The organism is Variovorax sp. GW821-FHT09D04, assembly GCF_059416405.1.
Genome location: NZ_JBWKPA010000015.1, coordinates 54,540 through 98,266, shown reverse-complemented (window position 1 = coordinate 98,266; position 43,727 = coordinate 54,540). Strand labels below are relative to the sequence as shown.

Below are 43,727 nucleotides of genomic sequence, written 5' to 3'. Positions count from 1 at the left end.
AGCACGGCCACGAGCGGAATCGACAGCCTGTCGACCGGTCTGAGCACGGCGACCAGTGGCATCTCCAGCCTGTCCACTGGCTTGAGCACGACGAACAGCAACGTGAGCAGCCTCTCGACGTCCACGTCGAGTGGCCTGAGCACCGCTACGAGCGGAATCGACAGCCTGTCGACCGGCCTGAGCACGGCCACGAGCGGAATCGACAGCCTGTCGACCGGTCTGAGCACGGCGACCAGTGGCATCTCCAGCCTGTCCACCGGCTTGAGCACGACGAACAGCAACGTGAGCAGCCTCTCGACGTCTACGTCGTCTGGCCTGAGCACGGCCACGAGCGGAATCGATAGCTTGTCGACGGGTCTGAGCACCGCAACCAGCGGCATCTCTAGCCTGTCCACCGGCTTGAGCACGACGAACAGCAACGTCAGCAGCCTGTCGACCTCCACGTCGAGTGGCCTGAGCACCGCTACGAGCGGAATCGATAGCCTGTCGACCGGCCTGAGCACCGCCACCAGCGGTATCTCGAGCCTGTCCACCGGCCTGAGCACCACGAACAGCACCGTGGGTAGCTTGTCGACTTCGACGTCGAGCGGCATCTCCAGTCTGTCGACCGGTCTGAGCACCGCCACCAGTGGCATCTCCAGCCTGTCCACTGGCTTGAGCACGACCAACAGCAACGTCAGCAGCCTGTCGACCTCGACGTCGTCTGGCCTGAGCACCGCTACGAGCGGAATCGACAGCCTGTCGACCGGCCTGAGCACCGCCACCAGCGGTATCTCGAGCCTGTCCACCGGCCTGAGCACCACGAACAGCAATGTGGGCAGCCTGTCCACTGGCCTGAGCACGACGAACAGCAATGTGAGCAGCCTCTCGACCGGCCTGAGTTCCGCCACCAGCGGCATCTCCAGCCTCTCCACAGGCCTGAGCACCACCAACAGCAACGTCAGCAGCCTCTCGACCTCCACGTCCTCGGGTCTGAGCACCGCCACGAGCAACATCGACAGCCTCTCCACCGGCCTGAGCACGACGAACAGCAACGTCGACAGCCTCTCGACCTCGACCTCGTCGGGCCTGAGCACGGCCACGAGCAGCATCGACAGCCTGTCGACCGGCCTGAGCACGACCAACAGCAACGTCAGCAGCCTGTCCACCTCGTTCTCGTCCGGCTTGAGCACCGCCTACAGCGGCATCTTCAGCCTGTCGACGGGCCTGAGCACGACGAACAGCAACCTGGGCAGCCTGTCGTCCTCGACCTCGACCGGCCTGAGCACCGTCAACAGCGGCATCGGCAGCCTGTCCACCGGCCTGAGCACCGCCAACAGCGGCATCAACAGCCTCTCGACCGGCCTGAGCACGACCAACAGCAATGTCGGCAGCCTCTCGTCGGGCCTGAGCACGACGAACAGCAACCTGAACAGCCTCTCGACCTCCACGTCGTCCGGCCTGAGCACGGTCACGAGCAGCGTGAACAGCCTGTCGAGCTCGGTGTCCACCGGCCTGAGCACCTCGGCCAGCCGCATCGACAGCCTGTCGACCGGCCTGAGCACGGTGGGCAGCAGCGTCGACAGCCTCTCGACCGGCCTGAGCACGACCAACAGCGCCGTCGGCAGCCTGTCGACCGGCCTGAGCACGACGAACAGCAACGTGAGCAGCCTGTCCACCGGCTTGAGCACGACCAACAGCACCGTCAACAGCCTGTCGACTGGCCTGAGCACCACCAACAGCAACCTGGACAGCCTGTCCACCAGCGTGGGCGGCGCGGCCAGCGGGCTTTCCAGCCTGTCGACCTCGACGTCGACCGGCCTGAGCACGGCGATGAGCGGCATCGGCAGCCTGAGCACGACGGTCAGCTCGATCTACAACGGAGGCACCAAGTACTTCCACGCCAACTCGACCAACACCGACTCCAAGGCCAGCGGTGCGGAAGCGGTGGCGATCGGGCCGCGTTCCGAAGCCAGCGGCGCCAACTCCTTCGCGGCCGGCAACGGCGCGCGGGCCACGGCCGACGGCGCGGTGGCGGTGGGCTTCGGGGCGCAGGCCACGGGCACCAACGCGATCGCCATCGGCACCGGGGCGCTGGCCACGGGCTCGCAGGCGATCGGCGCGAACTCCCGTGCCGGCGGCGGCGGCGTGGCCCTGGGTGACGGTGCGGACGCCGGCGGCACGCCGCTGAGCAAGGCGCAGAACATCGCGCAGGGCACGGCCATCGGCTTCGGCGCGGTGGTCCAGCAGACCGGCGGCGTGGCACTGGGTGCGAACTCGGTGGCCTCGCGGGCGGCGGGCGTGGCTGGCTACGTGCCGGGCAGCGCGAATGCGCAGCAGGAAGCGGCCATCAAGGCCACGACCAGCACGCAGGCGGCGGTGTCGGTGGGCGATGCGGCCAACAACCAGTTCCGCCAGATCACGGGCGTGGCAGCCGGCTCGGCCGACAGCGACGCGACCAACGTGGCGCAGCTGAAGGCGGTCTCGGCGGCTGCGAAGGCCAGCAGCGTGCAGTACGCCACCAACCCCGACGGGTCGGTGAACTACAACCAGATCACGCTGGGCACCGAGACTTCGGGTCCCACGCGCATCAGCAACGTGGCACCGGGCGTGCTGCCGGGCGACGCGGTCAACCTGGGCCAGCTGCAGCAGGTGCAAAAGCAGGTGGGTGACGTGGCGCGCATCGCCTACTCGGGCTCGGCGATGGCCTTCGCGATGTCGGGCACCTACCTGCCCACGCTGTACCCGGGCGAGAAGACGATCGGCATCGGCATGGGCTCGTACAAGGGCTACAGCGCGGTGGCGCTGACCTTCAAGGCCCTGTCGGACGACGGCAAGATGTCCTGGGGCGCGGGCCTGAGCTCCACCGGCAAGGAGTGGGGCGTCAACGCGGGCATCGGCTGGAAGTGGAAGTAAAAGGCCGCTAGGCCGACGCCCCCGGTCCGGTGGCTCCCGCGCCCTGCGCGCGGGAGCCATTGTTTTTTTGGTACACACTTCGCCCATGCGCATCGGTATTTCAGTCCTCTCCCACGCGGGGCAGAACATCTGGGAAAACGGAATGGGACAGAACGTCCTGTTCCTGGCCCGGCTGCTGCAACGCATCGAATTCGTCGAGTCCGTCACGCTCATCGACGCGGGCGACCAGCAGGCGATGCCGCCGCAGGTCGACCTGTCGGCCATGGGGCTCACGCTGGGCCGCGCCCGCGAGCTGACCGACGCGCTCGACGTGGTCATCGAAATGGCGGGCGCGCTCGACGTGCAGTGGCTGTCGTACTTCCGCGCCTGCGGCGGGCGCGTGGCCTTCCACGGCGTGGGGCAGCCCTTCGTGGCGCTGGCCGAGCCGATCGTCTTTGCCGACAAGGGGCACTTCGGCGCCACCGACCGCTGCGACGAGATCTGGCTGCTGCCCAAGGACGCGGCCTTTGCGCCGATGATGCGCACGCTGCACCGCTGCCCGGTGCACGAGGTGCCGTACCTGTGGTCGCCGCAGTTCCTGGCGCAGCGCGTGGACGAGGTGCAGGCGCAGGGCTTCCGCTTCGGCTACCAGCCGCGCACGGCGCAGCAACCGGGTTTCCGGGTGGCGATCTTCGAGCCGAACATCTCGGTCGTGAAGTCGTGCAGCATCCCGATGCTGATCAGCGACGAGGCCTACCGCGCCAACCCGGAGCACGTCGCGGCGATGCACGTGCTCAACACGCTGCACCTGAAAGACCATCCGACGATGCTCTACCTGGCCAACTCGCTGGACATCGTGCGCCAGCACAAGGCCACCTTCCACGGACGGCACGACTTCGCGGGCTTCATGGTGCAGCACGCCGACGCGGTGGTGTCGCACCAGTGGCAGAACGACCAGAACTACAGCTACCTCGACGCGCTGTACGGCAACTACCCGCTGGTGCACAACTCGCCCTGGCTGCGCGACGCCGGCTACTACTACCCCGACTTCGACATCGCCGTCGGCGCCGAGCAGCTGGCTGCAGCCGTGCGCGGCCACGACGCGCAACTCGATGACTACCGCGCGCGCAGCCAGCGCGTGTTCGACGCGATCGATCCGATGCACCCCGCCAACATCGACGGCTACGCGCAGCGGCTGTTGAACCTGGTGGGCGGCGATCCGGCGTTCCGTGCCGGCAACGCGAAGGTGGCCGCATGAGCGAGGCGCAGAACCCCATCGCAGGCCCGCGCGCGGCCGCTTCACCGACCCGGCTGAAAGTCGGCGTCTCCATCTTCATCCGCAAGGGCGAGCAGAGCCTGTGGGAGAACGGCGTCTACCAGAACTGCCTGTTCCTCGTGATGCTGCTGCTGCGCTCGCCCTGCGTCGAGCGCACGGTGCTGGTGGCCGGCGGCGGCGACGGCGGCCCGGCCGACGCCACCAACTTCCTGGCCGACTCGCCGGTGCCGATCATCGACATGGCCACCGCCGCGCACGAGCTCGACCTCATGATCGAGATGAGCGCGCAGCTCGGGCGCGACTGGTCGGTGGCGTTCCGCGAGCGCGGCGGAAAAATCGTCTCGATGCGCGTGGGCAACGACTACGTGATCGACATCGAACGCATGACCTTCAACAAGCCGCACGGCATGCTGGTCAGCGGCGCGCCGTACGACGAGGTGTGGACGCTGCCCGAGTACGAAACCTCCTGCAAGCCGTACTTCGCGAGCACCTTCCGCGCGCCCACCAAGCTCATGCCGCACCTGTGGAGCCCGATGGTGGTCGAGAAGGCGATGGCGCGCGGCGCCGAGGGCAAGCGCTTTGCCTACGAGCCGGGGCGCAAGCAGTGGCGCGTGGCCATCTTCGAGCCCAACATCTGCATGGTGAAGACCAGCTTCATCCCGATGCTGGGTTGCGAGTCTGCGCACCGCGCGCAGCCGCGCCTCATCGAGAAGATGTGGGTCTACAACAGCTTCCATCTGAAGGACAAGCCGAACTTCGTCGCTTTCGCCCAGAGCCTCGATCTGGTGCGGCACGGCCTGGCGACCTTCGAGGGGCGCTTTCCGCTGTACCAGGTGCTGCCGGGCGCGATCGACGCGGTCTTTGCGCACCACTGGGAGAACGCGCAGAACTACCTCTACTACGAGGCGCTGTACGGCGGCTGGCCGCTCATCCACAACTCGCACCTGATCGGCGACTGCGGCTACCGCTATCACGGCTTCGACTGCGAGGAGGGCGGGCAGGCGCTGCGGCGCGCGTTCGCCGAGCACGACGCCAACCTGCCGGCCTACCGCGAGCGCGCACGCGCCCTCATTGCCAGGCTCGACCCGGAAGGCGAGGAGAACGTGCGCCTCTACTCGGCGGCCATCGAGAGCCTCTACGCGTGAGGACGACACCGATGACCTCTCTGGCCCGATTCACCGCCGCAGCCTGGGCGCTCGCGATGGCCGGCAGCGCGCTCGCGCAGGGCGTGCTGGCCCCGCCCGCGGCGCCGCAGGACACGCTCACGCGCGCCGCCGCCAGCGTGGGCGTGCAGCGCTGCCTGCCCGCCATCACGCGGCTGGCCACGCTCACCGTGCAGGGCAGCCGCGCGCACGACGTGCTGCTCGACTGGGACCGCAAGCGCCCCGACGCCGGCCCGGTGTTCTCGCTGGTCGGCATCCAGTACCCGAACGCGGGCGTGGCCGCGTCGATCACCGCCATTCCCGACGACAGCGGCGCCTGCACCGTGGCGGCCGAGCGCATCTCGGTGGCGCCCTTCACCTGCGCCAGCGTGGCCGAGCAGGAACTGAAGAACTACAAGCGCACGCCGCTGCTGCCGATCTACACGGTCTACACCGACGACAAGGAGCCGACCTCGTCGGTCTCGCTGATCGATTCGCCGCCGGGCTGCCTCGTGATCCGCCGCTACGTCGAGTACGGCTGGCGCGATCCGAACGCACCGGTGCCGGCCGCCGCGCCGGCCGGGCAGGCGCCCAAGCGCCGCTGATCCCACGGGGCGCGCGAGCCCGTCTCCGACACGCGTGAACGCCCTTGACCGGCCCGGTGCGGGCCGGTGCCGTCCAAGAATGGACGCATGCCGCGCGCTCCGGTGCGGCGCAAGGAGACCCCATGCCACTGGCGACCCTGATCGGCCGATGGGCGATGCAGCCTTTCTCCAAGGCCCTGCCGCCGCTGGGCGACACCGAGCGTGCCGCGCTCGAGGCCGGCACGGTCGGGTTCGAGGGCCAGCTCTTTGCCGGGCGCCCCGATTTCGACGCGCTGACGGCTGCCGGCCCCAACCAGCTCAGCGCGCGCGAAGAAGCCTTCCTGGCGAACGAGGTGCCCGCGCTGTGCCGCATGCTCGACGACCACGCCATCGACCAGGCGCACGACCTGCCGCCCGAGGTGTGGCGCTTCCTGCGCGAGAAGCGCTTCTTCGGAATGATCATTCCCGAGGCCTTCGGCGGCCTGGGCTTCGGCCACTACGCGCATGCGACGGTGGTGGCGCGCATCGCGAGCGTCAACGTGGCAACGGCCGTCACGGTGATGGTGCCCAACTCGCTCGGGCCGGCCGAGCTGCTGCTGCGCTACGGCACCGACGCGCAGAAAGACCACTACCTGCCGCGCTTGGCCGACGGCCGCGAGCTGCCGTGCTTCGGCCTGACCTCGCCCTACGCGGGCTCCGACGCCGCCGCCATCCCGGACCGCGGCGTGCTCGTCGAGCGCGAGTTCCAGGGCCGGCGCACGCGCGGCTTCCTGGTCGATTTCGACAAGCGCTACATCACGCTCGCGCCGGTCGCCACCGTGGTCGGGCTGGCGTTCCATGCCATCGACGAAAGCCGGCCCGAAGGCCAGCGCGAGCTGGGCATCACCTGTGCACTGATTCCCGTGCCGCACGACGGCATGGAGATCGGCCGGCGCCACCGCCCGATGGACAGCGCCTTCATGAACGGCCCGATCCGCGGCCGGCAGGTGTTCGTGCCGATGGACTGGGTCATCGGCGGCGAGCCGCAGGTGGGGCAGGGCTGGCGCATGCTGATGGAGTGCCTGGCCGCGGGGCGCGCCATCTCATTGCCCGCGCTGGGCTCGGCCATGCAGCAGACGGCGCTGTACGTGAGCAACGCCTACGGCCAGATCCGCGAGCAGTTCGGCCTGCCGGTGGGCAAGTTCCACGCGGTGGCGGGGTTGGTCGCGCAGATGTCGGCGCAGCTGTACGCGACCGATGCCGCGCGGCGCTTCACGGCGGCCGCGCTCGACAAGGGCGAGCGGCCCAGCGTGGCCAGCGCAATCCTCAAGGTGCAGCTCACCGAGGCCGGGCGCCGCGCGGTCAACCATGGCATGGACATCCTCGGCGGCAAGGGGATCATCTCGGGCCCGTCGAACCTGCTCGGCGTGGCCTACCGGCAGGCGCCGATCGCGATCACGGTGGAGGGCGCGAACATCCTCACGCGCGCGCTCATCGTGTTTGGCCAGGGCGCGGTGCGCTGCCACCCGCACGTGCTCGATGAAATGGCGGCGGTGCAGGCCAAAGACGAAACGGCACTGGGCCAGGCGCTCATCGCGCACGGCAAGCACGTGGCAGTCAACCTGTGGCACAGCCTGTTCGGCGCGCCGGTGCGCGGCGATCCGCCCGAGGCGCTGGCCCATGAGGCGCGGCTCATCGCGCGCATGAGCGCCAAGTACGCGCTCACCGCCGACCTGGCGATGGGGCTGCTCGGCGGCAAGCTCAAGCGCATGGAGCTGCTGTCGGCGCGGCTGGGCGACGTGCTGGCCCACCTGTACCTGGCAAGCGCCTGCGTGTGGCGCTACCGCGTCGATGCGGCGCCCGAGCTGCTGCCGTTTGCGCAGGCCGCGATCCGGCTGCAGCTGGACGAGGCCGGCAAGATCCTGCGCGACTTGTACGCCAACCTGCCGACGCCGGGTCGACGCCTGCTCGGCGCGCTGGTGCTGCGCCGCACCGCGCATCTGGCGCCGCTGCGCGACGTGCAGCTGATGGCGCTGGCCGAGTTGCTGCGTACGCGCCCGGACGTGGTCGCGCGCCTCGTGCCCGATCTGGCCGAGCCCGGCCCGGGCGGCCTGCGCGACCTGATGCAGGCGATGGCGCTCGGTGCACGGCTGGGCGACGAAACGGCCGCGCTCAACAAGGTGCTGCGCCGCACGCGCTCGCTCGACGAGGCGGCGCGCTCGGCCTCCGACCCCGCGTTGGCGCTGGCCTACCTGCAGGCGGCCGACAAGGTCATCCAGGTCGACGACTTCGAGGGGCCGGCGCGCAATGCGGACGGCACCGCCGCCGATCTCAACCGCGCGCCTGCTGCGCAGCAGCCAGCGCCGTCAGGGCCGCCGCCGTCTGCTCGTCCGCCGGAAAGAACGACTCCACCGCGAGTTCCTGCAACGTGACGTCCACCGGCGTGCCGAAGATCGTGATGGTGCTGATGAAGCTCAACACGCCGCTCGGCATGACCACCTGGAACGGCACGGCCACGGCCGACAGCGCGGTGTCGAGCAGCGGCGCGTCGTGGCTCACGGCCGGCGGCGGGTAGCTCTCCAGCTCGTCGTGCAGCGCCTGCAGCACGGTGTCGCCGGTGGCGGCGATCTGCTGCTGCAGCCGTTCGAGCAGGTGCGTGCGCCATTGCGCCAGGTTCGCGATGCGCGGCGCCACGCCGTCGGGGTGCAGGCTCAGCCGCAGCACGTTGATGGGCGGCTTCAGCAACTCGGCCGAGCAGCCTTCCATGAGCAGCGGCACCAGCGCGTTGTGCGCGACCAGGTTCCAGTGGCGGTCCACGGCCAGCGCGGGGAAGGGCTCGTGGCCCTTCAGCACCAGGTCGATGGCGCGGCGCGCCGAGGCCATCGCCGGGTCGTCGAGCGAGCGCTGGCGGTACATGGGCGCGAAGCCGGCGGCCACCAGCAGCGCGTTGCGCTCGCGCAGCGGCACGTCGAGCCGCTCGGCCAGGCGCAGCACCATCTCGCGGCTGGGCGCCGCGCGGCCGGTTTCCACGTAGCTCAGGTGGCGGGTCGAGACCTCGGCCTCCTGCGCCAGGTCGAGCTGGCTCAGGCGGCGGTGGGTGCGCCAGTGCCGCAGATGGGCGCCGAACGGATCGCGCGCGCCGGGAAGGCCGGCGGCGGCGGCCTTGGACGAATGGGTGCGAGGGGTGTTCATGGAGCCGCATTCTGGCGCGACGGCGGCGCCGCGCCATGACCTCCCAGGTCATCGACGCGATCCACGCCCGGCGGAATCATCGACCCCAACGCAGCAGGACTGGCCTGCAGCGTACCCACCCAGGAGATTCACATGTCTGTTTTCGCTTCCCCCCGCTTCCTGTCGAACGTGATGTGGGCCGATGCCGCTTCGTGCGCCGCGACCGGCGCGCTGCAGGTGGCGTTCACCGACGTTCTTGCCAGCCTGACCGGCCTGCCGGCCTGGCTGCTCATGGGCACCGGCGTGTTCCTGCTGGCCTATGCGGCCGCCGCCGCCTTCATGGCCAGCCGCGCCACGCCGCCGCGCACGCTGATCGGCCTCGTGGTCGTCGGCAACTTCGCCTGGGCCGTGGCCTGCGTGGCGCTGCTGGTGAGCGGCGTGTTCGCGGTCACCGCGCTGGGCATGGCCTGGGTGCTGGCGCAGGCGCTGTGCGTGGTCGTGCTGGCCGAGCTGCAATGGACCGGGCTGCGCCGCACCCGGGGCGGTGCCGGCATGGCGATGGCCTGAGCGCCTGACCGTCCGCCCCACGCTCGCCGCACCCCGTGCGGCGGGCGTTTTCGCTATGAGAACGATAGTTCCGGGAGAGCCCGACAAGGAAGACTGACTACAACGACTGACATTGAACCTCGCTATCCTTGAGAGGCTTCCACGAACACACAGGAGTCCTCTCATGGCCAAAGCCCCGGCGCACGCGTTTGCGTCCACCCTCAAGACCTTCAAGACCGCGTCGGGCAAGTCCGGCAAGTACTGGTCGCTGAAGGAACTGGCCAAGCAGTACCCGTCCGTGGAGCGCCTGCCGGTGTCGATCCGCATCGTGCTCGAGTCGGTGCTGCGCAACTGCGACGGCCAGAAGGTGTCGGCCAAGCACGTCGAGGAACTGGCCCACTGGGCGCCCAACGCCGAGCGCACCGACGAAATTCCCTTTGTCGTCACCCGCGTGGTGCTGCAGGACTTCACCGGCGTGCCGCTGCTGGCCGACCTGGCCGCCATGCGCAGCGTGGCTGCCAAGCTGAACAAGTCGCCCAAGACCATCGAGCCGCTGGTGCCCGTCGACCTGGTGGTCGACCACTCGGTGATGGTCGACTACTACGGCACGCCCAAGGCGCTGGACCTGAACATGAAGCTGGAGTTCCAGCGCAACAACGAGCGCTACCAGTTCATGAAGTGGGGCATGCAGGCCTTCGACACCTTCGGCGTCGTGCCGCCGGGCTTCGGCATCGTGCACCAGGTCAACCTCGAGTACTTTGCGCGCGGCGTCTACAAGAGCCCGGCCGACAAGAGCGACACGCCGGTGTACTACCCCGACTCGCTGGTGGGCACCGACAGCCACACCACCATGATCAACGGCATCGGCGTGGTCGGCTGGGGCGTGGGCGGCATCGAGGCCGAGGCCGCCATGCTGGGCCAGCCTGTCTACATGCTCACGCCCGACGTGGTGGGCTTCGAGCTCACCGGCAAGCTGCGCGAAGGCGTCACGGCCACCGACCTGGTGCTGTACGTCACCTCGATCCTGCGCGCCGAAAAGGTCGTGGGCAAGTTCGTCGAGTTCTTCGGCCCGGGTGCCGCGTCCATCGCCGTGCCCGACCGCGCCACCATCGGCAACATGGCGCCCGAGTACGGCGCCACCATGGGCTTCTTCCCGGTCGACGAGATGACCGTGGCGTACTTCGAAGGCACGGGCCGCACCAAGGAAGAAGTGGAGCGCTTCGCCGCCTACTACAAGGCGCAGGGCCTGTTCGGCATGCCCGCGCCGGGCGACATCGACTACACCAAGGTCGTCAAGCTCGACCTGGGCACCGTCTCGCCCAGCCTGGCCGGCCCCAAGCGTCCGCAGGACCGCATCAACCTGGGCGACCTGTCGACCAAGTTCGCCGAGCTGTACAGCAAGCCGAACGACGCCAACGGCTTCAACCAGCCGGCCGACAAGCTCAAGCAGCGCTACGCGCTGACGCGCGAAGGCCAGAGCGGCGACACCGAAGTGCCCCCGCCGCCGCCCGGCTCGCCGCGCCCGGTCATCGAGATGGTGGCCAACCGCTCGACCAAGGCCGCGGCCCACACCAGCGCCACGGCGCCGTCGGCGCCCAAGGGCGACGTCACCATCGGCAACGGCGACGTGCTCATTGCGGCCATCACCTCGTGCACCAACACCTCCAACCCGAGCGTGATGCTCGCGGCCGGCATCCTGGCCAAGAAAGCGGTGGAAGCGGGCCTGAAGGTGCAGCCGCACATCAAGACCTCGCTGGCCCCGGGCTCGCGCATCGTCACCGAATACCTGGAGAAGGCGGGCCTGCTGCCGTACCTGGAGAAGCTGGGCTTCTACCTCGCGGGCTACGGCTGCACCACCTGCATCGGCAATGCCGGCGACCTCACGCCCGAGATCAACGAAGCCATCACGAAGAACGACCTCATCGGCGCGGCCGTGCTCTCGGGCAACCGCAACTTCGAGGCGCGCATCCACCCGAACCTGAAGGCCAACTTCCTGGCCTCGCCGCCGCTGGTGGTGGCGTTTGCCATCGCGGGCAACGTGATGACCGACCTCATGACCCAGCCCGTGGGCAAGGGCAAGGGCGGCAAGGACGTGTACCTGGGCGACATCTGGCCCACGCCGAAGGAGATCGATGACAACCTGCGCTTCGCGATGAACGCCAAGTCGTTCCGCGCGAACTACGAGAAGGTCAAGAGCGATCCGGGCAAGTTCTGGACGAGCATCAAGGGCACGACCGGCCAGGTGTACGACTGGCCCACCTCGACCTACATCGCCGAGCCGCCGTTCTTCGAGGGCTTCCAGATGCAGCCGCACGCGTCGGACGCGGGCATCCAGGGCGCGCGCGTCATGGCGCTGTTCGGCGACTCGATCACCACCGACCACATCTCGCCGGCCGGCTCCATCAAGGAAAGCTCGCCCGCGGGCATCTGGCTCAAGGCGCACGGCGTGCCCAAGGCCGACTTCAACAGCTACGGCTCGCGCCGCGGCAACCACGACGTGATGGTGCGCGGCACCTTCGCCAACGTGCGCATCAAGAACCTGATGATTCCGCCGGACGCCAACGGCACGCAGGAAGAGGGCGGCGTCACGCTGTTCCAGCCTGGCGGCGAAAAGATGTTCATCTACGACGCCGCCATGAAGTACATGGCAGCGGGCACGCCCACCATCGTGTTCGGCGGCGAGGAGTACGGCACCGGCTCGTCGCGCGACTGGGCCGCCAAGGGCACGCAGCTGTTGGGCATCAAGGCCGTGGTGGCGCGCAGCTTCGAGCGCATCCACCGCGCCAACCTGGTCGGCATGGGCGTGCTGCCGCTGCAGTTCCGCGGTGCCGATTCGTGGCAGACGCTGGGCCTCACGGGCGAGGAAAAGATCGACGTCGTGATCGGCGGCGAACTCAAGCCGCAGATGGACGTGAAGCTGGTCGTGCACCGCGCCGACGGCAGCCACCAGGAGGTGACGGTGCGCCTGCGCATCGACACGCCGATCGAGGTCGATTACTACAAGCACGGCGGCATCCTGCCGTTCGTGCTGCGGCAGCTGCTGGCGGCCTGATCGCTTGATCCGCGTCGGGCTCATCTCCGACACCCACGGCCTGCTGCGCCCGCAGGCCGTGGCGGCCTTGCAGGGCAGCGACTTCATCGTGCACGGCGGGGACATCGGCGACGCCGGCATCCTCGACGCACTCGCGGCGATCGCGCCGCTGACGGTGGTGCGCGGCAACAACGACCGTGAGGCGTGGGCCGGGGCCATTCCCGAGACAGCCGTGCTGCAACTCGGCGGCGTGCGGCTGCTGGCAATCCATGACCTTTCCGGACTGCGCGGCGATCCGGCAGGCGAGGGCGTTCGCGTGGTCGTGTCCGGCCACTCGCACCAACCCAAGGTCGAAGAACGCGGCGGCGTGCTCTACGTCAACCCGGGCAGCGCCGGTCCGCGCCGATTCAAGCTGCCTATCGCCGTGGCCGAACTGATCGTCGACGGCGAGACCGTCAGCGCGCGCATCGTCGAACTGCCCTTGTGAGCGGGGCGGGGTCGAATACCCCTAATTGAGAATAAATCTTATTTGATGGGGTATCCTCGGGCCGTTCTCTGAAAAATGCACCACATCGGGGCATTTTCAAAGAACGTTCTTCTGTTCCGAGATGCTCATTCCCTTTCTCATCATGCTGCGCGAAGGCATCGAGGCCGCGCTGATCGTCGGCATCGTTGCCAGTTACCTGAAACAAAGCGGTCGCGGCCGGCTGATGCCCGCGGTGTGGGTCGGCGTGCTGCTGGCCACCGCGCTGTCGCTGTTCGCCGGCGCCGGCCTGCAACTGCTGGCGGCGGAGTTTCCGCAGAAGCAGCAGGAGCTGTTCGAAGGCGTGGTGGGGCTCATCGCCGTGGTCATGCTGACCACGATGGTGTTCTGGATGCGCAAGGCGGCCCGCTCCATCAAGGGCGAGTTGCATGCGTCGATCGACAAGGCGCTGGCTCAGCATGCCGACGGGCAGGGCTGGGCGCTGATCGGCATGGTGTTCCTGGCGGTCGCGCGCGAGGGGCTGGAGTCGGTCTTCTTCCTGCTGGCGGTGTTCCAGCAGAGCACCGGTTGGGAAGCGCCCGTGGGCGCGCTCGCGGGCATCGCCGTGTCGGTGGTGGTCGGCTGGGGCATCTACTCGGGCGGCGTGCGGCTCGACCTGCGCCGCTTCTTCCGCTTCACGGGCCTGTTCATCCTGCTGGTCGCGGCCGGGCTGCTGGCGGGCGTGCTGCGCAAGCTGCACGAGGCCGGCGTGTGGAACCAGCTGCAGACCGTGGTGTTCGACATGAGCGAAACCCTGCCGATGGACAGCCCCGTGGGCGCCGTGCTGTCGGGCCTGCTGGGCTACCAGGCCGCGCCCGTGGCGGGCGAGGTGATCGTCTACCTGGCCTTCCTGGCCGTGGCCCTGTTCTTCTTCCTGCGCCCGGCCGCCGCGCCGGCGCCGCGCACGGCCACCGCCGGCTGATTTCTTTCCTCCATGCCTTCTTCCTCTTCTTCGTCATCGACGCTCATGCGCGTCGCCGTGGGCGCCTCGGCGCTGCTGGTCGTCGCCGGCCTCGCGGCCTTCTGGTACGCCTCGAACGAGGCGCGCAAGGCGCCGCCCAAGGCGGTCGACCATGCCGTCACCGTCACGATCCGCGGCAACGCCTGCGACCCGAACGAGATCACCGTGCCCGCGGGCCGCACGACCTTCACCATCGTGAACCAGTCGAACCGCGCGCTCGAGTGGGAAATTCTCGACGGCGTGATGGTGGTGGAAGAGCGCGAGAACATCGCGCCCGGCTTCTCGCAGACCATGACGGTCAAGCTCTCGCCGGGCGACTTCGCCATCACCTGCGGCCTGCTGAGCAACCCGCGCGGCAAGCTGCACGTCACGCCGTCGGCGGCCTCGCTGGCCGAGGAGGCGCGGCCGTCGCTCGTCAACTACGTGGGCGCGCTGGCCGAGTACCAGGTGTTCCTGCGGCTGGAGGCCGCCACGCTCGACGACGCGGTGCGCGCGCTGGCCGATGCCGTCAAGGCCGGCGACCTGGCGCAGGCGCGCGCGCTCTACGCACCGGCCCACCAGGCCTACAAGCGCATCGAGCCGATGGCCGAGCTGTTCGCCGACCTCGACGCGCGCATCAACGCCCGCGCCGACTATTTCGAGAAGCGCGAGGCCGACCCGGGCTTCAGTGGCTTCCACCGCATCGAGTACGCGCTGTACGGCCAGGGCGATGCGAAGGCGCTGGCACCGGTCCTCGCCCAACTGCTGGCCGACACCGAGACGCTGCAGGCGCGCCTGCGTGAACTGAGCGTGCCGCCCGAGCGGCTCGCCAGCGCCGCCTCGAAGCTGCTGCGCCGCGTGGCCGACAACCTGCCGGCCGGCGGTGAAGACCACTACGGCCATGCCGAGCTGGTGAACCTGCAGGGCAGCTACGAAGGCACGAAGAAGATCGCCGACCTGCTGCAGCCGCTGCTGGTGAAGGCCACGCCCGCGCAGCAGAAGGCCGTGGACGAGCGCTTTGCCGCCTTCGACGCCGCATTGGCGCCGTACCGCGAGGGCGAAGGCTTCAAGCCCGCGCCGCTGGACGAGGCACAGCGCCAGGCGCTGGCCGTGCCGGTGCGTGCGCTGGCCGAGGAACTGGGCAAGGTGAACGCCGCGCTCGGTCTGGAATGAGTTGAGAGAGAACGACGACCCCATGGAATCGACGAAGAAGAACGACACCGCTCCTGCCTCGCCGCACCGCCGCCGCATGCTCGGCGCCGCGGGCGTGGCCTTTGCCGGGCTCGCCGCCAGCGCGCGCGCCGGCGCGGCCATTCCGGGCCCGCCCGACACCGGCGCGCAGGTCACCGACGCGCCGCAGAGCACCCACACGCAAGACCGCGTGCCCTTCCGCGGCAAGCACCAGGCAGGCGTCGTCACGCCGCGCCCGACGGCCGGCATGATCGCCTCGTTCTACGTGCTGGCCGAGAACCGCGCCGACCTGGAGCGGCTGATGCGCACGCTCACCGAGCGCATCGCCTTCCTCACGCAGGGCGGCCCGCAGACCGACCCCGACCCCAAGCTGCCGCCCGCGGGCTCCGGCATCCTCGGCCCGGTGGTGCAGCCCGACGGGCTCACCGTGACGGTGTCGGTCGGCGCCTCGCTGTTCGACGAGCGCTTCGGCCTCGACAAGAAAAAGCCGCTGCGCCTGAAGCCGATGCAGCGCCACCCGAACGACGCGCTCGATGCCGCGCTGTGCCACGGCGACCTGTCGATCCAGTTCTGCGCCAACACGCCCGACACCAACATCCACGCGCTGCGCGACATCATCAAGAACACGCCCGACCTGCTGGTGCTGCACTGGAAGCAGGAGGGCTCCGTGCCGCCGATCCCGGCCGTGGCGGGCCAGCCCGCGGAGAGCGCGCGCAACTTCCTCGGTTTTCGCGACGGCTCGGCCAACCCCGACTCGGCGGACGACACGCTCATGAACAAGCATGTCTGGGTGCAGCCGAACGGCGACGAGCCGGCCTGGGCCGTGGGCGGCAGCTACCAGGCGGTGCGCATCATCCGCAACTTCGTCGAGCGCTGGGACCGCACGCCGCTGCAGGAACAGGAGGCCATCATGGGGCGCCTCAAGCCCAGCGGCGCGCCGCTGGACGGCGGCAAGACCGAGCACGACGTGCCCGACTACACGAAGGACCCCGAAGGCAAGGCGACGCCGATGGACGCGCACATCCGCCTCGCGAACCCGCGCACCAAGGCCTCGGACGCCAACCTGATGCTGCGCCGGCCCTTCAACTATTCGAACGGCGTCACCAAGTCGGGCCAGCTCGAGATGGGCCTGCTGTTCATCTGCTACCAGGCCGACCTCGAGAAGGGCTTTGTCGCCGTGCAGACGCGCCTCGACGGCGAGCCGCTCGAGGAATACATCAAGCCCATCGGCGGCGGCTTCTTCTTCACGCTGCCCGGCGTGCAGGGCGCCGACGACTGGCTCGGGCGCAGCCTGCTGGCCGCCTGATCGCTCCCTTTTTCTTTCATCACCACCGCACCGCATCCAAGGAGATCCATGACCGTGCAGTTCCGCCGCCGCTTCCTTGCCGCTTTCGTCGCAGGCTTTGCCGGGCTCTACGCCGTCGGCGCGCAGGCCGCCGTGTCGCCACTCGAGCTGGTCGGTCCGATCTCGGACTACAAGATCTACGTGACGCAGAACGTGCGCAAGCTGGCCGCCGACGTGCGCGTGTTCACCGCCGCCGTGAAGGCCGGCGACATCGAGAAGGCCAAGAAGCTCTACGCGCCCACGCGCACCAGCTACGAGCGCGTGGAGCCCGTGGCCGAGCTGTTCACCGACCTCGACCAGTCGATCGACTCGCGCGCGGACGACCACGAGAAGGCCGAGAAAGACCCGGCCTTCATCGGCTTCCACCGCATCGAGTACAGCCTGTGGACGCTCAAGAGCACCAAGGACCTGAACCCCGTGGCCGACAAGCTGCTGGCCGACGTGCTCGAGCTGCAAAAGCGCCTGGGCGCGCTGACCTTCCCGCCCGAGAAGGTCGTGGGCGGCGCCGCCGTGCTGATGGAAGAGGTGGCCGCTACCAAGATCTCCGGCGAGGAAAACCGCTACAGCCACACCGACCTGTGGGACTTCCAGTCGAACTTCGAGGGCGCCTACAAGATCGTCGAGCTGCTGCGCCCGCTGGTCGTGAAGCAGGACAAGCCGTTTGCCGAGAAGGCCGACGCCAACTTCAAGGTGGTGTTCGACACGCTGGCCAAGTACCGCACGGCCGACGGCGGCTTCGAGACCTATTCGAAGCTCACCGAGCGCGACCGCAAGATGCTGGCCGGGCGGGTGAATACGCTGGCCGAAGACCTGTCGAAGCTGCGCGGGATGCTCGGACTGAACTGAGTCCGGCCCCGGGGGACCCGCTCATTTCCGGCTGACCCGGGACTTTTTGGGGTTGGTCAGGTTTTCGCGAGTGAGAATTGCTAGCATCTGGCTTTTGCTTACTGGCGTGCCCCGGGGTTTCCGGGGGGCGCACCTCCACCGTGCGAAACAACGACCTCGGCGCAGCGCCGACCACCACCGCGCTGAGCCTCGACCAGCTTCCGTCCCATCAGTGGGCCACCGTGCTCGACGTGGCCCGCCCCGACAGCGCGGACGACCGCGAGCTGGTGCTGCGCCTGACCGAAATCGGCTTCGTGCCGGGCGAGGCCGTGCGCATCGTCGCCACCGGCACCCCGGGCCGCGAGCCGCTGGCCGTGCGCCTGGGCCACACCACCTTCGCGCTGCGCCGCCACGAGGCCGCGCTGATCCACGTCACGCCGGGGGCCGCGAACCATGGTTGAAGCCGTCATCCAGGGGCCGGGCCGTCTCGGTGCCACCGCGCAGCCCGCGCGCATCGCGCTGCTGGGCAACCCCAACTGCGGCAAGACCGCGCTCTTCAACCTGCTGACCGGCAGCCGCCAGAAGGTCGCCAACTACGCCGGCGTGACCGTCGAGCGCAAGGAAGGCACGCTGCGCACGCCGACCGGCCGCCGCGTGTTCGTGCTCGACCTGCCGGGCGCCTACAGCCTGAACGCCCTGAGCGCCGACGAAGCCGTCACGCGCGACATCGTCACCGGCCAGGCGCAGGAAGCGCTGCCCGACCTGCTCGTGTGCGTGACCGACGCCACCAACCTGCGCCTGAACCTGCGGCTGGTGCTCGAAGCGCGCCAGCTCGGCCTGCCGATGGTGGTGGCGCTCAACATGACCGACATGGCCAGGAAGCAGGGCATCGCGGTCGACACCGCCGTGCTCTCGCGCGAACTCGGCGTGCCGGTGATCGAGACCGTGGGTGTCCACACCGGCGGCGCGAAGAACCTGCTCGAGGCGCTCGACGCACCGGTCGCCGCCGCGGCGCCCCAGCCCTGGAAGGCGCCTGGGCTGGACGACGTGCTCGCGACGCAGCGCGAGGTGCGCCGCATCCTCGGCCTGGCCGTGAAGGAGCCCGTGGGCAGCCTGGACACCAGCGACCGCATCGACCGCGTCGTGATGCACCCCGTGTGGGGCATGCTGGTGCTGGCGGTCACCATGTTCCTGATGTTCCAGGCCGTGTTCAGCTGGGCCAACGTGCCGATGGACGCCATCAAGGCCGGCACCGAGGGGCTGGGCAACCTCATCAAGACGCACATGCCCGAAGGCATGCTGCAGAGCCTGCTGGTCGACGGCGTGATCGCGGGCGTGGGCGGCGTGATCGTGTTCCTGCCGCAGATCCTGATCCTGTTCCTGTTCATCCTCGCGCTCGAAGACTCCGGCTACCTGCCGCGCGCGGCCTTCCTGCTCGACCGCCTGATGGGCACCGTGGGCCTGTCGGGCCGCTCGTTCATTCCGCTGCTGTCGAGCTTTGCCTGCGCCATTCCGGGCGTGATGGCCACGCGCACCATCAGCAACTGGCGCGACCGCATCACGACCATCATGATCGCGCCGCTCATGACCTGCTCGGCGCGGCTGCCGGTGTATGCGCTGCTGATCGCTGCCTTCATTCCGGCGCGCGAGGTGGGCGGCATCTTCAACCTGCAGGGCGTGGTGCTGTTCGCGCTGTATGTGTTCGGCATCGTCTCGGCGATGGCCGTGGCCTGGGTGATGAAGCGCTTTCGCGACAGCACGCGGCACTCGCCGCTCTTGATGGAGCTGCCGGCCTACCGCTGGCCGAACCTGCGCAACCTGGCGCTGGGGCTGTACGAGCGGGCGTGGATCTTCATCCAGCGCGTGGGCACGATCATCCTCACGCTCACGATCCTGCTGTGGTTCCTGTCGACCTTCCCGTCGCCGCCCGAAGGCGCGACCGGCCCCGCCATCCAGTACAGCCTGGCCGGCATGATCGGCCGCGGGCTGGAGCACATCTTCGCGCCCATCGGCTTCAACTGGCAGATCTCCATCGCGCTGGTGCCGGGCATGGCCGCACGCGAGGTCGCGGTGGGCGCGCTGGGCACGGTGTACGCGCTCTCGGCCACCGGCGACGACGTGGCCAGTGCGCTGGAGCCGCTCATCGCCGGCAGCTGGTCGCTGGCGACCGCGCTGTCGCTCCTGGTCTGGTACGTGTTCGCGCCGCAGTGCATCTCGACGCTGGCAGCCGTCAAGCGCGAAACCGGCTCGTGGAAATACGTGTGGATCATGGCGGGCTACTTATTCGCCCTGGCATACGTGGCATGCTTCTTGACCTATCGCATTGCACTCGCTTTCGGCGCGGGGTAAAACCACAGGGAAAGGGTTGAAGAAGACATGACACAGCAACTGATCGTCGGATTGATCGTCGCGGCCGCCGCGCTCTACGCGGTCTGGCGCTGGATGCCTGCCGGCTGGCGCCGTGGCGCCGCGCGCAAGTTCGCGGCCGGCACGCAGCGCGCGGGCCTCATCGACCAAGCCCGCGCCGATCAGCTCGCCGCTTCGCTGGCCAAGACCTCGGGCTGCGGCTCGTGCGACAGCTGCGGCAGCTGTGCCCCCAAGAAACCCGCTGGCGCCGATCCGGCCGACAGCCACAGCAGCCCCGCGCTGACTTCCACCACGCCCAGCACCGGACGCTGAGTCCGATGCCCGCGCACATCCTCGTCGCCGGGGGCGGGATCGGGGGGCTGGCCACGGCGCTGGCGCTGTCCCGCGCCCACCACCGCGCCGACGTCTTCGAACAGGCCGCCGACTTCGGCGAAATCGGCGCCGGCGTGCAGCTCGGCCCCAACGCCACCCGCCGCCTTCAACAACTCGACCTCGGTCGCGGCCTCGCAGCCATCGCGGCGTGCCCCGAGGCGCTGGTGGTCCACAGCGCCGGCAGCGGCGCCGAACTGGCCCGCATGCCGCTGGGCGATGCCATGCAGCAGCGCTACGGCGCGCCGTACTGCTGCGTGCACCGCGCCGACCTGCACACGCTGCTGCTCGATGCCGTGCGCGCGCAGGGCACGGGCTCGCTGGTCACGGCCGCGCGCATCCGCCAGGTCGAGACCAGCGACGACCTCGTCTGCGTCTCGAGCACCGACGCGCGTGCGTGGGAGGGCGAGGCGCTGGTGGGGGCCGACGGCCTGTGGAGCCTGGTGCGGGCACAGCTTGAATCCGCATCCGCCGAAGCGCCGCCGCGCGTGACCGGGCACACGGCCTGGCGTGCGTTGGTTCGTCAGGCCGACCTGCCTGCGGCGCTGCGTCGTTCGCGTGTGGATGTGTGGCTCGGACCGCGTTTGCATGCGGTCGCGTACCCGGTGCGCGCGGGGGATGCGCTCAACGTTGTCGTGATTGCCGAATCTGCACCTGCGGGCGATGCGCGCGATTGGGACCAGGCCAGCAGCCTTGTGGCGCTGAAGCAGGCGATGGGGCGCAGCTGTGCGAGTCTGCAGGCGCTGCTCGATGCGATGCCGAGCTGGCGCGCGTGGACGTTGAGCGATCGCGCGCCCGTGGCTGGTCCTGGCGACATGGCGCATGAGCGTGTCGCGTTGGTGGGCGATGCCGCGCATCCAATGGTGCCGTACCTTGCGCAAGGGGCGGGCATGGCGATCGAGGATGCGGTCGCGTTGGCGGATGCTTTGGGCGATGCCTCGGCGTTGGGTGTGCCAGCTGCGTTTGCACGCTATGCCGAGGCGCGTTGGGAACGCAATGCGCAGGTGCAGGCGCGGGCGCGTCGCAATGGCGAGATCTTTCATGCCACCGGTGCGGTGCGCTTCGGGCGCGACATGGCGATGCGCTTACTGGGCTCCCGGCTGCTCGATCAGCCCTGGCTGTACGGCGGCTGATCCAGGGCGCGTGCCCAGGCCACCGGGTACTTCCCTCCGCGAATGTCCCCCGGGGCTTCGCCCCTCCTCCTTAATTTCGCTGCGGGAAGCACCCAGTGTCCTGGGCACGGGACACAGCGCTGGCGTGCAGCCGATCAACGACCGCGCTGCCCCACGCTTACGCCGATGGGGTGCCTTGCGCAGCGAAATTAAGGAGGAGGGCGAAGCCCGGGGGACATTCGCGGAGCAAGGTGCCCCGTCGGCGTGAGCGTCGCCCTGAAAAATCAGAGCCGGAACGTTTGCAGATGCTCGATGCGCTCGGCCAAGCCTTCCTGCCCCAGGTAATGCCCCTGCGTCCCATCGCGCATCTGCGCGAGCGTGGTTTCCAGTTCGATCAACATCGCATCGCGATCCGCCACGAAGGCCGGCGGCACGTCGATGCCGATCTGCGCGCAGGCGTCGGCGATCAGATGCGCGCTGGCGGGCGCACCGCAGGCCGCGCATTTCACGATGGCCGCCACGGTCGGCTCGGCGCCGTTGTCCAGCAGGGCGCGCGTGAGTTCGGGCGAGATCTGACCGTCGATGTTGCGCAGCACGTCGGATGCCACCGGCGCGCCTGCGCGCACCAGCGCTGCCGCGGCGGCGAAGGCGCTGTGTCCCACGGCCACGTCGGTGGCGAGTGCACTGCCTTCATGCGGCCCTTCGAAGTTCAGGCCTGCGGCGGCAAGTTCGGCGACCAGCGCAGCGTCGTCGGTGGCAATCGCGTGGCGCAGTGCCGCGCGTGCGAGCGCCGGGTGATGGCGCAGCGTGCCGTCTGCAAGCGGGGTGCGCCAGTCGACGATGGCGCGGCAATAGAAGGTGACCAGCTTGTCCATCAGATCGAGGTCCAGCCCGTAGCCTTCATGGCGATCGTCGAGGTAGGCGAGCAGCGCCTGCCCCGAGAAGTAGTCGCCCGTCGGCGCCAGCGGGTCTTCGTCGAGATGCAGCGCCGCGAAGGCGCCATACAGGTCGGCCGCGACGGGGCTCAGGCCGTCTTCGTGCAGCGCGTGGGTCCAGGCTGGCGGCAGGCCCTGCTTCCACGCAATGACCTGACCGTGCGTGGCGCCGGGCTCGACCACCGCGTAGACGCGGTCGCAGTACTCGAAGCCGCCGAAGGGCAGGTGCGTGAGCTTGCCGCTCCAGGGCGTGCCGCTGTCTTCGGCCCCTTCCTCGGCGAGCTCCTGCTCATGTTCGATCCAGCCCTGCAGGTCGCGGTAGCCGTCGCTGCCGTCCCAGAACAGCTCCGACCAGCTGACGCTCTCCACGTTGCCGTTCATCGGCAGCGCCAGGTCGTAGTCGAGGCGCCCGCCCGCCGTGTGCTGCCACAGCGCGACCAACGCCTCGGGCAGCGGGCCGGCGCACAAGGCCTGCACCGCATCGATCTGCTGCTGCGGCATCGGCGGTTGCGCGTCGAAGATCACGCGGTCGGCGAACAGCACGACGCCGTGTTCGCGCAAGGTGGAGAGCTCTTCAACAGAGAACGAGGTGTTGTTGTTCATGGCAGCAGCCTCCGTGTTCTCCAAAATGTAGCGCTTTGCGCCGATGGAGCAACCCTCGTTCGCCCGGGGCTGCTGCAAGCCCCTGCATGACGCACTACAGATCGGTGCGCAGCTTCCAGATCTCGGGAAACAACACCACGTCGAGCATCTTGCGCAAGTAGCTCACGCCCCCCGTGCCGCCGGTGCCGCGCTTGAAGCCGATCACGCGTTCGACCGTGGTCACGTGGCGGAAGCGCCAGAGGCGGAAGGCGTCTTCGAGGTCGGTGAGTTTTTCGCCGAGCTGGTACAGGTCCCAGTGGTCGTGCGGGTTGCGATACACCGTGAGCCAGGCGGCTTCGACGCCGTCGCTCGATTCGTAGGGCTGGGTCCAGTCTCGCTCCAGGCGGTCGGCGGGCACGGGCAGGCCGTGGCGTGCGAGCAGGCGCAGCGACTCGTCGTACAGCGAGGGCGCGCGGTAGGCCGCGTCCACCTGCGCGAGCAGGTCGGCGCGGTGGGCGTGGGGCTTGAGCATGGCGGCGTTCTTGTTGCCGAGCAGGAACTCGATGCAGCGGTACTGCGCGCTCTGGAAGCCGCTGGAGTTGGCGAGGTAGGGGCGCATCGCCGTGTACTCGGGCGGCGTCATGGTCGAGAGCACGGTCCAGGCGCTCACCAGCTGTTCCATGATGCGGCTCACGCGCGCGAGCATCTTGAAGGCGTCAGGCAGGCGCTCTTGCGCGATGCACTGCACGGCGGCGTGCAGCTCGTGCAGCATGAGCTTCATCCAGAGTTCGCTGGTCTGGTGCTGCACGATGAACAGCATCTCGTCGTGCGCGGGCGACAGCGGATGCTGCGCGTTCAGGATCTCGTCGAGGTGCAGGTAGTCGCCGTAGCTCATGGACTTGCTGAAGTCCAGCTGCGCCTTCTCTTCGTGGACGATGGACTCGGGGGTCTTGTTGCTGTCGTTGTCGGTGCTCATGTCACTGCGTTCTTGCGGTTGAATTCGGCGCGTCGCCACTCGCCGGTCTCGAGCACCTGCACGAGGTGTTCGACCGAGTGCCACACGTCCTCGAAGCCGACATACAGCGGCGTGAAGCCGAAGCGCAGGATGTCGGGCATCTGAGAATCGCCGGCGCGGTAGTCGCCGATCACGCCGCGCGCGATCAGCGCCTGCACGATGGCGTAGGCGCCTTCCTCGCGGCTGAGGCACACCTGCGAGCCGCGCAGTGCGTGGTCGCGCGGCGTGACGAGTGACAGGCCCTGGCCGGCGCAGCGTTCTTCGACCAGGCGGATGAACAGGTCGGTGAGCGCGAGCGACTTGGTGCGCAGCGCGGCCATCGCACCGCCGGTGCCGTTGAAGGCTTCGGCGGCGAGCACGGTGTCGAGCCCGCATTCGAGGCCGGCCAAGGCGATGACCGGTTGCGTGCCGCACAGGTAGCGGCCGACGCCTGGGGCAGGGCGGTAGTGCGGCGTGAACTCGAAGGGCGCCGCGTGGCCCCACCAGCCGGACAGCGGTTGCTCGAACTGGCCTGCGTGCTTTGTGTTCACCCAGACGAAGGCCGGCGCGCCGGGGCCGCCGTTGAGGTACTTGTAGCCGCAGCCGATGGCGTAGTCGGCGTTGCTGTCGTTGAGCGCGACGGGCACGGCGCCCGCGCTGTGTGCCAGGTCCCACACGGTGAGCGCGCCCGCGGCGTGCGCGGCGGCGGTGACGGCCTTCATGTCGTGCATGGCGCCGGTGCGGTAGTTGACGTGCGTGAGCATCAGCACGGCGACCTCGTCGGTCAGTGCGGTGGCCAGTTCGCTCGCATCGATGAGCTTCAGCGTGAAGCCGCGTTCTCTGCACAGCGATTCGGCGATGTACAAGTCAGTAGGGAAGTTGCTGCGCTCGCTGATCACCAGCTTGCGGCCGCTTGCCTTCTGCTGCGAGAGCGCGGCGAACAGCACCTTGTAGAGATTGACGGAGGTGCTGTCGGTGCACACCACTTCGCCCGGCGCGGCGCCGATCAGGCGGGCCACCTTGTCGCCCAGGCGCTGCGGCAGGTCGAACCAGCTCGCGGTGTTCCACGAGCGGATCAGGCCTTCGCCCCATTCCTTGGCCACCACGTCGGCGATGCGCGCGGGCGCGGCCTTGGGCAGCACGCCGAGCGAGTTGCCGTCGAGGTAGAGCACGCCCTTGGGGAGGGTGAATTGGTCGCGCAGGGCGCGCAGCGGGTCTTGCGCGTCGAGGGCGCGGCAGTCGGCGAGGGTCGTCGTCATGGAAGGGAGGGTTTCAGCGGGGAAGTTCGCGCAGCACGGCGCGCACGGGGGAGGCATCGGCGCTCGTCAGCTTGAGCGGCAGCGCGATGAGTTCGTAGTCGCCCTCGGGCACGTCGTCGAGCACGAGGTTCTCGAGCACGCGCAGGTCGAGGTGGCGGATGCGCTGGTGGCTGTCGAGCGTCTTGCTGTCGGCCGGGTCGATGCTGGCGGTGTCGATGCCGATGAGCTTCACGCCCATGGCCGCCAGGCGCTCGACGGTGGCGGGTGCATAGGCCGCGAGCTGCGGGTCCCAGCGGTCGACGGGCATGGCCGGGTAGGTGCGCACGAGCACGCGCGGGGGCAGCGTGTCGTTCACGGCATGGGCGATGTGCTCCCAGGTGACCAGCGGACCGCGGCCGATCGCATGGATCACGCGGCACGGGCCGAGGAAGGGCGTGAGGTCGACCTGGCCGATGGTCTGGCCCTCGGGGGCGTAGTGCAGCGGCGCGTCGGCATGGGTGCCCACGTGCGGCGACAGCGTGATCGCGCTCACGTTGACCGGGCAGCCGGGGCCGATGGTGGCGCACCACTGCTGCGAATACGGCGTGTCGCCCGGGAACACCGGGCTGCCGGCGTGCACGGGGGCGGAGATGTCCCAGAGTCGGAGCGGGGCGGTCATGGCGGGCGGCAGGGCGAAGGAAGAAAAAGGGCAGTGTGGGCCGGTTGGAGTCGCTCCACAAGGGGCCGGCGGGTATCGAATGCTATGCGCAGTGACTGTCTTTAGTCGAGAAGTTATCCATCAATCATCGAAAGATTGAATAATCTATTCAATCGACAGGAAATGGAGAACAAATCATGCAAGCCGACCTCGATCGAACCGACCTCCAGCTGCTGCGCGCGCTGCAGGACAACGCCCGCCTGACCTCGGGCGAGCTGGCGCAGATGGCGCACCTGTCGCAGTCGCCGTGCTGGCGCCGGGTGAAGAAGCTGGAGGACGACGGCGTGATCGGCGGCTACCACGCGGGCCTGAACCGGCGCGCGCTGGGTTTCGGCGTGCTGGCCTTCGTGATGGTCGGCATCGACCATCAGACCGAGATCTCGTCGCGCGCCTTCGAGGACGCGGTGTGCGCGATTCCCGAGGTGGTGATGTTCCACGGCATCTCGGGGCCGGCGGATTTCATCCTCGTGGTGGTCGCGAAGGACCTCGATGCGTATTCCGACCTGCTGCAGCGCAAGCTGCACCGGCTGCCGGGCGTGCGCCATGTGCAGACGCATTTCTCGCTGCAGGAGTTCAAGGGGCAGCTCGGCGGGTTACCGGTGCCCGTGGCCTGAGCCGGCCTGTCGTCAGTGCAGCTCGTCGGACAGCATCGGCAGCCCATGCCGCAGGCGCGCGCGCTGGCAGGCGTCGCTGCCGGCCTGCAGCTCGTGGCAGGGGTTGGGCCGCCATTCGTAGATGCCGCAAGCCACCGATTGGCCGATCTTGCCGGTGAGCGCGGCGCAACGCGGCGGCGTGTGGTCGGTGCCGCGCATGCGGCACAGGGCGTCGTTCACGTCGACCGCCAGGCCCGAGGGCACGCGGCCGCCATGGTCGTCGAGCTCGTGCACGCTGAAGTCGACGCGGTAGCTGGCGCAGCAGGCGCCGCAGGTCTGGCAGGGATTCATGGGGCGAGCAGCGCGGCGTCACGCACGCGCTGCAGCATGCGGCGACGGATCAGCCCGCTCGCGGGACGGATCAGCAGCCAGTAGGCGGTGAAGCGGCGCTGCGCGGCGGCATCGCCACACCAGACCCGGGTGCGCGTGGTGAGCCGCGTGCCTGTGCCTTCGGGCTCGGCCGTGAAGTGAAGCACCAGCTTGGCCAGGCCCGTGGCGTCGAGCGCGGCGAAGGCCGGGCCGTCGGCCAGCGGGACCAGGCCGTAGTCGAAGCGCCAGAAGCGGCCGGCCAGGCCGAAGGCCAGTTCGCGCTCGCCGTCGCGTCCCAGCGGCGTGAAGTCGGCAAAACCGAAGGCCTCGCGCTGGCGCAGCGTGGGCGCGGCGAGCCCGAGCCGGCTGGCCAGCTGGTTCGGCAGTTCGCGCAGCGCGATCAGGCTGCGCGCCACGGGGTCGTCGGTGATCTCGGGGCGGGCCGCCACGTCGAGCACGCGCCCGGGCGGCGCGGGCACGTGGAGGCTGTGCGTCTCCGCGAACTGGTAGCGCGGCAGGTAGCGGTTCATCAGCTCCATGCGGCGCCCGGGTGGTTCAGCGGTTCGGTGTCTGTCAGAGCCTGCCGAGCAGCAGGAACTCCATCAGCGCCTTCTGTGCGTGCAGGCGGTTCTCGGCCTCGTCCCACACGACCGACTGCGGGCCGTCGATGACCTCGGCCTGCACTTCCTCGCCGCGGTGCGCGGGCAGGCAGTGCATGAAGAGGGCGTCGGTCTGGGCGATGCGCATCATGTCCTCGTCGACGCACCAGTCGGCGAAGGCCTTGCGGCGCGCCTCGTTCTCGGCCTCGTAGCCCATGCTGGTCCACACGTCGGTGGTGACGAGGTCGGCGCCGCGGCAGGCTTCCATCGGGTCCTGGAAGACCTTGTAGCTGTCGCCCGAACGGATGCCCGCGATCGACTGGTCGACCTCGTAGCCGCTGGGCGTGCTCACGTGCACGGTGAAGCCGAGGATCTCGGCGGCCTGCAGCCAGGTGTTGGCCATGTTGTTGCCGTCGCCGACCCACGCCACCGTCTTGCCCTGGATGGAGCCGCGGTGCTCGATGTAGGTGAAGATGTCCGCCAGGATCTGGCAGGGGTGGAACTCGTTGGTCAGGCCGTTGATGACGGGCACGCGCGAGTGCGCGGCGAAGGCGTCGATCTTGGTCTGCTCGTAGGTGCGGATCATCACCAGGTCGACCATGCGGCTGATGACCTTGGCGCTGTCCTCGATGGGCTCGGCGCGGCCCAGCTGGCTGTCGCCCGTGGTCAGGTGCACCACGCTGCCGCCGAGCTGGTACATGCCGGCCTCGAAGCTCACGCGGGTGCGCGTGCTGGCCTTCTCGAAGATCATGGCCAGCGTGCGGTCCACCAGCGGCTGGTGCTTTTCATACGTCTTGAACTTCTTCTTGATGATCGCCATGCGATCGAAGAGGTAGACGTACTCGTCGGCCGTGAGGTCCGAGAACTGCAGGTAGTGGCGCAGGGCGTTCGGTGCGGCGGCGGTCGTCATTGCGCAACGGGCTCCGAGAGGAAGGTTTTGACGATCGGCGCGAGGATCGCAACGATCTCGTCGGCTTCGGCAATGCTCAGGATGAGCGGCGGCACGAGGCGGATCACCTTGTCGGCCGTCACGCTCAACAGCAGGCCGGCGTCGCAGGCGCGGTTCAGGATCGCGCCGCAGGGGCGGTCGAGCTCGATGCCCAGCATCAGGCCCTGGCCGCGGATTTCCTTCACGCCCGGCAGGCTGCCGATTTCGCGCTCCAGCGCGGCCTTCAGGTGGGCGCCGACGGTGGCGGCGTTCTCGAGCAGCTTGTGCTCTTCCATGATGCGGATGGTTTCCACACCGGCGCGCATGGCCAGCGGGTTGCCGCCGAAGGTGGTGCCGTGGTTGCCCGGGCCGAAGATGTTGGCGGCCTTGGGGCCGGCCACGACGGCACCGATCGGCACGCCCGAGCCCAGGCCCTTGGCCAGCGGCATCACATCGGGCTTGATGCCCGCCCACTGGTGGGCGAACCACTTGCCGGTGCGGCCCATGCCGCATTGCACTTCGTCGATCATCATGAGCCAGTCGCGCTCGTCGCACAGCTGGCGCACCTGCTTGAGGTAGTCGACGCGCATCGGGTTGATGCCGCCTTCGCCCTGGATGGTTTCGAAGAACACGGCGACCACGTTCGGGTTGCCTTCGGTGGCCTTCTTCAGCGCCTCGATGTCGTTCAGCGGCACGCGGATGAAGCCTTCGACCAGCGGGCCGAAGCCGGCCTGCACCTTGGGGTTGCCGGTGGCCGACAGCGTGGCGATGCTGCGGCCGTGGAAGGCGGCTTCGTAGACGACGATCTCGGGGCGCTCGATGCCCTTGTCGTGGCCGTACTTGCGGGCCAGCTTCAGGGCCGCTTCGTTGGCTTCCAGGCCGGTGCAACAGAAGAAGGCGTTGGTCAGGCCCGACAGCTCGGTGAGCTTGGTGGCCAGCTGTTCCTGGCCGGTCACGTGGTAGTAGTTGGAGCTGTGGATCAGCTTGGTCAGCTGGTCCTGCAGGGCAGGCACCAGCTCGGGGTGGTTGTGGCCGAGCGTGTTGACGGCGATGCCGCCCAGGCCGTCGAGGTAGGCCTTGCCCGTGGTGTCCCAGACTCGGCAGCCCTGGCCGTGCGACAGCGCGATCGGCAGGCGACCGTAGGTGTTCATGACGTGGGGCGAGGTGGGTTGCTGGGCGGTGGCGCTCATTCGGTTCTCCAGATAGGGAACACGAATTCTAGGCGTGCGATTTGACGGCTTCGTTGAGGATTCCGCATCACAGCAATGCCCCCCATTCAGGATGCAAAAAGGGCCCCGGATACAATCGCTTGCTGCACCGCAGCACCTGTTCCGGTCGCCTCACTTCACGATGATTTCCCCCAACGCCAAAGAAATCTTCATCCAGGGCATCACCCACGATGGCCGCACTTTTCGCCCCAGCGACTGGGCCGAACGCCTCGCCGGCGTCATGTGCTCCTTCCGCCCCGGCGGCGCCTACCCGGGCAGCCACCTGAGCTATTCGCCCTGGTGCATTCCCACGACCATCAACGGCGTGAAATGCGTGGTGGTGAACCGCGCCCTGCGCGACGCCGAGCCCATGGCCTGGGACTTCTGCGTGAACTTCGCGAAAGACAACAACCTCCAGGTGGCCGAGGCCTGCCTGGTGCCCGACCCGGCGGACACGCCGCCCCCTCCCAAAAAGACCTGACTTCCAGGTCTTTTTTTTGGGCTGCGCGGGTTGCTCGCGCCTGGATGCTTTTCGAGCGCCCATGAAAAAACCGCCCGAAGGCGGTTTTTCACTTTTGCTTGCTGCAGCGCACCCCGATCAAACGGCGGACCGGAGAATTCCGGTCCGGGCTTGCCTGACAGGTGTCAGGCGGCGGCCTTTTCAGGCGCCAGGGCGAGGGCCTTGACCTTGGCCGACAGGCGGCTCTTGTCGCGGGCGGCCTTGTTCTTGTGGAAGATGCCCTTGTCGGCGACGGTGTCGACGATGCTCTGGGCCTTCGCGAACAGTTCGCTTGCCTTGGTCTTGTCGCCAGCCAGAACAGCCTTTTCGACGTTCTTGACAGCGGTACGGTATTTGGAGCGCAGCGAGGTGTTCGCAGCGTTGAGCTTGACGTCCTGGCGGACGCGCTTGCGGCCCGACGCGAGGCGCGGGTTCTTCTTCTTGGGCTTGGCGGATGCCATATTTAGTGTTCCTTAGGTGTCTGAGGATGATGCAGCAAAGCCCTCCATTATAGGCCGGGTTCCGGTTTTTGCCGAATCGCCTGCTTTTGCCACCTTTCGCAGCCCTACACTCGCCCCCGTGTCCCTGTTCAAATCCGCCTCCACCGTCTCCCTGCTGACCCTCGCTTCGCGGATCACGGGCCTCGTGCGCGACGTGCTGTTTGCCTCGGTGTTCGGCGTCAGCGCGCTCACCGACGCCTTCAACGTCGCCTTTCGCATCCCCAACCTGTTTCGCCGGGTGTTCGGCGAGGGCGCCTTCAGCCAGGCCTTCGTGCCGGTGCTGGCCGCGCGCAAGACCGAGGCGGGGCAGGAGGGCGCCCGGGAACTGGTCGACCACGTCGCCACGCTGCTGACCTGGGCGCTGGTGGTGCTGTGCGTGGCGGGCGTGGCCGGCGCGCCGCTGCTGGTCTGGGCCATGGCCAGCGGCCTGCAGGGCTTCGACGCCGCGGTGGTCATGACGCGCTGGATGTTCCCCTACATCGGCTTCATGTCGCTGGTGGCGCTGGCGGGCGGCATCCTCAACACCTGGCGCAAGTTCGCCGTGCCGGCGGCGTCGCCGGTGCTGCTCAACATCGCGCTGATCCTGTCGATCTCCATCGGCGCGCCGCTGTTTCGCCGCTATGGCATCGAGCCGATCTACGCCCAGTGCGTGGGCGTGATGGTCGGCGGCGTGCTGCAGCTGGCCCTGCAGATCCCGGCGCTGCGCGCGCTGGGGCTCATGCCGCGAATCGGCGCCAGCTTCAAGGCGCTGCGCGCCGCGTGGACCGACCCGACCACCCGCAAGGTCATGAAGCTCATGCTGCCGGCGCTGCTGGGCGTGAGCGTGGCGCAGATCTCGCTGCTCATCAACACGCAGATCGCCTCGCACCTGGCCACCGGCAGCGTGACCTGGGTCACCAACGCCGACCGGCTGATGGAATTCCCCACCGCCATGCTCGGCGTGGCGCTGGGCGTGGTGCTGATGCCGCAACTCGCGGGCGCCCGCGCCGCCAAGGACGACGCGCGCTATTCGTCGCTGCTCGACTGGGGCCTGCGCCTCGTGGTGCTGCTGGCGGCGCCGTGCGCGGTGGCGCTGCTGCTGTTCGCCAAGCCGCTGGTGGCCGTGCTGTTCCACAACGGTGCCTACACCGGCGAGGACGTGGGCCGCACCACCGTGGCGCTCATGGGCTACGGCGTGGGGCTGGTCGGCCTCGTGGCGGTGAAGGTGCTCGCGCCCGGCTACTACGCCAAACACGACACGCGCACGCCCATGCTGATCGCCGTCACCGTGCTGGTGCTCACGCAGGTGCTCAACTTCTTCCTGGTGCCGCTGCTGCAGCACGCGGCGCTGACGCTGACCATCGGCATCGGCGCGCTGGTCAACGCGCTGTGGCTGCTCATCGGCCTGGTCCGGCGCGGTAGCTACACCCCCGAGCCCGGCTGGGGCAAGTTCGCACTGCAGGTGCTGCTGGGCACCGTGGTGCTGGCGGCCCTGCTGGCCTGGGGCGCGCATTATTTCGACTGGGTCGGCCTGCGCGCGCAGCGCCTGCACCGCATCGGCCTGCTGGCCGCGCTCGTCGCCGGCGCCGCGCTGCTCTATTTCGCCGTGCTCACCGCCGCAGGCGTGCGCCTGCGCAGTTTCATGCGCCGCTGAAGCGCCGTTGGCGAGCCGGAAAACACTGCCTTGACGCTCCCCGCGGGCTCCTCTACAAAGCCATATGACGTTCAGCTACCAGGTTCCCACGGCACTGGAATATTTCGAGTCGCTGGTCGGCAGCGATGACCACTTTCCGCTGCTCGAAGCGGCCGCCAGCATCGCGCAGGACGAATACCCCGAACTCGACGTGCAGCAGGTGCTGGGCGACGTCGACCAGTTGCTCGCGCGCCTTAAGCGCCGCCTGCCGGCCGACGCCGCGCCGCTGGCCCGGCTGCGCGCGCTGAACCAGTTCTTCTTCAGCGACCTGAACTTCGGCGGCAACGTCAACGACTACTACGACCCCGACAACAGCTACCTGAACGCCGTGCTGCGCACCCGCCGCGGCATTCCGATCTCGCTGGCCGTGCTGTGGATGGAGCTGGCCCAGGGCCTGGGCCTGCAGACGCGCGGCATCAGCTTCCCGGGGCATTTCATGGTCAAGGTCACGCTGCCCAAGGGGCAGGTCGTGATCGATCCGTTCACCGGCAAGTCGCTCTCGCGCGAAGAGCTGGGCGAGCGGCTCGAACCCTACAAGCGCGGCAACGGACTGGTCGGCGAATTCGACGTGCCGCTGGGCCTGTACCTGCAGCCCGCGAGCCCGCGCGAGATCATCGCGCGCATGCTGCGCAACCTGAAGGAAGTGCACCACGCGCAGGAAGACTGGCCGCGCTACATCGCGGTGCAGAACCGCCTCATTGCCCTCTTGCCCACCGCCTGGGGCGAGCACCGCGACCGCGGCGTTGCGCATGCCGAGCAGGGCCATGCGGCGCTGGCCGTGCGCGACCTCGAAACCTACCTCGCCAACGCCGAAGACGCGCTCGACATCGACGCGATCGCCGAGCGCGTGGCGCTGCTGCGGCGCCTGGCCAACTGACCGCCCCAACGCCATGACCGACACCCGCACCGGCGTGAGCGCGGCGCCCGACCTGGGCACGCTGCACGAATTCCACGGCGTGCAGCCGGTGTTGCCGGTGTCCGACGTCTCGCGCGCCGCGCGCTGGTTTTCCGAGGTGCTGGGTTTCGAGATCGACTTCATCGCCGGCGAGCCGCCCAGCTACGCCCGCGTGATGAAGGGTGACCGCAGCTATGGCGACCCCGTGTACCTGCGCCTGTGGCAGTGCGGCAGCCGCGAGGCCCGGCCCTGGCGCGGCGAAATCGTGATCCACGTCGGCAAGGACATCGACGGCCTGCACGCGGCCTACGTGAAGCGCGGCGTGACCATCATCGAGCCGCCCACGTCCCAGCCCTGGGGCCTGCGCGAATTCGCGATCCGCGAACCCGATGGCCACGTGCTGCGGTTCTGCGGCTATCTCTGAAACACAAAATTACAAACAGATCGATGCGGCCGTGTCGATCCGTGGCCCGCTCGCGCGACGTGTGAACAGGAGCACGCAGATTCCGGCGTCTCCCGATCCCCACCCACTTTCAGGAGAAACGACATGCGATTCATGGTTCTGGTCAAAGCGAGCAAGGATTCCGAAGCCGGCGTGATGCCGAGCACCGAGCTCCTCACCGAGATGGGCCGGTTCAACGAGGAATTGGTCAAGGCCGGCGTGCTGCTGGCGGGCGAAGGGCTGCACCCCAGCTCCAAGGGCGCGCGCGTGCGCTGCGAAGGCAAGAAGCGCACCGTCATCGACGGCCCCTTCACCGAGACCAAGGAACTGCTGGCGGGCTTCTGGCTGCTGCAGGTCAAGTCGAAGGAAGAAGCCATCGAGTGGATCAAGCGCAGCCCGTTCCAGGAAGGCGAGATCGAGATCCGCCAGGTCTTCGAGGCCACCGATTTCGGCGAGGCCATGACGCCCGAGCTGCTGGCCCAGGAAGACCGCCTGCGCGCCGAGTCGGCTGCCAAGGCCGGCCGCTGAACTTCATCCATTCCTCGAAGGAGAAACGATCATGCGATTCATGCTGCTGATGATTCCCCACGGCTACGAAAGCGCGGCGCCCGGCACCGTGCCAGACGACGTCGAACGCGTGGGGTCGATGATGGCCTTCAACGAGTCCCTGCAGAAGGCCGGCGTGCTGATCGGCTGCGAGGGCCTGCACCCGCCGTCGATGGGCGCGCGCGTGAGCTTTCCGGGCGGCAAGCCGAAGGTGGTCGACGGTCCCTTCGCCGAGGCCAAGGAAGTGCTGGGCGGCTACTGGCTGATCGATGTTGCTTCGCGCGCCGAGGCCATCGAATGGGCGAGCCGCTGCCCGGGCAGCGAAGACGAGGTCATCGAGATCCGCCAGGTACAGGAGATGGAGGACTTCTCGCCCGAGGTGCAGGACGTGGCGAGCGAGTTCACGTCGATGCAGCAGACCCTGAAGAAGTAAGCCGACCCTAGTCGTCCCGCACCAGCCGGATGCCCACCAGCGTGTAGCGCGTGTCCGGCGCATTCCAGTTGCGGTACGACGAGCGGGCATAGAAAGCCCAGGTGTGCCAGGAGCCGCCGCGGCGCACGCGCACGGTGCCCGTGGCGGGGCCTTGGGGGTCGTCGACCGGTGAGCGCGCGTAGTATTCGTCGCCATGCCAGTCGGCCACCCACTCCCACGCATTGCCGTGCATGTCGTAGAGGCCCCAGGCGTTCGGCGCGAAGCTGCCGACCGGGGCGGTGAAGGCAAAACCGTCGTCGCCCGCGAGCGCCATCGCGCGCCAGCGCGGCCAATGGGCGGCGCTGCGCGTGTCGAACACATTGGCGCCGCGCAGCAGCGTGGCCGGATCGTTCCCCGTGCTGTAGCGCGTGCGCGTGCCGGCGCGGCAGGCGTACTCCCACTCGGCCTCGGTCGGCAGGCGGTAGCGCCGGCCCTCCGTCTTGCTCAGCCAGGCGGCCAGCGCCTGCGCGTCGTTCCAGCTCACGTTGACGACCGGGTGGTCGTCGCCCTGGGCGAAGCCCGGGTTGCGCCACGAGTAGCGCGGGTCGCGGCCTTCGAAGGCGTCGCCACGCCGCGTGGTGGCGGGGTCGTAGTCGGCGCGCCAGCCGTAGCCGCCGGTGCCGTCGGCCACCGATTCGGGCACATGGCCCGAGGCCTCGAGAAAGCGCCGGAACTGGCCCACCGTCACCTCGTGCTGCCCCATCCAGAACGCCCGCGTGATGCGCACCTTGTGCACCGGCCCTTCGTCGGCCAGCTGGGTGAAGCGTTCCTTGGGCAGCTGGGGGTAGTCGCGTGCCAGCGTCTCGGGCGGCTCGTCGCTGCCCATGAGGAATTCGCCGGCCGGCAATCGCACGAAGGCCATGCCCAGGCTGTTGCGTTCCACGGCAAGGTCGTCCGCCCGCACGCCGCCGCAGGCGAGGCCGAACGCGAAACCCAGGCTCCACAAGACGAGGCGTGGTGTCATGGCCGCATGCTATCCGGACCGCCGCGCCGCAGCGAGGCCGCATGAGCAGCGGACCAGACACCGCCGCCATCCACCGCGCCATCGAGGCGGTCTGGCGCATCGAGTCCGCGAAGATCATCGCCGCGCTCGCGCGCAAGGTGCGCGACGTGGGCCTGGCCGAAGAGCTGGCGCAGGACGCGCTGGTGGCCGCGCTCGAGCAGTGGCCCGTCGACGGCGTGCCCGACAACCCCGCCGCCTGGCTCACGCAGGTGGCCAAGCACCGCGCCCTCGACCGCCTGCGCCACGTGCAGCTGGCCGAGCGCAAGGCGCCCGAGATCGGCCGCGAGCTCGACGCGCTCCACGCCATGGCGCAGGCCGATTTCGCGCAGGCGGTGGATGCGGCGCTCGACGACGACATCGGCGACGACCTGCTGCGCCTGGTGTTCACCGCCTGCCATCCGGTGCTCTCGACCGAGGCGCGCGTGGCGCTCACGCTGCGGCTGATGGGCGGCCTCACGACCGACGAGATCGCGCGGGCCTTTCTCGTGCCCGAGGCCACCGTGGCGCAGCGCATCGTGCGTGCCAAGCGCACGCTGGCCGAGGCGCGCGTGCCCTTCGAGGTGCCGCGCCGCCACGAACTCGAAGCCCGGCTGGCCTCGGTGCTCGAGGTGCTCTACCTGATCTTCAACGAAGGCTACTCGGCCACCGCCGGCGACGACTGGATGCGCCCCGCGCTGTGCGACGAGGCCCTGCGCCTGGGCCGCATCGTGGCCGAGCTGGTGCCCGGCGAAGCCGAGGTGCACGGGCTGGTCGCGCTGATGGAAATCCAGGCCTCGCGCACCGCCGCGCGCGTGGGGGCCTCGGGCGAGCCGGTGCTGCTGCTCGACCAGAACCGCGCACGTTGGGACCCGATGCTGATCCGCCGCGGCCTGGCGGCGCTGGCGCGCGCCGAAGCGCTGGGCGGCGCGCTCGGCCCCTACGCGCTGCAGGCCGCCATCGCCGCCTGCCACGGCCGTGCGCGCACCGCGGGCGAGACCGACTGGGCCCGCATCGCGGCGCTGTACGACGCGCTGGCCGCGCTGTCGCCGTCGCCCATCGTCGAGCTGAACCGTGCGGTCGCGCTGTCGATGGCCTTCGGGCCGGCGGCCGGGCTGGAGGTGGTCGATGCGCTGCAGGACGAGCCCGCGCTGAAGGGCTACCACCTGCTGCCGACCGTGCGCGGCGACCTGCTCTTCAAGCTGGGCCGCCACGACGAGGCGCGCCGGGAGTTCCAGCGCGCCGCCTCGCTCACGCGCAACACGCGCGAGCAGGCGCTGCTGCGGGCGCGCGCCGAGGCCTGTGGCGACAAGCCTTAGCGGGCGGGCGCGGACGTGCCCGCGGAGGGCGAGCCCGGCAACCCGAACTGGTGCCACGCGCGGCGCAGCTGCGTGTCCGAGCCGAAGCCCGACAGCTCGGCCGCCCGCGTCACGCTGGCGCCCGAGGCCAGCGCCAGTTGCGCGGCCGCCAGCCGCAGCCGGCGCAGATAGGCCAGCGGCGCCACGCCCGCATGCTCGACGAACAGCCGCGTCAGGTGCCGCGCCGAGGTGTGGGCGACCTCGGCCATGCGCGGCACGCTCCAGTCGGCCTGCGGTTGTTCGCTGACCGCGTCCTGCACCCGGTGCAGCGCCGCGTGCAGGTGGTTGCGGTAGGCGAGAAAGGGCGACAGCTCCGGGTCGTGCGGGCCGCGCCGCAGCGCGACCACCATCGTCTGCGCGACCTGGGCCGCCAGCGCCTCGCCGCAGGTGTCGGCGATGCGGTGCAGCATCAGGTCGATGCCCGTCGTGACGCCCGCGCTGCTGTAGACCGGCGGGTCGATCACGAACACCCGGTTGCTCACCACCTCGCAGCGCGGCTCCACGGAGCGCAGCTCGTCCAGGTGATGGTGGTGCGTGGTGACGCGCCGGCCCGCGAGCGCGCCCGCGTGCGCCGCGAGCAGGGCGCCCGCGCAGACCGTGACCAGCTCGACGCCGCCGCGCGTGAAGCGCTGGCCGCGCAGCCAGTGCAGCAGGTCCTGCGCCTCGGGTGTGTCGGTCGCGATGGTGTCGCCCGGCAGGCCGACCAGCACCACCCAGCCCGGGCCGTCCCACTGCGTCGGCAATGGCGACAGCCCCGACAGCGCGACGCCGACCGAGCCCATAACGGTCGGCCGCGGCCCCGCGAATTCGATGACGAAGCGCTCGGGCTGGCCCGCCGCGCGCAGCCGCTGGTTGGCGATGCGCAGCGCCTCGGCCGGCCCGGCCCAGTCGAGCACCAGGCTGTCGGGCAGGAGCACGAAGACTACGCGGACAGGGGCTCGTTGCGGGTCCATGCGTAGTCCATCTGGCGCGCGGTGCGCTCGGCCAGGTCGCGCCCGGCCAGGCGCTCGACCAGGTGCAGGCTCATGTCGATGCCCGCGCTGATGCCGGCCGAGCTGACGATGCGGCCGGTGTCGACCCAGCGCACGCCGTCGCGCACGTCGAGTTGCGGGAATTGGGCGCGCAGGTCGGCGAGGTCTTCCCAGTGCGTGGTGACCGCTTCGCGCGTCACGACGCCGCTTTGCGCGAGCAGGAAGACGCCGGTGCAGACCGAGGCGACGAGCTGCGCGCCAGCCGCGCACCGGGCGATCCAGCGCAGGGTGTCAGGGCTCGCCATCGGCGCATCGACCACGCCGCCGGGGACGACCAGCACGTCGGCGGTGGCGGCATCGGCCAGCGTGTGGTCGGCGAGCAGCCGCAGGCCGGCCCGCGCCTGCACCGGTTCCCCGGCGCGGGTGTGGGCGACCGAGGCGACCTCGAACGGCGCGGACGCACCCGGCTGCAGGCGCTGGTGGACGCGGCCGGCGGTGGTGAAGACCTCGAAGGGGCCGGCGAAATCGAGCGCCTCGACGCCGTCGTAGGCCAGGATGCGCACGCGCAGCGGGGTCATTGAAATACCACCGTGCTTCGCACTTCGGTGCGAGCTTGCTTGGGGCGGCCCGGCGCGGCGCTCATGCGGCTGCGCCTTTCGTGGCGCGCTCAAGTGCCTGCGCCACGCTGCAGACCGTGGCGAAACGCCCGTCCAGCACGGTCGCCGTGCGCGCCTTGATGTCGGCGGCCGACAGCGGCCGGCCGTCAGGCTGCACCATGTCGAAGGTGAGGGTGGCGTCGGTCACGTAGTCGACCTCCCAGCCCAGGTCCGAGGCGTGGCGCGTGGTGGTTTCGCAGCACTGCTCGGTGCGGATGCCGCTCACGATCAGGCGGCGGATGCCGTGCTGCGTGAGCCACACATCGAGCCCGCTGTTGACCAGCGCGCTGTGGCGGTGCTTGGTGAAGGTGGCGGCCGCCTCGAAGGGCGCAAGGCCCTCGATCGGGCGCACATGGCCCGATTCGAGCGCGAAGGGGTTGGCCGGCGATGGCGGCGCATCGACGTGGAAGACGCGCACCACCGGCAGTCCGGCCGCCACGGCACCGGCGATCAGCGCGTTCTGGGCCTTGAGGTAGGGCGCGAGCAGGGCGGCGTTCCAGTAGGGGCGGTGGCGGAACGATTCCTGGGCGTCGATCACAATCAGACAGGTGGTCATGGCGGTGGCGGGCAAGGCAAAGTGGATGATGCCGCCTATTCTTGGACGCCGCCAGCGCTTCGTCCGCGCCGAAGCGGACCGGAACCGATCAGATCAGGACATTGCCCGGTCGCTAGACCAGGCCGCCCGCGTGCAGTTCTTTTTTCAGGTACGCGTAGTACAGCGGCGCCGCCACCAGTCCGGCCGGGCCGAACACCGCTTCGGCCACGAACATCACCGACAGCAGCTCCCACACGCGCATCTGCGTGCGTGCACCGACCACCTTGGCGTTGATCACGTACTCGGCCTTGTGGATCAGGATCAGGAAGGCCAGGCAGGCCGCGGCCGTGACTGGCGACACCGACAGCGCCACCAGCGTGATCACCGAGTTGCAGACCAGGTTGCCCACGATCGGCACCAGCCCGGCCACGAAGGTCAGCGTGATCAGCGCGGGCGTGTAGGGCAGCTCGAGGCCCCACAGCGGCATCAGGAACAGCAGGAAGATCGCGGTCAGCAGCGTGTTGAAGGCGGCGATCCAGAACTGTGCCGCGACGATCTGGCCGAAGGCCTCGCCGAAGGTGGTGATGCGCAGGAACATCTGCTGCGCCAGCGGCCGGCGCTGGGCTGGCGCCGGCGCCACGGCGGCCAGCGCGCCGATGATCAGGCCCACGTAGGCGAACAGCAGCCCGCCCAGCCAGGCGCGCCCGGCCATGGCGAGCGAGCCGGCCTGCGTGCGCAGGTAGTTGGCGACGATGCGCTGCACCTCGGCCGCGCCCTCGGGCAGGTAGACGGCGATGTCGGGTGGCAGCTTGGAGCGCAGCTCGAGCACCGTGCGGGCCGTGTAGTCGAGCAGTTCGCGGTACTGGTCGGGCGCATCGAGCACGTACTCGCGCGCCTGCGAGAACCCCAGCGTGACCAGGCCGATCGGGCCCAGCAGCACCAGCGTGACCGCCACCACCCGGGCCAGGCTGCCGGCGGCGGAACGCAGGGGCTTCAGGCGCGACAGCCAGCCGCCCAGCAGACGGGCGAACCAGCGTGCGACCAGGAAGCCGATGCATACGCACAGCAGCCCTGGCAGCAGGTGCTGCCACATCACGAGCATCAGCCCCGCGAGCATCAGCAGGTAGCTGGCCAGTACCACGTGGCGGGAGGCGGCGGCCGGGGGCGGGGCGGCGAGGGTGGCGTCGGGCAGCGGCGTGGCCATCCGGGGAACGGGGCGTGCGGTGAGAAAAAGAAAAAAGAACGGGCGCGCGATCAGGCGACGACCACGGCCGCGCCGTCGCCGCGCTCGGCGATCACGCCGATCTCGTGCACCGATTCACCGGCGGCGCGCAGCGTGGCGGCGCAGGCGGCGGCTTCGGCCGCATCGATCACCACGACCATGCCGATGCCGTTGTTGAAGGTGCGGTTCATCTCGATGTCGTCGATGCCGGCCACCTTCTGCAGCCAGGCGAACAGCTCGGTCTGCGGCCAGCTGCCCTTCTTCAGGTGAGCGGCGGTGCCTTCGGGCAGCACGCGCGGGATGTTCTCGAGCAGGCCGCCACCGGTGATGTGGGCCAGCGCCTTGATCGGGTGCTTGCCCAGCGCCTCGAGCACGGGCTTGACGTACAGGTGGGTGGGCTCCATCACGGCCTCGCGGAAGGGCTTGCCGTCGAGGGTGGCGGGCAGGTCGGCGCCGGCGCGCTCGATCACCTTGCGCACGAGGCTGAAACCGTTGGAGTGCACGCCGGCCGAGGCCAGGCCCAGCACCACGTCGCCGGACTTGACGTTCTGGCCCGTGAGGATCTTCGACTTTTCGACCGCGCCGACCGCAAAGCCGGCCAGGTCGTATTCGCCGGCCGGGTACATGCCGGGCATTTCGGCGGTTTCGCCGCCGATGAGGGCGCAACCCGAGAGTTCGCAGCCGCGGGCGATGCCGCCGACGACGGCCGCGGCCGTGTCCACGTCGAGCTTGCCGCAGGCGAAGTAATCCAGGAAGAACAGGGGTTCGGCGCCCTGCACCAGCACGTCGTTGACGCTCATGGCCACGAGGTCGATGCCGACCGTGTCGTGCATGTTCCATTCGAAGGCCAGCTTGAGCTTGGTGCCCACGCCGTCGGTGCCGCTCACCAGCACGGGTTCCTTGTAGCGCTTGGGCACTTCGAACAGCGCGCCGAAGCCGCCGATGCCGGCCAGCACGCCTTCGCGCATGGTTTTCTTCGCCAGCGGCTTGATGCGGTCGACCAGGGCGTCGCCTGCGTCGATATCGACACCGGCGTCCTTGTAGCTGAGCGGGGTGGGCGTGGAGGAGGTCATGGCGGGCGGTGTCGAGATGAAGGAGCGAAAAGGTTCGCGAAGCAGCGAGGAAGGGCGGGCAGGGGAGGCGCCGGCGACCGAGGCGGCCGGGCCGATAGAATTCCTCACGATTTTAAGGGCCCTCCGGGCCCCCTCCATGAACCTTCCCGGGATGAAACAGCTCGCGCTCGATATCGGCATTGCGACGGGCCCCAGCTTCGACGCTTTTTTTGCCGGCCCCAACGAGGCGGCGCTGCGACACCTGCAAGTGTGGGTCGGCGGCGCCGATGGCAGCCCCGCGCTGCACTCGCCGGTGCCGACCTACCTCTGGGGCGACAGCGGCAGTGGCAAGACCCACCTGCTCGAATCCGTGCGTGTCGCACTGGCCGAGCAGGGCGCCAGCGTGGGCTGGCTGCACGCCGGCCTGCTGGAGCCGCCCGAGTTCGACGAGCGCTGGGGCGCCGTCCTGCTCGACGACGTCCACCTCTACACCGCGGTGCAGCAGCACGCGGCCTTCAACTGGTTCGTCAATGCCCAGACCCTGCAGCGCGGCGTGGTCGCCGCCGGCGCCTTGCCGCCGGCCGACCTGCCGCTGCGCGAAGACCTGCGCACCCGCCTCGGCTGGGGCCATGTGTTCCACCTGCAGGTGCTGAGCGAAAGCGAACGCCGCGCGGTGCTGCGCCAGGCGGCCGACGCGCGCGGCGTGATGCTGTCCGACGACGTGCTCGACTTCATGCTGCACCGCTTCAGCCGCGACCTGGGCAGCCTGATGGAGCTGCTGTCGCAGCTCGACGGCTACGCCCTGCAGACCCAACGCGCGATCACCATTCCGCTGATCCGCTCCATGCTCGAAAACGAATAGACAGATAAGAAGAAGCGCCTGCTCCTCCTCGAAAAACAACCAATGATCAAGAAATTCATCGACAAGCTGCTCGGCAAGTCCGCCGGCGGCACGCAGGGCAAGAGCCGCTTCGGCAAGCGCCAGGAGGTGCCGGCAGAGGTTCACAAGATCGATCCCGCCCTGGTCGACGAACGCGCGAAGAACGTGGTCACCACGCTCCAGCAGGCCGGCTACGAGGCCTATGTGGTGGGCGGCGCGGTGCGCGACCTGCTGCTGGGCCTGCGGCCGAAAGATTTCGACGTGGCCACCAACGCCACGCCCGAGCAGGTCAAGTCGCTGTTCCGCCGCGCCTTCATCATCGGTCGGCGTTTTCGCATCGTGCACGTGGTGTACGGCCGGGGCCGCGAGCACGAGGTGATCGAGGTCTCGACCTTCCGCGCCTACATGGACAGCGCCGCCGCCGAGCAGGTGGCCGGCAACGAGCGCACCAGCAAGGGCGAACTGGCGAGCATGAAGCACGCCGTGGACGCCAGCGGCCGGGTGCTGCGCGACAACGTCTGGGGCCCGCAGGAAGAAGACGCGGCGCGCCGCGACTTCACCGTCAACGCCATGTACTACGACCCGGCCAACCAGGTCGTGGTCGACTATCACAACGGCATCAAGGACGCCCAGAAGCTCACGCTGCGCATGATCGGCGACCCGGTCACGCGCTACCGCGAAGACCCGGTGCGCATCATTCGCGCGATCCGCTTCTCGGCCAAGCTCGCAGCGCTCGGTTTCAAGATGGAAGCCAAGACCGCCGCGCCGCTCATCGAGTCGAGCAAGCTGCTGGCCGACGTGCCGCAAAGCCGCATGTTCGACGAGATGCTCAAGCTGCTGCAGACCGGCCACGCCATCGCGACGGTGGAGCAGCTGCGCAAGCTGGGGCTCGCCACCGGCATCTACCCGTTGCTCGACGTGGTGGTGGAGCGCGCCGACCAGCCCTTCGTGAAGGCCGCCCTGCAGGACACCGACCGCCGCGTCGGCGAAGGCAAGCCCGTGGCGCCCAGCTTCCTCCTGGCCTGCGTGCTGTGGGCCGACGTGCGCGATGGCTGGGCCCAGCGCCAGGAAGGCCGCCACGGCCAGCGCCCGCAGCCGCCGTTCCCGGCGCTGCAGGACGCCATCGACGACGTGTTCAATTCGCGCATCGGCGACGTGTCGGGCCGCGGCAAGCTGGCCGCCGACATGCGCGAGATCTGGATGATGCAGCCGCGCTTCGACAAGCGCACCGGCTCCACGCCGTACAGCCTGGTCGAGCAGGCGCGCTTCCGCGCCGCCTTCGACTTCATGCGCCTGCGCGCCGACGTGGGCGAAGTCGGCGAGGCCATCGCCGAGTGGTGGCAGGAGTTCAGCACTGCCGACGACCTGCGTCGCCAGGACTTGCTCGAACAGGTGCGCGAAGAACAGAAGGTGCGCCAGCGCGTGCGCCTGCGCGATCCAGCCGCTGCGCCCAAGCCGCGCAGCGAGCAGCCGGCGCGCCAGAAGCAGGCCGCCGCCGGGTCGGACGACGCAGACGGCCCCGACATCGAGGCCGATGCCGTGCCGCCGGACGGCGAAGCCGCCGCGCCGCGCAAGCGCAAGCGCCGGCGCAAGCCACGCCCCGTGGGCG

The 43,727-nt window shown here is 69.2% G+C and carries 42 protein-coding genes and 1 pseudogene (1 of these 43 only partly in view); 27 read left to right on the top strand and 16 right to left on the bottom strand.

Annotated elements, in window-relative coordinates; genetic code table 11:
- The 5 genes from AC07O4_RS29850 to AC07O4_RS29830 all read left to right on the top strand — a co-directional run.
- Positions 1-2,895 (top strand): YadA family autotransporter adhesin (locus AC07O4_RS29850; RefSeq protein ID WP_495306404.1); only part of this gene is annotated, 2,895 nt, incomplete at its 5' end.
- A gap of 85 nt (positions 2,896-2,980) precedes the next feature.
- A complete protein-coding gene (locus AC07O4_RS29845) occupies positions 2,981-4,132 on the top strand; it encodes a DUF2827 domain-containing protein (RefSeq protein WP_492736954.1) in 1,152 nt (383 codons plus the stop codon).
- Positions 4,129-5,295: a DUF2827 domain-containing protein gene (locus AC07O4_RS29840; RefSeq protein ID WP_495306403.1), complete on the top strand. Its 1,167-nt coding sequence runs from the start codon at positions 4,129-4,131 to the stop codon at positions 5,293-5,295. Before AC07O4_RS29845 ends, AC07O4_RS29840 begins: the two co-directional genes overlap by 4 nt.
- Before the next feature lie 11 nt (positions 5,296-5,306).
- The gene (locus AC07O4_RS29835; protein WP_495306402.1) at positions 5,307-5,897 is read left to right on the top strand and encodes a hypothetical protein; all 591 of its coding nucleotides are present in this window, start codon (positions 5,307-5,309) and stop codon (positions 5,895-5,897) included.
- A 122-nt stretch (positions 5,898-6,019) separates the two neighbouring features.
- The gene (locus tag AC07O4_RS29830; protein WP_495306401.1) at positions 6,020-8,287 is read left to right on the top strand and encodes an acyl-CoA dehydrogenase; all 2,268 of its coding nucleotides are present in this window, start codon (positions 6,020-6,022) and stop codon (positions 8,285-8,287) included.
- Here the strand turns inward: AC07O4_RS29830 and AC07O4_RS29825 are convergent.
- Positions 8,187-9,047, bottom strand: coding sequence for a helix-turn-helix domain-containing protein (locus AC07O4_RS29825; protein WP_495306400.1), 861 nt, complete (start codon positions 9,045-9,047; stop codon positions 8,187-8,189). The genes AC07O4_RS29830 and AC07O4_RS29825 overlap by 101 nt on opposite strands.
- A 132-nt stretch (positions 9,048-9,179) precedes the next feature.
- Here AC07O4_RS29825 and AC07O4_RS29820 point away from each other — a divergent pair, with 132 nt between their 5' ends.
- From AC07O4_RS29820 to AC07O4_RS29770, 11 genes are all read left to right on the top strand, one after another.
- Positions 9,180-9,593 carry a hypothetical protein gene (locus AC07O4_RS29820; protein ID WP_101492755.1) on the top strand — a complete coding sequence of 138 codons (414 nt, stop codon included), beginning with the start codon at positions 9,180-9,182 and terminating at the stop codon, positions 9,591-9,593.
- 163 nt (positions 9,594-9,756) lie between these two features.
- Positions 9,757-12,624, top strand: coding sequence for an aconitate hydratase (locus AC07O4_RS29815; RefSeq protein ID WP_159275666.1), 2,868 nt, complete (start codon positions 9,757-9,759; stop codon positions 12,622-12,624).
- A 4-nt stretch (positions 12,625-12,628) separates the two neighbouring features.
- The gene (locus AC07O4_RS29810) at positions 12,629-13,090 is read left to right on the top strand and encodes a metallophosphoesterase family protein (protein WP_495306399.1); all 462 of its coding nucleotides are present in this window, start codon (positions 12,629-12,631) and stop codon (positions 13,088-13,090) included.
- 121 nt (positions 13,091-13,211) lie between these two features.
- On the top strand, positions 13,212-14,048 hold the full coding sequence (efeU, locus tag AC07O4_RS29805; protein ID WP_495306398.1) for an iron uptake transporter permease EfeU: 837 nt from the start codon (positions 13,212-13,214) through the stop codon (positions 14,046-14,048).
- A 12-nt stretch (positions 14,049-14,060) separates the two neighbouring features.
- Complete coding sequence (gene efeO / locus AC07O4_RS29800; protein WP_495306397.1) at positions 14,061-15,239, top strand: iron uptake system protein EfeO; 1,179 nt, start codon at positions 14,061-14,063, stop codon at positions 15,237-15,239.
- Positions 15,240-15,261: 22 nt separating this feature from the next.
- Positions 15,262-16,563 carry an iron uptake transporter deferrochelatase/peroxidase subunit gene (gene efeB / locus AC07O4_RS29795; protein WP_495306396.1) on the top strand — a complete coding sequence of 434 codons (1,302 nt, stop codon included), beginning with the start codon at positions 15,262-15,264 and terminating at the stop codon, positions 16,561-16,563.
- A gap of 48 nt (positions 16,564-16,611) precedes the next feature.
- A complete protein-coding gene (efeO, locus tag AC07O4_RS29790; RefSeq protein ID WP_082818180.1) occupies positions 16,612-17,448 on the top strand; it encodes an iron uptake system protein EfeO in 837 nt (278 codons plus the stop codon).
- Positions 17,449-17,588: 140 nt separating this feature from the next.
- Entirely contained in the window at positions 17,589-17,888 is a 300-nt protein-coding gene (locus AC07O4_RS29785) for a FeoA family protein (protein WP_070062301.1), read from the top strand.
- A complete protein-coding gene (gene feoB / locus AC07O4_RS29780; protein WP_487848961.1) occupies positions 17,881-19,776 on the top strand; it encodes a ferrous iron transporter B in 1,896 nt (631 codons plus the stop codon). The genes AC07O4_RS29785 and feoB overlap by 8 nt, the downstream gene beginning before the upstream one ends.
- A 27-nt stretch (positions 19,777-19,803) precedes the next feature.
- Positions 19,804-20,106 carry a DUF6587 family protein gene (locus AC07O4_RS29775; RefSeq protein WP_062477175.1) on the top strand — a complete coding sequence of 101 codons (303 nt, stop codon included), beginning with the start codon at positions 19,804-19,806 and terminating at the stop codon, positions 20,104-20,106.
- A gap of 5 nt (positions 20,107-20,111) precedes the next feature.
- Positions 20,112-21,296 (top strand): FAD-dependent monooxygenase, encoded by a 1,185-nt coding sequence (locus tag AC07O4_RS29770; protein ID WP_159273234.1) that lies wholly within the window; start codon positions 20,112-20,114, stop codon positions 21,294-21,296.
- A gap of 263 nt (positions 21,297-21,559) precedes the next feature.
- Here AC07O4_RS29770 and AC07O4_RS29765 read toward each other — a convergent pair whose 3' ends face one another.
- The 4 genes from AC07O4_RS29765 to kynB all read right to left on the bottom strand — a co-directional run bounded on the left by AC07O4_RS29765 (position 21,560) and on the right by kynB (position 25,703).
- Positions 21,560-22,813 (bottom strand): SMI1/KNR4 family protein, encoded by a 1,254-nt coding sequence (locus tag AC07O4_RS29765; RefSeq protein WP_495306395.1) that lies wholly within the window; start codon positions 22,811-22,813, stop codon positions 21,560-21,562.
- Positions 22,814-22,907: 94 nt separating this feature from the next.
- Positions 22,908-23,768, bottom strand: coding sequence for a tryptophan 2,3-dioxygenase (kynA, locus tag AC07O4_RS29760; protein ID WP_062477183.1), 861 nt, complete (start codon positions 23,766-23,768; stop codon positions 22,908-22,910).
- On the bottom strand, positions 23,765-25,045 hold the full coding sequence (gene kynU, locus AC07O4_RS29755; RefSeq protein ID WP_495306394.1) for a kynureninase: 1,281 nt from the start codon (positions 25,043-25,045) through the stop codon (positions 23,765-23,767). Before kynU ends, kynA begins: the two co-directional genes overlap by 4 nt.
- Before the next feature lie 13 nt (positions 25,046-25,058).
- Positions 25,059-25,703: an arylformamidase gene (gene kynB / locus AC07O4_RS29750; protein ID WP_159273237.1), complete on the bottom strand. Its 645-nt coding sequence runs from the start codon at positions 25,701-25,703 to the stop codon at positions 25,059-25,061.
- A 176-nt stretch (positions 25,704-25,879) separates the two neighbouring features.
- On the opposite strand from kynB, the gene AC07O4_RS29745 reads away from it, so the two are divergent.
- Entirely contained in the window at positions 25,880-26,356 is a 477-nt protein-coding gene (locus AC07O4_RS29745; RefSeq protein WP_062477192.1) for an Lrp/AsnC family transcriptional regulator, read from the top strand.
- A 12-nt stretch (positions 26,357-26,368) separates the two neighbouring features.
- Here the strand turns inward: AC07O4_RS29745 and AC07O4_RS29740 are convergent, their stop codons facing one another.
- Genes AC07O4_RS29740 through AC07O4_RS29725 form a run of 4 tightly spaced genes read right to left on the bottom strand, consistent with a single transcriptional unit; the run spans position 26,369 to position 29,421 of the window.
- Positions 26,369-26,686, bottom strand: a complete 318-nt coding sequence (locus AC07O4_RS29740) for a YkgJ family cysteine cluster protein (protein WP_139706510.1) — start codon at positions 26,684-26,686, stop codon at positions 26,369-26,371.
- Positions 26,683-27,243, bottom strand: a complete 561-nt coding sequence (locus AC07O4_RS29735) for a hypothetical protein (protein WP_495306393.1) — start codon at positions 27,241-27,243, stop codon at positions 26,683-26,685. Before AC07O4_RS29735 ends, AC07O4_RS29740 begins: the two co-directional genes overlap by 4 nt.
- Before the next feature lie 34 nt (positions 27,244-27,277).
- A complete protein-coding gene (argF, locus tag AC07O4_RS29730) occupies positions 27,278-28,213 on the bottom strand; it encodes an ornithine carbamoyltransferase (RefSeq protein WP_139706507.1) in 936 nt (311 codons plus the stop codon).
- The gene (locus AC07O4_RS29725) at positions 28,210-29,421 is read right to left on the bottom strand and encodes an aspartate aminotransferase family protein (protein WP_062477203.1); all 1,212 of its coding nucleotides are present in this window, start codon (positions 29,419-29,421) and stop codon (positions 28,210-28,212) included. The genes argF and AC07O4_RS29725 overlap by 4 nt, the downstream gene beginning before the upstream one ends.
- A 160-nt stretch (positions 29,422-29,581) precedes the next feature.
- On the opposite strand from AC07O4_RS29725, the gene AC07O4_RS29720 reads away from it, so the two are divergent.
- Positions 29,582-29,920, top strand: coding sequence for a DUF3579 domain-containing protein (locus AC07O4_RS29720; protein WP_062477206.1), 339 nt, complete (start codon positions 29,582-29,584; stop codon positions 29,918-29,920).
- Between the two features lie 164 nt (positions 29,921-30,084).
- On the opposite strand, the gene rpsT is transcribed toward AC07O4_RS29720, so the two are convergent.
- Positions 30,085-30,399: a 30S ribosomal protein S20 gene (gene rpsT, locus AC07O4_RS29715; protein ID WP_056571937.1), complete on the bottom strand. Its 315-nt coding sequence runs from the start codon at positions 30,397-30,399 to the stop codon at positions 30,085-30,087.
- Between the two features lie 118 nt (positions 30,400-30,517).
- Between rpsT and murJ the strand changes: the two genes are divergently transcribed.
- The 5 genes from murJ (at position 30,518) to AC07O4_RS29690 (ending at position 34,426) form a co-directional block, all read left to right on the top strand.
- Positions 30,518-32,071: a murein biosynthesis integral membrane protein MurJ gene (gene murJ / locus AC07O4_RS29710; protein ID WP_495306392.1), complete on the top strand. Its 1,554-nt coding sequence runs from the start codon at positions 30,518-30,520 to the stop codon at positions 32,069-32,071.
- Positions 32,072-32,135: 64 nt separating this feature from the next.
- A complete protein-coding gene (locus tag AC07O4_RS29705; protein ID WP_062477211.1) occupies positions 32,136-32,987 on the top strand; it encodes a SirB1 family protein in 852 nt (283 codons plus the stop codon).
- Between the two features lie 13 nt (positions 32,988-33,000).
- Positions 33,001-33,429 carry a bleomycin resistance protein gene (locus AC07O4_RS29700; RefSeq protein ID WP_056571928.1) on the top strand — a complete coding sequence of 143 codons (429 nt, stop codon included), beginning with the start codon at positions 33,001-33,003 and terminating at the stop codon, positions 33,427-33,429.
- A 123-nt stretch (positions 33,430-33,552) separates the two neighbouring features.
- A complete protein-coding gene (locus tag AC07O4_RS29695) occupies positions 33,553-33,975 on the top strand; it encodes a YciI family protein (protein WP_062477217.1) in 423 nt (140 codons plus the stop codon).
- A 31-nt stretch (positions 33,976-34,006) separates the two neighbouring features.
- Positions 34,007-34,426, top strand: a complete 420-nt coding sequence (locus tag AC07O4_RS29690; protein ID WP_159275680.1) for a YciI family protein — start codon at positions 34,007-34,009, stop codon at positions 34,424-34,426.
- Positions 34,427-34,433: 7 nt separating this feature from the next.
- Here AC07O4_RS29690 and AC07O4_RS29685 read toward each other — a convergent pair whose 3' ends face one another.
- Positions 34,434-35,327 (bottom strand): formylglycine-generating enzyme family protein, encoded by an 894-nt coding sequence (locus tag AC07O4_RS29685; protein WP_495306406.1) that lies wholly within the window; start codon positions 35,325-35,327, stop codon positions 34,434-34,436.
- A gap of 143 nt (positions 35,328-35,470) precedes the next feature.
- On the opposite strand from AC07O4_RS29685, the gene AC07O4_RS29680 reads away from it, so the two are divergent.
- Positions 35,471-36,763 carry an RNA polymerase sigma factor gene (locus AC07O4_RS29680; RefSeq protein ID WP_495306391.1) on the top strand — a complete coding sequence of 431 codons (1,293 nt, stop codon included), beginning with the start codon at positions 35,471-35,473 and terminating at the stop codon, positions 36,761-36,763.
- Here the strand turns inward: AC07O4_RS29680 and AC07O4_RS29675 are convergent.
- From AC07O4_RS29675 to purM, 5 genes are all read right to left on the bottom strand, one after another.
- The gene (locus AC07O4_RS29675) at positions 36,760-37,755 is read right to left on the bottom strand and encodes a GlxA family transcriptional regulator (protein ID WP_495306390.1); all 996 of its coding nucleotides are present in this window, start codon (positions 37,753-37,755) and stop codon (positions 36,760-36,762) included. The two genes, AC07O4_RS29680 and AC07O4_RS29675, sit on opposite strands and share 4 nt — an antisense overlap.
- The gene (locus tag AC07O4_RS29670; protein WP_495306389.1) at positions 37,725-38,351 is read right to left on the bottom strand and encodes a DJ-1/PfpI family protein; all 627 of its coding nucleotides are present in this window, start codon (positions 38,349-38,351) and stop codon (positions 37,725-37,727) included. The genes AC07O4_RS29675 and AC07O4_RS29670 overlap by 31 nt, the downstream gene beginning before the upstream one ends.
- A gap of 61 nt (positions 38,352-38,412) precedes the next feature.
- Positions 38,413-38,985: an isochorismatase family protein gene (locus AC07O4_RS29665; RefSeq protein ID WP_495306388.1), complete on the bottom strand. Its 573-nt coding sequence runs from the start codon at positions 38,983-38,985 to the stop codon at positions 38,413-38,415.
- Between the two features lie 112 nt (positions 38,986-39,097).
- Entirely contained in the window at positions 39,098-40,168 is a 1,071-nt protein-coding gene (locus tag AC07O4_RS29660) for an AI-2E family transporter (RefSeq protein ID WP_095950558.1), read from the bottom strand.
- 50 nt (positions 40,169-40,218) lie between these two features.
- Complete coding sequence (purM, locus tag AC07O4_RS29655; RefSeq protein ID WP_495306387.1) at positions 40,219-41,259, bottom strand: phosphoribosylformylglycinamidine cyclo-ligase; 1,041 nt, start codon at positions 41,257-41,259, stop codon at positions 40,219-40,221.
- 23 nt (positions 41,260-41,282) lie between these two features.
- Here purM and AC07O4_RS29650 point away from each other — a divergent pair.
- From AC07O4_RS29650 to pcnB, 3 genes and pseudogenes are all read left to right on the top strand, one after another.
- Positions 41,283-41,357: pseudogene (locus AC07O4_RS29650) on the top strand (KGG domain-containing protein); the annotation flags it as partial.
- Positions 41,358-41,410: 53 nt separating this feature from the next.
- The gene (hda, locus tag AC07O4_RS29645; protein WP_056571899.1) at positions 41,411-42,100 is read left to right on the top strand and encodes a DnaA regulatory inactivator Hda; all 690 of its coding nucleotides are present in this window, start codon (positions 41,411-41,413) and stop codon (positions 42,098-42,100) included.
- Positions 42,101-42,142: 42 nt separating this feature from the next.
- A protein-coding gene (gene pcnB, locus AC07O4_RS29640) for a polynucleotide adenylyltransferase PcnB (RefSeq protein WP_495306386.1) crosses the window boundary here: on the top strand, positions 42,143-43,727 show its 5' portion. It continues 53 nt past the right edge of the window; the window shows 1,585 of its 1,638 coding nt (coding positions 1-1,585); its start codon is at positions 42,143-42,145; its stop codon lies beyond the right edge, outside the window.

Excerpts from the sequence above, each read along its gene's own strand:
- AC07O4_RS29725 (WP_062477203.1), bottom strand. The coding sequence starts at position 29,421 with ATGAGCGCCACCGCCCAGCAACCCACCTCGCCCCACGTCATGAACACC.
- AC07O4_RS29695 (WP_062477217.1), top strand. The coding sequence starts at position 33,553 with ATGCGATTCATGGTTCTGGTCAAAGCGAGCAAGGATTCCGAAGCCGGC.
- argF (WP_139706507.1), bottom strand. The coding sequence starts at position 28,213 with ATGACGACCGCCGCCGCACCGAACGCCCTGCGCCACTACCTGCAGTTC.
- efeO (WP_495306397.1), top strand. The coding sequence starts at position 14,061 with ATGCCTTCTTCCTCTTCTTCGTCATCGACGCTCATGCGCGTCGCCGTG.
- efeU (WP_495306398.1), top strand. The coding sequence starts at position 13,212 with ATGCTCATTCCCTTTCTCATCATGCTGCGCGAAGGCATCGAGGCCGCG.
- AC07O4_RS29685 (WP_495306406.1), bottom strand. The coding sequence starts at position 35,327 with ATGGCCTTCGTGCGATTGCCGGCCGGCGAATTCCTCATGGGCAGCGAC.
- AC07O4_RS29665 (WP_495306388.1), bottom strand. The coding sequence starts at position 38,985 with ATGACCACCTGTCTGATTGTGATCGACGCCCAGGAATCGTTCCGCCAC.
- AC07O4_RS29670 (WP_495306389.1), bottom strand. The coding sequence starts at position 38,351 with ATGACCCCGCTGCGCGTGCGCATCCTGGCCTACGACGGCGTCGAGGCG.
- kynU (WP_495306394.1), bottom strand. The coding sequence starts at position 25,045 with ATGACGACGACCCTCGCCGACTGCCGCGCCCTCGACGCGCAAGACCCG.
- efeO (WP_082818180.1), top strand. The coding sequence starts at position 16,612 with ATGACCGTGCAGTTCCGCCGCCGCTTCCTTGCCGCTTTCGTCGCAGGC.
- feoB (WP_487848961.1), top strand. The coding sequence starts at position 17,881 with ATGGTTGAAGCCGTCATCCAGGGGCCGGGCCGTCTCGGTGCCACCGCG.
- kynA (WP_062477183.1), bottom strand. The coding sequence starts at position 23,768 with ATGAGCACCGACAACGACAGCAACAAGACCCCCGAGTCCATCGTCCAC.
- AC07O4_RS29675 (WP_495306390.1), bottom strand. The coding sequence starts at position 37,755 with ATGGACCCGCAACGAGCCCCTGTCCGCGTAGTCTTCGTGCTCCTGCCC.
- kynB (WP_159273237.1), bottom strand. The coding sequence starts at position 25,703 with ATGACCGCCCCGCTCCGACTCTGGGACATCTCCGCCCCCGTGCACGCC.
- purM (WP_495306387.1), bottom strand. The coding sequence starts at position 41,259 with ATGACCTCCTCCACGCCCACCCCGCTCAGCTACAAGGACGCCGGTGTC.
- AC07O4_RS29820 (WP_101492755.1), top strand. The coding sequence starts at position 9,180 with ATGTCTGTTTTCGCTTCCCCCCGCTTCCTGTCGAACGTGATGTGGGCC.
- AC07O4_RS29845 (WP_492736954.1), top strand. The coding sequence starts at position 2,981 with ATGCGCATCGGTATTTCAGTCCTCTCCCACGCGGGGCAGAACATCTGG.
- AC07O4_RS29660 (WP_095950558.1), bottom strand. The coding sequence starts at position 40,168 with ATGGCCACGCCGCTGCCCGACGCCACCCTCGCCGCCCCGCCCCCGGCC.
- efeB (WP_495306396.1), top strand. The coding sequence starts at position 15,262 with ATGGAATCGACGAAGAAGAACGACACCGCTCCTGCCTCGCCGCACCGC.
- AC07O4_RS29765 (WP_495306395.1), bottom strand. The coding sequence starts at position 22,813 with ATGAACAACAACACCTCGTTCTCTGTTGAAGAGCTCTCCACCTTGCGC.
- AC07O4_RS29830 (WP_495306401.1), top strand. The coding sequence starts at position 6,020 with ATGCCACTGGCGACCCTGATCGGCCGATGGGCGATGCAGCCTTTCTCC.
- hda (WP_056571899.1), top strand. The coding sequence starts at position 41,411 with ATGAAACAGCTCGCGCTCGATATCGGCATTGCGACGGGCCCCAGCTTC.
- AC07O4_RS29825 (WP_495306400.1), bottom strand. The coding sequence starts at position 9,047 with ATGAACACCCCTCGCACCCATTCGTCCAAGGCCGCCGCCGCCGGCCTT.
- AC07O4_RS29835 (WP_495306402.1), top strand. The coding sequence starts at position 5,307 with ATGACCTCTCTGGCCCGATTCACCGCCGCAGCCTGGGCGCTCGCGATG.
- AC07O4_RS29680 (WP_495306391.1), top strand. The coding sequence starts at position 35,471 with ATGAGCAGCGGACCAGACACCGCCGCCATCCACCGCGCCATCGAGGCG.
- AC07O4_RS29705 (WP_062477211.1), top strand. The coding sequence starts at position 32,136 with ATGACGTTCAGCTACCAGGTTCCCACGGCACTGGAATATTTCGAGTCG.
- AC07O4_RS29690 (WP_159275680.1), top strand. The coding sequence starts at position 34,007 with ATGCGATTCATGCTGCTGATGATTCCCCACGGCTACGAAAGCGCGGCG.
- AC07O4_RS29735 (WP_495306393.1), bottom strand. The coding sequence starts at position 27,243 with ATGGAGCTGATGAACCGCTACCTGCCGCGCTACCAGTTCGCGGAGACG.
- AC07O4_RS29770 (WP_159273234.1), top strand. The coding sequence starts at position 20,112 with ATGCCCGCGCACATCCTCGTCGCCGGGGGCGGGATCGGGGGGCTGGCC.
- AC07O4_RS29775 (WP_062477175.1), top strand. The coding sequence starts at position 19,804 with ATGACACAGCAACTGATCGTCGGATTGATCGTCGCGGCCGCCGCGCTC.
- AC07O4_RS29720 (WP_062477206.1), top strand. The coding sequence starts at position 29,582 with ATGATTTCCCCCAACGCCAAAGAAATCTTCATCCAGGGCATCACCCAC.
- rpsT (WP_056571937.1), bottom strand. The coding sequence starts at position 30,399 with ATGGCATCCGCCAAGCCCAAGAAGAAGAACCCGCGCCTCGCGTCGGGC.
- AC07O4_RS29840 (WP_495306403.1), top strand. The coding sequence starts at position 4,129 with ATGAGCGAGGCGCAGAACCCCATCGCAGGCCCGCGCGCGGCCGCTTCA.
- AC07O4_RS29740 (WP_139706510.1), bottom strand. The coding sequence starts at position 26,686 with ATGAATCCCTGCCAGACCTGCGGCGCCTGCTGCGCCAGCTACCGCGTC.
- AC07O4_RS29745 (WP_062477192.1), top strand. The coding sequence starts at position 25,880 with ATGCAAGCCGACCTCGATCGAACCGACCTCCAGCTGCTGCGCGCGCTG.
- AC07O4_RS29700 (WP_056571928.1), top strand. The coding sequence starts at position 33,001 with ATGACCGACACCCGCACCGGCGTGAGCGCGGCGCCCGACCTGGGCACG.
- AC07O4_RS29815 (WP_159275666.1), top strand. The coding sequence starts at position 9,757 with ATGGCCAAAGCCCCGGCGCACGCGTTTGCGTCCACCCTCAAGACCTTC.